The 56,648-nt window shown below is 61.5% G+C and carries 50 protein-coding genes (2 of these 50 cut by a window edge); 20 read left to right on the top strand and 30 right to left on the bottom strand.

Going from position 1 to position 56,648, the window contains the following annotated elements; all coding sequences use genetic code 11:
• The 5 genes from pdxA to lptF form a co-directional block, all read right to left on the bottom strand.
• Positions 1–334: the beginning of a 4-hydroxythreonine-4-phosphate dehydrogenase PdxA gene (gene pdxA / locus PZN02_RS19880; RefSeq protein ID WP_280659599.1), read on the bottom strand. The gene continues 695 nt to the left of window position 1, outside the view; 334 of the gene's 1,029 nt are visible here — the first part of the coding sequence; its start codon is at positions 332–334; the stop codon falls past the left edge of the window.
• A 9-nt stretch (positions 335–343) separates the two neighbouring features.
• The gene (locus PZN02_RS19875; protein ID WP_280659598.1) at positions 344–1,282 is read right to left on the bottom strand and encodes a SurA N-terminal domain-containing protein; all 939 of its coding nucleotides are present in this window, start codon (positions 1,280–1,282) and stop codon (positions 344–346) included.
• A 203-nt stretch (positions 1,283–1,485) separates the two neighbouring features.
• Positions 1,486–3,834 (bottom strand): LPS-assembly protein LptD, encoded by a 2,349-nt coding sequence (locus PZN02_RS19870; RefSeq protein WP_280659597.1) that lies wholly within the window; start codon positions 3,832–3,834, stop codon positions 1,486–1,488.
• Entirely contained in the window at positions 3,834–4,916 is a 1,083-nt protein-coding gene (lptG, locus tag PZN02_RS19865; protein WP_280659596.1) for an LPS export ABC transporter permease LptG, read from the bottom strand. The genes PZN02_RS19870 and lptG overlap by 1 nt, the downstream gene beginning before the upstream one ends.
• Positions 4,916–6,085 carry an LPS export ABC transporter permease LptF gene (lptF, locus tag PZN02_RS19860; RefSeq protein WP_280659595.1) on the bottom strand — a complete coding sequence of 390 codons (1,170 nt, stop codon included), beginning with the start codon at positions 6,083–6,085 and terminating at the stop codon, positions 4,916–4,918. Before lptF ends, lptG begins: the two co-directional genes overlap by 1 nt.
• A 312-nt stretch (positions 6,086–6,397) precedes the next feature.
• On the opposite strand from lptF, the gene PZN02_RS19855 reads away from it, so the two are divergent.
• Positions 6,398–7,891 (top strand): leucyl aminopeptidase, encoded by a 1,494-nt coding sequence (locus PZN02_RS19855; protein ID WP_280659594.1) that lies wholly within the window; start codon positions 6,398–6,400, stop codon positions 7,889–7,891.
• A gap of 40 nt (positions 7,892–7,931) precedes the next feature.
• Positions 7,932–8,381: a DNA polymerase III subunit chi gene (locus PZN02_RS19850; RefSeq protein ID WP_280659593.1), complete on the top strand. Its 450-nt coding sequence runs from the start codon at positions 7,932–7,934 to the stop codon at positions 8,379–8,381.
• A gap of 197 nt (positions 8,382–8,578) precedes the next feature.
• Here PZN02_RS19850 and PZN02_RS19845 read toward each other — a convergent pair whose 3' ends face one another.
• Complete coding sequence (locus PZN02_RS19845; protein WP_280659592.1) at positions 8,579–9,505, bottom strand: Gfo/Idh/MocA family protein; 927 nt, start codon at positions 9,503–9,505, stop codon at positions 8,579–8,581.
• Positions 9,506–9,704: 199 nt separating this feature from the next.
• Here PZN02_RS19845 and PZN02_RS19840 point away from each other — a divergent pair, with 199 nt between their 5' ends.
• Positions 9,705–10,547, top strand: coding sequence for a GNAT family N-acetyltransferase (locus PZN02_RS19840; protein WP_280659591.1), 843 nt, complete (start codon positions 9,705–9,707; stop codon positions 10,545–10,547).
• 174 nt (positions 10,548–10,721) lie between these two features.
• On the opposite strand, the gene PZN02_RS19835 is transcribed toward PZN02_RS19840, so the two are convergent.
• A complete protein-coding gene (locus PZN02_RS19835; protein WP_280659590.1) occupies positions 10,722–12,611 on the bottom strand; it encodes an ABC-F family ATP-binding cassette domain-containing protein in 1,890 nt (629 codons plus the stop codon).
• Positions 12,612–12,921: 310 nt separating this feature from the next.
• Between PZN02_RS19835 and PZN02_RS19830 the strand changes: the two genes are divergently transcribed.
• On the top strand, positions 12,922–13,212 hold the full coding sequence (locus PZN02_RS19830; RefSeq protein WP_342394707.1) for a hypothetical protein: 291 nt from the start codon (positions 12,922–12,924) through the stop codon (positions 13,210–13,212).
• A 75-nt stretch (positions 13,213–13,287) separates the two neighbouring features.
• On the top strand, positions 13,288–13,572 hold the full coding sequence (locus PZN02_RS19825; RefSeq protein WP_280659588.1) for a hypothetical protein: 285 nt from the start codon (positions 13,288–13,290) through the stop codon (positions 13,570–13,572).
• A gap of 132 nt (positions 13,573–13,704) precedes the next feature.
• On the opposite strand, the gene PZN02_RS19820 is transcribed toward PZN02_RS19825, so the two are convergent.
• Positions 13,705–14,706 carry a GGDEF domain-containing protein gene (locus PZN02_RS19820; protein ID WP_280659587.1) on the bottom strand — a complete coding sequence of 334 codons (1,002 nt, stop codon included), beginning with the start codon at positions 14,704–14,706 and terminating at the stop codon, positions 13,705–13,707.
• A 333-nt stretch (positions 14,707–15,039) separates the two neighbouring features.
• On the opposite strand from PZN02_RS19820, the gene PZN02_RS19815 reads away from it, so the two are divergent.
• Positions 15,040–17,691: an AMP-binding protein gene (locus PZN02_RS19815; RefSeq protein ID WP_280659586.1), complete on the top strand. Its 2,652-nt coding sequence runs from the start codon at positions 15,040–15,042 to the stop codon at positions 17,689–17,691.
• On the opposite strand, the gene PZN02_RS19810 is transcribed toward PZN02_RS19815, so the two are convergent.
• Entirely contained in the window at positions 17,632–18,144 is a 513-nt protein-coding gene (locus PZN02_RS19810) for a DinB family protein (protein ID WP_280659585.1), read from the bottom strand. The genes PZN02_RS19815 and PZN02_RS19810 overlap by 60 nt on opposite strands.
• Positions 18,145–18,475: 331 nt before the next feature.
• Here PZN02_RS19810 and ndk point away from each other — a divergent pair, with 331 nt between their 5' ends.
• Entirely contained in the window at positions 18,476–18,898 is a 423-nt protein-coding gene (ndk, locus tag PZN02_RS19805; RefSeq protein ID WP_280659584.1) for a nucleoside-diphosphate kinase, read from the top strand.
• Positions 18,899–19,020: 122 nt separating this feature from the next.
• Here the strand turns inward: ndk and PZN02_RS19800 are convergent, their stop codons facing one another.
• On the bottom strand, positions 19,021–19,524 hold the full coding sequence (locus PZN02_RS19800) for a hypothetical protein (RefSeq protein ID WP_280659583.1): 504 nt from the start codon (positions 19,522–19,524) through the stop codon (positions 19,021–19,023).
• Positions 19,521–20,081, bottom strand: a complete 561-nt coding sequence (locus PZN02_RS19795; protein ID WP_280659582.1) for a CGNR zinc finger domain-containing protein — start codon at positions 20,079–20,081, stop codon at positions 19,521–19,523. Before PZN02_RS19795 ends, PZN02_RS19800 begins: the two co-directional genes overlap by 4 nt.
• Before the next feature lie 67 nt (positions 20,082–20,148).
• Here PZN02_RS19795 and PZN02_RS19790 point away from each other — a divergent pair, with 67 nt between their 5' ends.
• The gene (locus PZN02_RS19790; RefSeq protein WP_280659581.1) at positions 20,149–21,045 is read left to right on the top strand and encodes a branched-chain amino acid ABC transporter permease; all 897 of its coding nucleotides are present in this window, start codon (positions 20,149–20,151) and stop codon (positions 21,043–21,045) included.
• On the opposite strand, the gene PZN02_RS19785 is transcribed toward PZN02_RS19790, so the two are convergent.
• The 5 genes from PZN02_RS19785 to PZN02_RS19765 all read right to left on the bottom strand — a co-directional run bounded on the left by PZN02_RS19785 (position 21,046) and on the right by PZN02_RS19765 (position 25,427).
• Positions 21,046–21,516: a molybdenum cofactor biosynthesis protein MoaE gene (locus PZN02_RS19785; protein ID WP_280659580.1), complete on the bottom strand. Its 471-nt coding sequence runs from the start codon at positions 21,514–21,516 to the stop codon at positions 21,046–21,048.
• Between the two features lie 4 nt (positions 21,517–21,520).
• On the bottom strand, positions 21,521–21,781 hold the full coding sequence (moaD, locus tag PZN02_RS19780; protein WP_280659579.1) for a molybdopterin converting factor subunit 1: 261 nt from the start codon (positions 21,779–21,781) through the stop codon (positions 21,521–21,523).
• Positions 21,778–22,365 carry a CDP-diacylglycerol--glycerol-3-phosphate 3-phosphatidyltransferase gene (gene pgsA, locus PZN02_RS19775; protein ID WP_280659578.1) on the bottom strand — a complete coding sequence of 196 codons (588 nt, stop codon included), beginning with the start codon at positions 22,363–22,365 and terminating at the stop codon, positions 21,778–21,780. The genes moaD and pgsA overlap by 4 nt, the downstream gene beginning before the upstream one ends.
• A gap of 276 nt (positions 22,366–22,641) precedes the next feature.
• Entirely contained in the window at positions 22,642–24,666 is a 2,025-nt protein-coding gene (uvrC, locus tag PZN02_RS19770; RefSeq protein WP_280659577.1) for an excinuclease ABC subunit UvrC, read from the bottom strand.
• The gene (locus PZN02_RS19765; protein ID WP_280659576.1) at positions 24,663–25,427 is read right to left on the bottom strand and encodes an SDR family oxidoreductase; all 765 of its coding nucleotides are present in this window, start codon (positions 25,425–25,427) and stop codon (positions 24,663–24,665) included. Before PZN02_RS19765 ends, uvrC begins: the two co-directional genes overlap by 4 nt.
• 361 nt (positions 25,428–25,788) lie before the next feature.
• Here PZN02_RS19765 and PZN02_RS19760 point away from each other — a divergent pair, with 361 nt between their 5' ends.
• Complete coding sequence (locus tag PZN02_RS19760; protein WP_280659575.1) at positions 25,789–26,427, top strand: outer membrane protein; 639 nt, start codon at positions 25,789–25,791, stop codon at positions 26,425–26,427.
• A 48-nt stretch (positions 26,428–26,475) separates the two neighbouring features.
• Here the strand turns inward: PZN02_RS19760 and PZN02_RS19755 are convergent, their stop codons facing one another.
• Genes PZN02_RS19755 through PZN02_RS19740 form a run of 4 tightly spaced genes read right to left on the bottom strand, consistent with a single transcriptional unit; the run spans position 26,476 to position 29,145 of the window.
• Positions 26,476–27,066 carry a glutathione S-transferase gene (locus PZN02_RS19755; RefSeq protein WP_280659574.1) on the bottom strand — a complete coding sequence of 197 codons (591 nt, stop codon included), beginning with the start codon at positions 27,064–27,066 and terminating at the stop codon, positions 26,476–26,478.
• Positions 27,067–27,082: 16 nt separating this feature from the next.
• A complete protein-coding gene (locus PZN02_RS19750; RefSeq protein ID WP_425336258.1) occupies positions 27,083–27,787 on the bottom strand; it encodes a ribonuclease T2 family protein in 705 nt (234 codons plus the stop codon).
• Positions 27,788–27,792: 5 nt separating this feature from the next.
• On the bottom strand, positions 27,793–28,224 hold the full coding sequence (locus PZN02_RS19745) for a hypothetical protein (RefSeq protein WP_280659573.1): 432 nt from the start codon (positions 28,222–28,224) through the stop codon (positions 27,793–27,795).
• 51 nt (positions 28,225–28,275) lie between these two features.
• Positions 28,276–29,145: a 23S rRNA (adenine(2030)-N(6))-methyltransferase RlmJ gene (locus PZN02_RS19740; protein ID WP_280659572.1), complete on the bottom strand. Its 870-nt coding sequence runs from the start codon at positions 29,143–29,145 to the stop codon at positions 28,276–28,278.
• Between the two features lie 68 nt (positions 29,146–29,213).
• Here PZN02_RS19740 and PZN02_RS19735 point away from each other — a divergent pair, with 68 nt between their 5' ends.
• From PZN02_RS19735 to PZN02_RS19720, 4 genes are all read left to right on the top strand, one after another.
• Positions 29,214–31,346, top strand: a complete 2,133-nt coding sequence (locus PZN02_RS19735; protein ID WP_280659571.1) for a molybdopterin-containing oxidoreductase family protein — start codon at positions 29,214–29,216, stop codon at positions 31,344–31,346.
• Between the two features lie 64 nt (positions 31,347–31,410).
• Complete coding sequence (locus PZN02_RS19730) at positions 31,411–32,007, top strand: NUDIX domain-containing protein (RefSeq protein WP_280659570.1); 597 nt, start codon at positions 31,411–31,413, stop codon at positions 32,005–32,007.
• Between the two features lie 99 nt (positions 32,008–32,106).
• A complete protein-coding gene (gene mprF / locus PZN02_RS19725) occupies positions 32,107–34,716 on the top strand; it encodes a bifunctional lysylphosphatidylglycerol flippase/synthetase MprF (RefSeq protein WP_280659569.1) in 2,610 nt (869 codons plus the stop codon).
• Complete coding sequence (locus PZN02_RS19720) at positions 34,713–36,089, top strand: virulence factor family protein (RefSeq protein WP_280659568.1); 1,377 nt, start codon at positions 34,713–34,715, stop codon at positions 36,087–36,089. The genes mprF and PZN02_RS19720 overlap by 4 nt, the downstream gene beginning before the upstream one ends.
• Before the next feature lie 37 nt (positions 36,090–36,126).
• Here the strand turns inward: PZN02_RS19720 and purN are convergent, their stop codons facing one another.
• Both purN and purM read right to left on the bottom strand, forming a co-directional pair.
• Complete coding sequence (gene purN, locus PZN02_RS19715; protein ID WP_280659567.1) at positions 36,127–36,789, bottom strand: phosphoribosylglycinamide formyltransferase; 663 nt, start codon at positions 36,787–36,789, stop codon at positions 36,127–36,129.
• Positions 36,786–37,856, bottom strand: coding sequence for a phosphoribosylformylglycinamidine cyclo-ligase (gene purM, locus PZN02_RS19710; RefSeq protein ID WP_280659566.1), 1,071 nt, complete (start codon positions 37,854–37,856; stop codon positions 36,786–36,788). The genes purN and purM overlap by 4 nt, the downstream gene beginning before the upstream one ends.
• A gap of 251 nt (positions 37,857–38,107) precedes the next feature.
• Between purM and PZN02_RS19705 the strand changes: the two genes are divergently transcribed.
• From PZN02_RS19705 to ppx, 4 genes are all read left to right on the top strand, one after another.
• Positions 38,108–39,229 (top strand): AI-2E family transporter, encoded by a 1,122-nt coding sequence (locus PZN02_RS19705; protein ID WP_280659565.1) that lies wholly within the window; start codon positions 38,108–38,110, stop codon positions 39,227–39,229.
• 25 nt (positions 39,230–39,254) lie between these two features.
• Entirely contained in the window at positions 39,255–39,944 is a 690-nt protein-coding gene (gene hdaA / locus PZN02_RS19700; protein ID WP_280659564.1) for a DnaA regulatory inactivator HdaA, read from the top strand.
• A 65-nt stretch (positions 39,945–40,009) separates the two neighbouring features.
• Positions 40,010–42,196, top strand: coding sequence for an RNA degradosome polyphosphate kinase (locus PZN02_RS19695; protein WP_280661557.1), 2,187 nt, complete (start codon positions 40,010–40,012; stop codon positions 42,194–42,196).
• 11 nt (positions 42,197–42,207) lie between these two features.
• Positions 42,208–43,731: an exopolyphosphatase gene (gene ppx / locus PZN02_RS19690; RefSeq protein ID WP_280659563.1), complete on the top strand. Its 1,524-nt coding sequence runs from the start codon at positions 42,208–42,210 to the stop codon at positions 43,729–43,731.
• A 62-nt stretch (positions 43,732–43,793) separates the two neighbouring features.
• Here ppx and PZN02_RS19685 read toward each other — a convergent pair whose 3' ends face one another.
• Positions 43,794–45,152, bottom strand: coding sequence for an esterase-like activity of phytase family protein (locus PZN02_RS19685; protein ID WP_280659562.1), 1,359 nt, complete (start codon positions 45,150–45,152; stop codon positions 43,794–43,796).
• A gap of 188 nt (positions 45,153–45,340) precedes the next feature.
• On the opposite strand from PZN02_RS19685, the gene PZN02_RS19680 reads away from it, so the two are divergent.
• The gene (locus PZN02_RS19680) at positions 45,341–45,748 is read left to right on the top strand and encodes a DUF2000 family protein (RefSeq protein WP_280661556.1); all 408 of its coding nucleotides are present in this window, start codon (positions 45,341–45,343) and stop codon (positions 45,746–45,748) included.
• Here the strand turns inward: PZN02_RS19680 and PZN02_RS19675 are convergent.
• From PZN02_RS19675 to PZN02_RS19660, 4 genes are all read right to left on the bottom strand, one after another.
• The gene (locus tag PZN02_RS19675; protein ID WP_280659561.1) at positions 45,720–46,781 is read right to left on the bottom strand and encodes an adenylate/guanylate cyclase domain-containing protein; all 1,062 of its coding nucleotides are present in this window, start codon (positions 46,779–46,781) and stop codon (positions 45,720–45,722) included. The two genes, PZN02_RS19680 and PZN02_RS19675, sit on opposite strands and share 29 nt — an antisense overlap.
• Before the next feature lie 169 nt (positions 46,782–46,950).
• Positions 46,951–48,102 (bottom strand): ribonuclease D, encoded by a 1,152-nt coding sequence (gene rnd, locus PZN02_RS19670; RefSeq protein ID WP_280659560.1) that lies wholly within the window; start codon positions 48,100–48,102, stop codon positions 46,951–46,953.
• Positions 48,103–48,180: 78 nt separating this feature from the next.
• Positions 48,181–49,581, bottom strand: a complete 1,401-nt coding sequence (locus PZN02_RS19665; RefSeq protein WP_280661555.1) for a multicopper oxidase family protein — start codon at positions 49,579–49,581, stop codon at positions 48,181–48,183.
• A 101-nt stretch (positions 49,582–49,682) separates the two neighbouring features.
• Positions 49,683–50,918, bottom strand: a complete 1,236-nt coding sequence (locus tag PZN02_RS19660) for an MFS transporter (RefSeq protein ID WP_280659559.1) — start codon at positions 50,916–50,918, stop codon at positions 49,683–49,685.
• A gap of 297 nt (positions 50,919–51,215) precedes the next feature.
• Between PZN02_RS19660 and aspS the strand changes: the two genes are divergently transcribed.
• Together aspS and PZN02_RS19650 are read left to right on the top strand one after the other, a co-directional pair.
• A complete protein-coding gene (gene aspS / locus PZN02_RS19655; RefSeq protein WP_280659558.1) occupies positions 51,216–53,003 on the top strand; it encodes an aspartate--tRNA ligase in 1,788 nt (595 codons plus the stop codon).
• A 266-nt stretch (positions 53,004–53,269) separates the two neighbouring features.
• The gene (locus PZN02_RS19650) at positions 53,270–53,650 is read left to right on the top strand and encodes a rhodanese-like domain-containing protein (RefSeq protein ID WP_280659557.1); all 381 of its coding nucleotides are present in this window, start codon (positions 53,270–53,272) and stop codon (positions 53,648–53,650) included.
• A 168-nt stretch (positions 53,651–53,818) separates the two neighbouring features.
• Here the strand turns inward: PZN02_RS19650 and groL are convergent, their stop codons facing one another.
• The 3 genes from groL to PZN02_RS19635 all read right to left on the bottom strand — a co-directional run.
• Complete coding sequence (gene groL, locus PZN02_RS19645) at positions 53,819–55,447, bottom strand: chaperonin GroEL (RefSeq protein WP_280659556.1); 1,629 nt, start codon at positions 55,445–55,447, stop codon at positions 53,819–53,821.
• 154 nt (positions 55,448–55,601) lie between these two features.
• Positions 55,602–55,826 carry a hypothetical protein gene (locus tag PZN02_RS19640; RefSeq protein WP_136504214.1) on the bottom strand — a complete coding sequence of 75 codons (225 nt, stop codon included), beginning with the start codon at positions 55,824–55,826 and terminating at the stop codon, positions 55,602–55,604.
• A 288-nt stretch (positions 55,827–56,114) separates the two neighbouring features.
• Positions 56,115–56,648 carry the 3' portion of a YdgA family protein gene (locus PZN02_RS19635; protein WP_280659555.1) on the bottom strand. Its footprint extends 660 nt past the window's final position, so only the last 534 of its 1,194 coding nucleotides appear in the window; its start codon lies off the right edge, out of view; the stop codon is at positions 56,115–56,117.

The raw sequence follows: 56,648 nt of genomic DNA, 5'->3' as shown, positions 1-56,648 counted from the left end.
CGAGCCGCACGGCGGTATCGATGGCGGCGGTGACGGCGAAGGCGTTGGCCGCATCGGGTTGACCGGCGACAACCGGAGCCGCACACAGCACCGGCAATACGGGTAGGGCGTCCGCGAAGACCGCGCAGGCATCGAGGCAATCGGTTTCCGTTATCCGCACCGCTTGGCCGAGAGCCTTTGCGCGGGCCGAAAGCACCGCAGGATCGCCAATCAGGAGGAAGGGCGGCGTCGCCCGTGTCTCGCGCCTTGCCCACACGGCCAGGCTGATGTCCGGGCCGATACCGGCCGGGTCGCCCATCGTCAGGGCGATCGGCCTGCCGCTCGTCTTGTTCATGGTCGCCCGTTACTTGTTGATGATCTGCGCCTTTTCACGCAGTTCTTCGAGGTACTTCGCGCTGTTCGGGTCGTCACCGCCAGCTTTCTTCTTGCCGAGGTCCTCAGCCCGGAAGACGATTTCGGCGGCAGTATCGTCGTTGACCTGACGCTTCTTGCAGATTGCAAGATATTCGACACCCTTTTCGGTGACGCGCGTGCCAGTCGTCATGCCGTCGCCAGCCTTTTCGATGAGCGGCTTCCAGTCTTCCGGCAATTGCTGGGCAAGCACGCGGCCGAGGCTGCGAATCGAGACGTCGCGATAATTGGCCGCAAAGACCTTGGACGTATCGCAACCGGGGAACTGCGACCGCGAAGCGTTCGCTTCGGCCTGCCGTTTTGCCGTAATCGCGCCGCGCTTGGATTCCGGAATGACGAAGATGACCTGCTGGAGGAAATATTCCGTCGTCACAGGCTTGTTGCCGCCGCCTTCCATCATGCGCTTCACAAGGTCGCCGCCGGTGAGGCGATTGGCGTTGCCGAAGCGGAAATTGACGACGCGGGGCCAACTCATCTGAACGGCGATATACTGCTTGAAATGATCGACGCCGACACCAGCCTGGTCGAGGATCTTGCCGAGTTGGTCGGCCGACATCTTGTTTCCCGCGGCAAACCGCGCAAAGGCGGCGTCAACGTCCTGGGTGCTGACCGACTGCTGGACGCGCGCGATCTCGCCGCGCTTCAGCACTTCGTCGACAAGTTGCCGCTTCGCTTCCTCTGGGCCGCCTCCTTGGCGTTGAAGGCGAAGAAAGGCTACGCGCTTCGCGATGTCGCCCGAAGTGATTACGACATTGTTGACGATCACCTTGACTGCGCTTGCGGCCTGTGCCGTCGCGCATACAGTGACGCTTAGCGTGCCGGCAAGCACCAGCGCCGACATCACCCTCAAGATCGATTTCCCGCCCATCATATTTCCCTGTCCGTCCCGCGCCCCAACTGCCTGCAGTCCGTGTCGGACGGCCAGCCTGCGCCTTCCCTGTGTCAGTTGGAGGAAATGCATAATACATGCGGCCAAACGATGACAAGACCACATGGTCAACCTTAGGTGCTGCGCGTCCCGAAGACGCGCAGCCAGCAGAATAAAGTTACAGGCGTCCGGCGCAGGCCTGGACCTCAGTAGTAGTCCAGTTCGTCGAACGTGGTGTCGCCGACGTCAATGTCGCCGAGAGTACGGAAGCTGATGCGAGCGCCGATCGACCAATCGTTTGCGACCGAACTGTCGGTATCACGCTCCTGCTGGTAGACAATCGAGAACAACGTATCCTGATCATCATAGGTGATGCCGAAGCCGTTGCGGGAAATGACATCATTGTTGATGTCGTAGGTCACTGCTCCGAACACCGACCAATAATCATGGAATCGGTAGGCAGCGGCCGTCCGGATTTCGTCCTGGTCGGAGGGCGAGCCGTAGGTCGGCTGTGCTTCGATCCGCGTGTAGGTCATGGCCGCCTGCCATGTCAGGCCGAGATAGCCGACCGTGGCGTCAGCGCGGCGCAGGGCAAAGTCGTCCTCGTCCAGTCGTCCGGAAAGACTTGCCATCAGGCCGTAGGGCGCATCGATGCCGACCATCGCCACATAGTCCGAACTCTTGGTTTCCAGACCCGAATCCGCTCCGGCCTTGACGAGATCGTCGGTTGCAAAGGAGTTGAGCCCGCCAAGGTGGAACGACTGGCCAGCGATGGCGCGCAAGCCGTAACCATTGTCGAAGCTTCCGGTATAGCGGATGCCGAGATTGGCGCGCGTTCCGCCTTCGATACGATCGAAACCAGAGTATTTGTCACGATCGAAAAGGTTGGTTGCATCGAAGACAAAGCTCTGTGCGTCCTCGTTCGGGAGTCCACCGGCATACTGTTCGTCCGGCCGGACATAGATCTGGCCGATTGGTTCCAGCACGTGGCTGCTGTTCTCGCCGGCAAAGAGGATCGGGTAGCGCGCCTCGAGACCGGCGGTCAGCATGCGCCGCGTGACCGCGTCGCTGCTGGTGTAGTCGCCGCTGTAGTCGGGGCCTGGATCGTCCATGTTGAGGCCCAACGCATCGCCGCGTGCCGCCAGCAACGGCGTCAATACGAGACCGCCGGGCGCAATGTATGTCCGCTTCCATTCGAGTTCCGCGGTTAGACGGTGCGCGGTGCCTTCAAGGCCGCGGAAGCGCTCGACGCCGAGAACGTTGATGCTGTCCAGTCGGTTGCGCTTGACGTTCGTGAAGTTCACGTCTGCGCTGAGCTCGCCGCCCAGTACGGATTCGGGCGCAAAATAGGAGTAGTCGAGCACCTGAGCCGCAGGCTGCTGATTTTCCTCGATGCTGTTGGCGTCGGCGTCCTGGATGTCGAAATAGAAGGCGCGCAGATCGAAGTAGTTGCGCTTGCCGAGGCCGGTCAGGTAGGCCTGATTGGTATAGGTCGTGCCGTCGAAGCTCTCCAGATCATAAGTCTTGGCAAAGTTGGCGTCCGATTGGACGAGCACGTTCCAGCCAAAGGTCCAGCGCGGATTGATCTGGAATTCGCCCTTCGATGCCACCATACCGCGATTGGTTTCCTCGGCATCGACGGTTCCCGGCGTGAACTGGTCCCTGTCGAGCTGGCTGATGCCGGCCACGTTCAGCGTGTGCAAGCCGTTATGGAACGACTGACGGAACTCGCCCTCGAGCAAGAAGCCTTGCCGCGTCAGTCCCGTTGCTGTGACGGTTGCGTCCATATAAGGCGAGATCGCCCAGTAGTAAGGGACGCCCACACCGGCGCCAAGTTTCTGCGCATAGCGGAACTTCGGAAACAGAAACCCGCTCTTGCGCTTGACCGTGTGGTCCGGGATCTCCATTGCCGGAATATAGGCAATCGGTTTGCCGAAAAGCTCGAAATAGGCGTGTTCCAGCCGAATCGTGTGCGTCCTGCCGTTCTGGATCACACGCTCCGCCTTGATGTGCCACAGCGACCGGTGCTCCGGCTTGATATTGCAGGGCGTGCAGGCGGTATAGACGGCCTTGTTGAGGATGAACTCCTCGCCGTTTCGGCGCTCACCGGTTTCCGCCGCCAGCCGCGTCAGATCGGTCGTCTCGATCCGCAGGGCCTGGACGAAACCGTTGCCGAAGTCGTCGGTGACGTCCATCTTGTCGGCGTAGACAATATTGCCATCCGGTTCCACCAGCTGGATCTCGCCAGTCGCGATGATTCGCCCCGACTTCTGGTCGTAGACGATTTGACGGGCGACCATCCTGTAGCCGCCGTACGCGATCTGAACACTACCGCGCGCGGTGACGGTTTCCGCGTCGCGATTGTAGATGAGCTCATTGGCGGACAGCAGCAGCTTTGCGTCAGCCGGAATGTTCGGCTGCAGCGAATCGATTCGTGCCGATGTGTCCTGCGCCAGGACAGGCGCATTCATTCCCATGGCAAGTGTATGCAATGCCACGCCTGCAAGCAGGGCAGCATTGATCAGCCTCATGCGTTTGCGGTTGCCTGCCGCCACTAGCCATCCTCCTGATGCAGTAGAATCGTCGAGCCCAGCGCCATCGCTACAACAACTGGCAACCAGGCTGCAACGAACGGAGGCACAATACCGCTGCTCCCGAATGCTTTGACAAGCACGGTGACGACATAAAGCACGAAGCCCGAGACGATTCCACCGAGAATTACGGAGCGCGATTGGTTGAACCGGCTAAATTTCAAAGAGACACATGCCGCGATCAAAGTCATCGCCACAAGCAGCCACGGCAGAGCGAGCAGGGAGTGGAATTGCGTTTCCATGGCGTTGGTGGAGAAGCCGAAGGACTGGGCTACCTCGATCTTCCGCGGAAGGTCAAAAAACTGAATGGAATCAGCCTTTGCCAGGCGCTCCTGGACGAATTCCGCCTTCAGATTGGTGGGAAGTTGTGCCGTTTCCTGACGACGAGGTAGCTGGCCACCGCCGGTTTCCGTAACATCGTTAAGAAGCCAGTAACCATCTTCGAGTTTCGCAGACTTCGCGTCCTGCCTCTTGGTGATCGTGCCCTGTGGATCGAAGTGGATGACGGTGACGTTGATCAGTTCCGTTCCGCCGTTCTGAACGGAACGCGCTCCGATGATCGTATCGGTGCCGTCGTAGATCTGGCGGAGCCAGGGAATCGAATTTGCTTGGGCGGAACGGGACGAGCCCCACTCGGCTTCGAGTGCCTCGGCCCTCTTCGTCCCCCAGGCTGCAAGCGGGTTGAGCACAGCCACGGCGAGCAGCCCGAACAGAAACGCGCCGAGCACGAAGGGGCGAAGGAACTGCCAGACGGAAATGCCTGCGGCCCGCGTGACGACCAATTCGTAGCGACGGTTCAGCGAGATCAATGCGGCCATCGCTGCAAAGAGCGCGATGAAGGGGACCGTCTGCTGCATGATCGTCGGGATGCGAAACGTCGTCATTAGCAGCGCGCCGCTCACCGTATAGTGGGGCAGCGCCGACATGCGGCTGGCAAGCTCGCTGAAATCGATGATGAAGATCAGCGCGAAGATGCCGACGAGAAACCAGAAGGTCGTAATCGTGTAGCGCTTGAAGAAATAGCGTCCGAGCGTATTGAGGATCATTAAGCCTGCTCCCCGTCAGCGCCCGCCGGCCGCATGAAGCGGAACCGGGTCGTGAGCTCGGACAGTTTTTCCCGCCATGTCGTCGGTATGTCGAGCCGGCGGTTGCTGGCCAGCTGATGGATCGCAAATGCGCCGGCGGCGAGGGGAACGAAATACATGAGCGGAACGAACCAGATGGAATCCTCGGCACTATTTGCCGCGTAGAACGTCATCCACCGGATCACAAGCGCCGCGCCGAGCGCGCTGATCATCGGATGTACGCGCGCCTCGCGGTGAGAGCGCGCATCGCTGCTGACGACGAGCGCCATGAGGGCGAACAGCAGCGGGTAGGTCCATTCGGTGAAACGCTTGTGGAGCTCCGCCGTAAAGGCCAGCGGCGCTCGCTTGTAGGCTGGATCGTTGGGATCGGGGTTGAGCAGGTAGAAAAGGTCGCGATCCTTGGCGCGGATGTTGGCCTCGCCCACGGCCTTGGTCATGTCGGTCAGGTCGAAGGCATAGGAGTCGAACTTGATAACGGAGACGCCGCCATCCGGCAGCTTGCGGTGGACCTCGCCATCCTTCATCACCAGAGCCGAGCTTTCCTCGTCGACGGCGCCTTCGCGAGCATAATAGACGAGCTCGAAATTCGGGTTGCGCGAATCGGCAACGAAGATGCCCTGCAGCACGCCGCCGCTGCGGCGGGCGCCCACCTGGACATAAAGCCCGTCGGTGATCTTACGGAAGGCGTTCTCCTGGACGACGGCGGAGAGCAGATCGGCATGGGCCGTCGCGATCATCCGGCGCACGGCGACACGTGAATAGGGCTCGACGAAATTGTCGATGGCAAAGGACAGCACGCTCAATCCGGCGGCAAGATAGATGACCGGCCGGATGATCGACATGCGGGAGCTGCCAGCCGCGTTCAGAACCGTCAGCTCCGAATCGGTATTCATTGCGCTGAGCGTCTGAGCCACGCCGATCACGAGCGCAAACGGGAGTATGATCGGAACGACCGACGGCAGGATCAGTGTCGCGAGTTTCAGGAAGGCGAAGATCGACTGACCGCTGTCAGTGACCAGGTTCACGTTCGTCAGGGCCTGAGTCGTCCAGACGATTCCCATCAGCGGCAGGAGCGTCGCGAGGAACATGGTCGCGGCGCGTCGGAAGATGTAGCGTTCAATCAGCTTCATGTCCGTATCCGGTCCAAATCCTGCTCAAATCTTCCATCCCGCGTTCCCTGCTTGCTCAATGGCTTACTCATGACCGATCGGGACTCCGCCGATTGTGCCCCAAGAATTCGATTCTCGAACAACAGGGATAATATAAGGCCAACAACTGCGGTTAACTGCATGTAAACACCTGCGGGCATCTTGCCAAGCGGCTGAAAAGCGAGAAGGGTGCGCGCCACAGCTTTGACGGTGGCCGGCGTCGCGAATGTTTGTCACTGTAACCGTCCGGTAACAGAGCGGGCGGATCCAAGTTAGAAATGCCCGGAGTGTTGTATGCCGACGAAATTCGAATTCGCTTTCAGTAAGTCCCACCGCCCCGCTGGCGGTGTCGCCGTCCTTCTTCAGGTGGCCGGTGCCAAGGAAGCAGCCGGTGCGGCGGTCGCTGATCCGGAAGGCGTTTTGCCGAAAGCGGCCAAGGTCGGCAAGTTCACGGGCAAGGCGCTCTCGACGCTCGACATCGTCGCTCCTCATGGATCGTCGGCCGATCGGATTCTCCTTCTCGGGCTCGGCGACGCGTCCGCGCTGACGAATCATGACTGGCTGAAGGCCGGCGGCGCGGTTGCCGCGAAGCTGCGTTCCGCTGAAAAGGTCACGGTCTTCCTTGATGCTCCCGGTGTCGAAGTCACGGGCAAGGCTGCCGCGGACTTCGCTCTTGGCATGGAGATGAATGCCTATTCCTTCGATAGCTACAAGACCAAGAAATCCGACGACGAGCCAAAATCTCAGCAAAAACCGGTCAAGGTCACGATCGTCACCGGTACGGTGATCGCCGCCAAGAAGGCGTTCGCCGTCGCTCAGGCGGTCGGAGAAGGCGTCTTTCTCGCACGCGACCTCGTCAACGAGCCTGCCAACGTGCTTGGGCCGGTGGAATTCGCCGCCAAGGCGAAGGAACTGGAAAAGCTTGGCGTCGAAGTGGAGATCCTCACCGAGCGGGAGATGAAGAAGCTCGGAATGGGCGCGCTGCTTGGCGTTGCCCAGGGCTCGTCCAGGCCGCCGCGCCTCGTCGTCATGCAGTGGAAAGGCGGAAAGGCGAAAGAGAAGCCCATCGCCTTCGTCGGCAAAGGCGTCGTTTTCGACACAGGCGGCATCTCGATCAAGCCCGCGTCCGGCATGGAGGAGATGAAGGGTGACATGGCCGGTGCTGCGGCGGTCACCGGCCTTATGCATGTGCTCGCCGCACGGCAGGCAAATGTCAACGCAGTCGGCATCATCGGGCTCGTCGAAAACATGCCGGACGGCAGCGCCCAGAGGCCGGGTGACATCGTCACCTCGATGTCCGGCCAGACGATCGAGGTGATCAACACGGATGCGGAGGGCAGGCTCGTCCTGTGCGATGCGCTCTGGTATTGCAACGATCGCTTCAAGCCGCAGGCGATGATCGATCTTGCGACGCTCACCGGCGCCATCATGGTGGCGCTTAGCAGCCACTATGCCGGTCTGTTCTCGAACGATGATCGTCTGGCCGAACGGTTGCTCGCAGCCGGCATCACGACGCACGAGCGCCTCTGGCGGATGCCGCTCGGCAAAGAATTCGACAAGATGATCGACAGCAAATTCGCTGACATGAAGAACACGGGCGGTCGACACGGCGGTTCGGTGACGGCTGCCCAGTTTCTGAAGCGCTTCGTCAAGGATACGCCCTGGGCGCACCTCGACATTGCCGGAACCGCCATGGGCTCGCCGACCGACGAGATCAACCAGTCCTGGGGATCCGGTTTCGGCGTGCGCCTTCTCGACGAGCTGGTCCGCACGAGCTACGAAGCCTGACCGTTTCGTCCTCGCAGCGGGGTGTCCGGGAGCGATCGGCATGACCGAGATCCTTTTCTATCACCTGACGGAATCGAAACTTGAGGACGCACTACCGCCGCTGCTCGACAAGAGTGTCGAGCGCGGATGGCGGGTGGTCGTGCAAACGATCGATTCGGAGCGCCGCGACGTGCTGGACACGCACCTTTGGGTCTATCGCGACGACAGCTTTCTGCCACATGGTACCGACGCCGGCGACTTCGCGGCGGACCAGCCGATCCTGATCGTTGCCAATGAAAGCAACCAGAATGCGGCGACGGTACGCTTCATCCTGGATGGCGCGGAGCCGCCGCCGGTGACCGACTATGAGCGCGTGGTCTTCATGTTTGACGGTTATGATCAGCAGCAGCTCGAGGCGGCACGCGCCCAATGGCGGCGGCTCAAAGGGGAGGGGCACAACCTCACCTATTGGCAGCAGAACAGGGACGGAAGGTGGGAGAAGAAGGCCTGATCGGCTTTGCATCAAAGCTCGGGTGGCCCGTCATGCGCCTGCCGGCGCCTTCTCCCCGCAGGTGAGACGAAGGGATACGCCGCGCCGCCTTCGTCCCCTCTCCCGCAGGCGGGGAGAGGGCTAGTCCTCGGGTTAAACCCGAGGAGAGGGGCAATCCGCAATGGCGGCGAGGGCAAGCCACCCGCCGCCACATCATTTTAGTCGTGGAAGGCGTCGACGAACTTGCGGCGGCCAAGCATGAAGGCGTCGGCGACATGACGCAGAGGCGCTAGATCGACATCGGATTTGCCGGCCTTGATGAGCTCGGCAAAGCGCCGGTACAGCATCGGATATTCCTGTTCCGGTTCCTCGTGCACGAGCTTGCCGTCGACGGCCAGTTTGGCACCACCTTCGGAGAGAACCATCTCGCCGGCATCGGTTTCCGCGACGATGTCCCAACTCTGCTTGCCGGTCTGGCGCCAGTCGAACTCAGCCGAAACGCTGAGCTTGCCCGCGTCGCGGAACGCGATCGTCGCAGCGATCGGCGCGTCGCGGTTCTCCGGAAACTCGAGCGTCGCCGACGTGATGAAGATCGGGCGGGGCAGGATATGGGTGACGATCGAGAGCGCATTAATGCCCGGGTCGAAGACGCCAAGCCCGCCGGCTGCCCAGATCCATTCCTGATTCGGATGCCAGTGGCGGACATCCTCCTTCCAGATGATCTTGACGTTGCGGATCGCGGTCGACGCAAGAAACGCCTTGGCGGCTTCGACTGCCGGCGCATAGCGTGAATGCCAGCTTGCAAAGAGCGAAACGCCCTTCGCCGCCGCCAGCGCTTCGAGATCGGCAACCTCGCTCAAGGTCGCGCCCGGGGGCTTCTCGAGGAAGACGTGCTTGCCGGCCTGGAGCGCCACGTGTGCCGCCTCATAGCGGTATTGCGGCGGCATGCACAGCGAGACGGCGTCGATCGCCGGCACTGCCTCCAGCATGGCCTCAATGGACTTGAAATTGTCGATGCCGTCGACCGTTCCGTGGCGGCTTGCCGCCGCGATCAGCCGATAGTCAGCGTTCTTTGAAATAGCCGGCAGGTGCTGATCGCGCACGATCTTGCCGACGCCGACAATCGCAATTTGAATAGGGGTCATGGTGCTTCGCTCGGATTAGTATGATTTATTCTCGATCCTTGTAGCAGATTGAAGGCAGCGGGCAAGCGCGGTTCGGGCATGCATCGCGCTGTCACGCGGATTGCACAAGGCGTCGCGTCCTTTGTCGTCGGCGAGGATAATTTGGCTGTTCGCCGGCAGACAGTATCGGTACCGTAAAGCGGGTTGTTGAGGATTTGCAATGACACAAACCATTCGCCACGCGACGCGCGCCGAACTCGACACGATCATCGACTGGGCTGCGCGAGAGGGATGGAATCCCGGACTGGAGGATGCCAACGCGTTCTGGGCGGCCGACCCGGGAGGCTATTGGGTCTCGACCGAGGAGGACACGCTTGCTGCCGCGATCTCCCTCGTGCGTTACGGCACCGACTACGCGTTTCTCGGCTTTTACGTCGCTCACCCCGCGTATCGCGGTAGGGGCATTGGCCTGGCTCTGTGGAAGCGGGCGATTGCCGAGGCGGGCGGACGGACCATTGGGCTCGACGGCGTGGTGGCGCAACAGGAGAACTATCGGAAATCGGGCTTCGTCCGGTCTCACGCGAATATGCGCTACGGCGGCGTCGTCGACGTGAAGGAGCCGCCCGGCACGAACCTGATCGACGCGGCGCCGATCCATGCGCCTGCATTGATCGAATACGATCCCAGGTTCAACCCGGCAAGGCGCGATGCTTTTCTGCGCGAATGGACGAAGCAGCTGAAGACACGCCGAAGCGTCGTGCTGCTGCGTGATGGAACGATCACCGGTTACGGAACGCTGCGGGCCTGCAGAGAGGGGTTCAAGATCGGTCCGCTCTTCGCCGACACCGAGACCGGGGCCGATCTCATTTTTCGCAAGCTTGCCGCCGATGCCAAGGGCAGTCAGATCTATCTCGACATCCCCGAGCCGAACGCGTCCGCAAAAGCACTGTGCGAACGCTACAACATGAAGCCGGTCTTCGAAACCGCCCGCATGTACCGCGGTCCGGCACCGGATCTTCCCCTGGGGCGGATCTACGGGATCACGACATTCGAGCTTGGCTGACTGCAGCGTCGCGGTATTACAGCGGGATGGGGAAAAGTGTGTGCGGATTTCCGCTCGCATCCCGCTCTAACTCATTGGAATCGATCACGTTTATGATTTTGGATTGATTCGACCAAAATCATCGTGATCTAGTGCATGATTCCTCAAGTCGATTTTGAGGAAACATGCAGCGGATCAACTGATCATCGCCTCTTCGTATTCGGTCGACAGCTCCAGCCACCGCTCCTCCGCCTCGGCCAGTTTCGCGGCGGCATCTGCGCGCTCCTTGGCCTTCTGCGCGGCCTTTGCCGGAGCTTTTTCATACAGACCCGGATCTGCAAGCTCGGCATCAAGTGCTTGAATCAGTTTCTCCAGTTTCCCCATCAACGATTCGATCTCATTGATCCTTTTCTTGAGGGGCGCCAGCGACGCGCGCCTGTCGGCATTGGCCTTGCGCTGATCCGCCTTCGAGAGGGCCTCGTCCAATCCATTGATCTTCGACTTGTCGTCCCGGGGCTTAGGGCCGCCGACGATCAGGCTGCGATAGTCTTCGAGGTCGCCATCGTAGCTGGCCACGGTTCCATCGCGCACGAGCCACAGCCGGTCGGCAGTGGCCTCGATCAAATGCCGGTCGTGCGAGATGAGGATGACAGCACCGGAATAGTCGTTAAGTGCGGCGATCAGTGCGTTGCGGCTGTCGATGTCGAGATGGTTGGTCGGCTCGTCGAGGATCAGCAGGTTCGGCGCGTCGAATGCGGCAAGCCCCATCAGAAGCCGCGCCTTCTCGCCGCCGGAAAGATCCTTCGCCGCCGTATCCATCTTTTCTGTCGCAAGCCCCATTTGTGCGACGCGCGAGCGAACCTTTGCTTCCGGCGCATCGGGCATGCGGCGGCGGACGTGCTCCACCGCGCTTTGCGTCGGCACCAGATCGTCAAGCTGGTGCTGGGCGAAGAAGCCTATCTTCAGTCCAGGGGCGATCCGTACATCGCCGGCTTCCGCTTGGAGTCGGCCGGAGATGAATTTCGCGAAGGTCGACTTGCCGTTGCCGTTCGAGCCGAGCAAGGCGATGCGATCGTCCGCGTCGATGCGGAGATTGAGGCGCTTGAGGATCGGCTTGCCCGGTTCGTAGCCGACTGCACCGCCCTGGATGGCGGCGATCGGAGAAGCCACCTGTTTCTCAGGATCAGGAAAGGAGAAGCCCTGAACGTGCTCCTCAATGACGGCCGCCACGGTGCCCATGCGCTCCAGCGCCTTGACGCGGCTCTGCGCCTGGCGGGCCTTCGACGCCTTTGCCTTGAAGCGGTCGATGAAGCTCTGCAGATGCTTGCGCGCCGCTTCGTTCTTGGCCTTCGCCTTCATCTGCAATTCGTCGGCTTCTGCCTTCTGCCGTTCGAACTGATCATAGGAACCGCGATAGAAGGTCAGTTTCTTCTGGTCGAGGTGAACGATCGCGTTGACGGCGGTGTTCAGGAGGTCACGATCGTGGCTGATAATGATGACCGTGTGGGGATAGCGGCGGATATAGTCCTCGAGCCACAACGTGCCTTCGAGGTCGAGGTAGTTGGTCGGCTCGTCGAGAAGCAGCAGGTCGGGTTCGGAAAAGAGAACGGCCGCCAGCGCCACGCGCATGCGCCAGCCACCGGAGAAGGATGAAGCAGGACGCCGCTGCGCCTCATGGTCGAAGCCGAGACCGGCGAGAATGCTCGCCGCGCGCGCTTCCGCGGAATGGGCACCGATGTCGGCAAGTCGCGTCTGGATCTCGGCGATCCGGTGTGGATCGGTCGCGGTCTCGGCCTCGGCGATGAGCGCGGTGCGTTCCTTGTCCGCCTTGAGCACGATCTCGATCAGCGGCTCCTCTGTGCCGGGCGCTTCCTGCGCCACCTGGCCGATGCGCGCATTTTTCGGCAACGACACACTGCCGGCTTCCGCCGACAAGTCGCCGGTAATCACCCGGAAGAGCGTCGATTTACCCGCCCCGTTGCGTCCGACAAGCCCCGCCTTCGTGCCCGCCGGAAGCGTCACGGAAGCATTTTCGATGAGAAGGCGGCCCGCAATGCGGGCGGAGAGACCGGCGATCTGGATCATGCCGCGCCTTTTGCCCGGACTTTTCCGGGAAGGCAAGGGGTGCGCCGGTGACAGCCGTGACTGGTGCCTGATGGGGCCCCGGTTGCATTTTTCAAGGGGCGATTGTTATCGAATCGTGGACAACGTGTTCCGATAATCAATACTTCCAAACATCATCATGAGGGACCACATAGATTGTGGAAGAGCGCTCCCAAGCTCCTCCGACCACCGGATCACATCGAACGCTATCGGCAAGGCCACCGCGTTGGAAGGAAACCGGTCCGGGCAATTCTTACGAAATCGTCGTTCAAGCAACGACCGCTCAGGAGAGATGATCATGAGGAATGCAATCCATACAGCGCTTGCTGCAGCCCTGGTTGCCACTGCTGTTCTCGGCGGCGCATCCGCCGCTTTTGCCGGCGGCAGCTACTATGAAGGCGTCAGCGACAAGCCGCTTTTCACCGACCGCGCACCCAAGGCGCGTGACGCTTCGGCCGATGGCGTCCGTGGCCGCAATGGCTCGCTCGACCGCACGTCTACCGGTTCGGTCTCGAGCTCCGGCTCGCAGCCTGCCTACATTTCGGGCGGCGACGGTGAATATTATCAGGGTATTAGCCGCTAACGCGAGCCTCCTCCCAAGCGCGGGCACGGCGTGAGAACGCCGCGCCCGCATCTGTTTCAGCAAGGAACGATCCTAATGAATAAATCCATTGCAGCCCTTCTCGTAGCCGTCGCTGTGACTGGCGTCGCCTCCACGGCAAGCGCCGGCGGCAGCTACTACGAAGGCGTCAGCTCGAAGCCGCTCTTCACGGGGCGCGCGGCGGCCTCGGCCGGCACCGGCGTTTCGGCGAACACCGCCGACAACGGTGAATTTTACGCCGGTGTTGACAACAAGTCCGTCGATGCGGCGTCGACTGGTGCGATTGCCAATGGCCGCGCAGCAGTGAACGTCTCCGGCGACGGCGACCAGAACGCCCGTTAATCTGCCAATAGCGAACCGAGCGACCCGGTCCCGCCAAACGCGGAGCTGGGTCGCTTCATATTTGGCGATGCCGGTGAAGCCATGCCCGGCGCGCCGTCACCTACGACGCATTGCACGATTGAGGCGGAGATGTCAGGCGGCAGCCGGCACACAGGCCTTGCCGCTTGTCTTCTCTATGTCTGACGAATAGACCTGCATGCCCCCGTGCGCCCGTGCCGCGGTCAATGCAAGTTCGGCCTGTCCCAGCAGCTCAGCCGCGCTCGTCGCAGCCGGAGTTAGCGCAATGCCGGCGGCAAGGGAGAGTGTTTCGCTTGTGAAAGCACGGCCAGGCGGTGTGATCGCCAGCTCTGCCACGCTTTGATGGATGCGCCGCGCAATCGCCTCGGCGTTTTCCGCCGTGACGTCGTTGCAGACGAAAGCGAACTCCTGCGGGCCGACCCGCGCAACGAAGTCGTTCTTCTTGATCGTCTTGCGGAAGATGGCGGCGAGCTCGCTCAGCACCTTTTGCGCCAATGCACCGCCATGTTGTTCTCCAAGGTCTCGCAATCCTTCAACGGTTGCCAGGACAAGTGCCGCGGACCGACCGGATGGCTGAGTCTCGAAAACGGCCGCAAGCCTTTTCGAAAGGGCGGTCTGGTTCGGCAGACCAGTCAGTCGATCCCGAGTGAGAGCCATGCGGCTTTCTTCGAGATCGCCTTCCAATTCGCCTAGGCGTTGGGAATGCGTCTCTATCGTTGCGCGAAGTGCGGTTTCCTCATTCATCAGCCGCCCTGCCGCGTCGCGTAACCGTGCCGCTTCATCGGCGAACTCCGACATGGTTGCGACCGGATCGGAGGCAAGTCGAGCGGCGAACCGCTTCAGCTGACTGTTGAAGACGTGCTTTCGCGCCAACGTGTCGGCGAGCATCGTCGTCAGCTCGGCGAGTGCCTGTTGCGCCTCCGCCCGGGCCCGGTCCGCCGCAAGTGCGCTGTGGCCAACCAATTTGTGCTTGATGCCAAGCTCGTCCAGCGCTTCTTGCGTCGGCTCCGGACCGAGCGCCGCGAGGTCGCGCGACAATTGCGGCATCTGACCGGACAGCGCTTCATAAATCAGCTCGTAATTGCGGGGGAGGGCAGCGACGCCGAGCCGCATCATCGAATGCGCCAATTTTTGGATGATCGCCGCATTTCGTGCCTGCGATCGGCCGCGCGCCGTTGGAGGATGCTGGGTCATTGCTGTGCCTTTGATACCGGTGTCGAATTCGCCTCGCACTATCTCCGGCGCGAATTTAAGAGATCCTGAAAATATCCGAGCAAACGGGAGCAAAATGCACGATATGGTTGCTGAATCATGATTGGCCGCGGCGAGGCGGTCGGTGCTGCTGTTTGCCGCACCGATTGTCACAGAAGTTGTCGCTTTTGCCGTCGCCTTATACTTGACTGTTAAAGTCACCAATAATATGCCGCCTCGCTGAAATAGGAGGCGGTCTTGAGCGCAGGCGATTTGTCGAAATTCCCGTTGTTCGCTGCGAACCTGGCTGCCTGGGGAGAGCGGCCCGCGTTGCTGCTGCCCGGAGGACGGACCGTAAGCTATTGCGATCTGGCCGAGCGCGTCGATCGTCAGGCATCGCAGTGGCGCGGCGAGCGCGGGCTGGTCATGCTGGAGGCTGATCTCTCGGAACACGCCATAATCGCCTACCTCGCGGCACTGGAAGCCGGACATGCGATTGCCATCCAGGGCCCCGGTACTCCGGATCGAAAGTTTCTGGAGCCTGAGTTTTGTTATCGCCGCTGCGACGGCCGATGGCGGACGGAACGTTCGGCGGAAAGCAAGTCGCAGCTTCATCCGGATCTTGCGGTCCTGCTCTCGACATCCGGCAGCACCGGGCACGGCAAATGCGTGAGACTGTCTGCTGCGAACATTCAGTCGAATGCATCTTCGATCGCCGACTATCTCGGCCTCACGGCTTCGGATCGAAGCTGCCTTATCCTGCCGTTTCACTATTCCTACGGCCTTTCCGTGCTGAACGCCCACTTGTCGGTCGGCGCAAGCCTCTACGTTCCGGGCCTCTCCATCCTGGATGGCGGTTTCCTCGATGGACTTGCCGAAAGCGGCAGCACCAATCTTTCAGGCGTTCCCTACTCTTACGAGCTTCTGGAAAAGGTGGGTTTTCGCGAGCGCGAATTTCCTGACCTGCGCTTCATGACCGTCGCCGGGGGACGCTTGGCGTCCGAGAGGGTTCGTCTCTACAACGAACACCTCACCGCGCGCGGTGCTTCCTTTTTCGTCATGTATGGCCAGACGGAAGCGACGGCCCGCATGGCCTATGTTCCTCCCGACCGCCTCCGGGGCAGGGAAGACCGGATCGGCGTCGCCATACCGGGCGGGAGCCTGAGCATCGAGAATGACGAGGGCCAACTCGTCACCGGCACGGATATGCCCGGCGAGCTCGTCTATCGGGGGCCGAACGTGATGATGGGCTACGCTTCTTCGCGCGCCGATCTCGCGCGCGGATGCGAGTTTGCCGAATTGCGCACCGGCGATCTGGCGACGAGGGACGCCGACGGCTTCTTTCGGATAATTGGACGGACGAAGCGGATATCGAAGATCGCCGGCCTGCGGATCGCGCACGATAGCCTGGAGGTGATGCTCGAGCGCCGCGGCGCGACGGCCGCCGTCGTCGGTGACGATACCTGCATCCACGCCTTCTACGTCGGAGCGTACGATTGCGACGATATTCGTGGCATGCTGGCTGCCGCGAGCGGGCTGACCTTTTTGCAGGTGAAGGCTTCGCGCCTCGATACGCTGCCGCGGCTCGCCTCCGGCAAGATCGATTACGAGGCTCTCCGCAAGGCGATGAAAAAGGACAGCGGCTCCGTCGCAAACGCGGACGGTGTCGAGGCGGTTTTCAACCAGGTCTTTTGCCCGAAAAAGGTTCGATCCGACGATAGCTTCCTCTCGCTTGGCGGCGACTCGCTGCGTTTCGTCCAGCTTTCGATCGGCCTGGAGAAGTTGCTTGGCGATGTACCCGAGGCCTGGGAAGGGATGTCGGTCGCCGAACTCGCGGCGCTGGGGCGGCGTGAAACCAAAAGCAGGCGCATCGCCACCGACCTGCTCATCCGGGCATTGGCGATCCTGCTCGTCGTCCTGCACCACGAGACCCTTTGGCCTATCCCCGGCGGGTCCGCGGCGATGGTCATCCTTGCGGGCTTCGGCCTCGCGCGTTTCCAGCGCGGCGTCTTGGTGTCAGGCGCGGTCTTGCGGCTGCTGCGGCCGCTTACGCAGATCCTCGTACCCTATTATCTGATCGTCGCAGCCTACGCCCTTGTCTGGGGAGAGGTGCCCTGGGCGTCGGTGTTCCTGGTCGGAAATCTCGGTTTTGCCGATCCCGAGCGCCACAGCATGGTGCCTTACCTCTACTGGTTCATCGAGGCCTATTGCCAGATGCTCGTCGTCTTTGTGGCGTTGTTCGCGGTGCCGTTGGTCCGGCGTGTGGCTGCCTCGAGACCCTTTGCGCTCGGAATGGCGTTGCTCGCGGCAGCTCTCCTCGCCCGCCTGGCATTGCCGCTGGTCGTCGAGATGGGTAACCGTCAGATTTTCACGCTGCCGTGGATTTTCTATCTGGCAGTCATCGGCTGGTGCGCTGCGATCGCCGATACGCCGCTTAAGCGCGGCATGCTGATGCTCGCCGGAACGGCCATCTTCCTGTTTTTTGGGCTCTATGAAGGCGTGTGGATCGGGACGAAGATCAAGTATCTCTTGCAGATCGCGGTCCTGGCCGCCCTTTTGTTCCTGCCGCAGGTCAGGATGCCGCAATGGAGCGCGAGACTGATCCTGCCCCTCTCGGCCGCTGGTTTTCATATCTACATTCTGCATCGTTTCGCGCCGGAACTTCTGCTGCTGCCGGTGCAGCCAATCGTGTCGCCAACGGTCTATTCGCTGTGCTCCATTATTGGCGGGACAGCGCTGGGAATGGCGGCTTGGGCTGGCCAACGCCGCCTCGTGAAGCTGCGGGCGCAGCTTAGGGACAGCGGCGGTGGTTTGGGTGATTGGCAGAACCGGTTCGCCGGGCAGCTTCGCTCAGTCCGCCCACTTCTGGCCGTCGGCCCGCAGGAAGAAAACCAGGTCCAGCGTCAATGACGGGCGCCCGAGCGCCGTCAGGGTTGCGTGCGCTTGACCACGGTGATGGGTCTGGTGGTTAAAGAAATGGGCGAGCGTTGGTCCGAGCCTCTGCGTGATTTGGCCCGGCACGCTGAGCGGCGAATAGCTGACCGTCGCCGCTAGGCGGGTCTCGTCGAGGCCGTCTATCCAGGCGATGATGCGCTCGTCTTCTGCCACGCGTGCTGCCGTCAAGCTGGCGAGATCGTCGTGGAGGATCGCGTCGAGCGTCGAGGGCGCTTCGCCCTCCTTGGTGAACCGCTTCATCCAGATCCGATCCGTTGTCAGCAGATGATTGAGCGTCCTTTGGAGCGAGCCGAAGAACGCCCCTTTGTTCTGGCGGAACTCCGAATCGGAAAGCTCCGCTGCCGCGGCGTAGAGCCGCCGGTTGGCCCAACGGTTGTAGTCGGCGAACATGCGATAATGGTCGAGCATTGGTATTCCCCCTGTATGGTCGTCTCAGCGCCGCGCGTCTTATCAGACGCGCAAAGGACGCTGTGGTACATGCAGTAGCGCAAATCGGCATTCCTGTGTCGAATGTCACTTATCAAATATGCTGATTTGATCCGCGCCGTGGCGGGCGGCCCGCATTCTGAGCACGACGGTTGGCCCGAACGCCGCCTCGATCTTCGTGAGGTCCGGGCGTTCCGTGACAGCGGCATGAAACTCGCGCCGGCCGGGCCGAAACATCGCTGCGCCCCCTTGTTTTGCACGGAATTGGCGGCTAATGAACCGCCACTTCTCAAGAAACAAGGGAATTGAGCCAATGGCGATTGAACGTACTTTTTCGATGATCAAGCCGGACGCGACGAAGCGCAACCTGACCGGCGCCATCACCAAGATGCTGGAAGATGCCGGCCTGCGCGTCGTCGCCTCGAAGCGCGTCTGGATGAGCCGCCGCGAAGCTCAAGGCTTCTACGCCGTACACAAGGACCGCCCGTTCTTCGGCGAACTGGTCGAGTTCATGTCCTCCGGCCCGACCGTCGTTCAGGTCCTCGAAGGCGAGAACGCCGTTGCCAAGAACCGCGAAGTCATGGGCGCCACCAATCCGGCAAACGCTGCCGAAGGCACCATCCGCAAGGTCCATGCCCTGTCGATCGGCGAAAACTCGGTCCACGGTTCGGATGCTCCGGAAACGGCAGCTGAGGAAATCGCCTACTGGTTCGCCGGCACCGAAATCGTCGGCTGATTCACTTTCTTCGTTTTGGCCGGCAAAGGCTTGAAACGGCTCTTCGAAACCGGGGCGGCGATGCCCCGGTTTTTTACTGAACGTCACAGGCCATTCCGGGACAAAGACATGCTTGCCGCGTATTACGTCGGGCAGGCCGCCGTCTCGAAGCGCTCCGGCGCCCTGCCGCCCACGAAGACCTCCGGGTTCTTGGCGTAGGCCGGCCCTTCGACGAGGGGCTTTGCCGGCAGGACATCCTGATCGAGGTCGGACGTCACCGTCGTTTCCAATTTCTGCAGCGTCGCGCCGTCCGGCCCCTTGACCTCGATCGTCACCGCGTAGGGCCTCTGCTTCTTGACGCAGCTTATCTCCGGGCTTTCCAGCGTCACTCTGTCGAGCTTCGGGAAGAGCTTGCGCGTCAGCGTCAGCGGTTCGCCGCCGGCCGGATTCTCGAAGCTGGCGACGACCACGCTGCCGTCCGGCACCGGCTCAGTTTTATTGAGCGTGATCATGTAGGCGGCATAGGCGAGGCGGTAGTTGAAGACGAACATCTTGCCGGTCAACTTCAGCGGGTCCGGCCCGGTTTCGCGCTGGCAGCCGACAAGTACCGCCGCGGCAAAGAGAGCGGATATGATGATGCGTTTCATGGCTGAACTCCCTGCCTGTTGCGGCGATAATGGCGTCTTGCTTTCGTGCGGTTGCCGCAAACCGCCATGTCGCACCAGGTACGGCTTCTGTTGCGGCTGCGGTCGAGAAACAGCCAGCAGCAATTGGGACATATTTTCAGGCGATCCGGCTCGGGACTGGCAATAAGACTGAGTGCCGAATGTGCGGTCGCCACATCAAGCGATGTGCCTTGGCTGTTGCCCGTCGGCTGACGCAAGACGGTGGCAATCGCCTCGAGCAGGTCTGCCAGCAGATCGGGCCTGTCCTCGGCCCCGGCTTGCGCCCGAAAATGGCGGTCCGTCGCCTCGCGCAATCCGATGAGTGATTTACGGTTCTCTGGCGGCGCCGGAGCAAGCGTACCGAAACGTTCTCTTTCGGCGCTATAGAGACCTGCGGCCTCGGCAAAGGAATCCATCGCCGCGGGGTCCGCGAAGCGGTCGATCCGACGCTCGGGATCGAAGCGCAAAACCACGGAATTGGCAACATCCAGCGCCAGGGCGCCTCCCGAGAATCTGTGCGCGGTCCAACTGAAACTCATGCGGAAATCCTAACTGGTCAAACAGATTTTACCAGTTATATTGCTTCTGTCACCACGCGGATGTGCCATGGCCTATTTTCTTCAGCAGATCGCCAACGCCGTACCCGTAGCCGCACTCTATGCGGCGCTGGCCTTCGGTTACGCGATTGCCTTTGCCGTCACTCGGCGGGCCGACTTGACCTACGGCGCGCTCTTTGCCTTTGCCGGCCAGATGTTCGTGCTTTTCGCAGATTTCGGCTGGAATCGGCTGTGGCTGGTCCTACCGGCGGCGCTCGGTGTCGGGGCGGCGGCGGCACTGACATTCGGACTTGGCGCCGGTCTCGTCGCAGGGCGCTATGTCATGCGGCCGCTGGCGTTTTCCTCGGCCAATGCCGTCGTCGTCGCTTCGCTCGGCAGTCTGATGGTGCTCATGGAAACGGCACGGCTCGCGTCCGAAACGCGAAGCCTGTGGTTGCCACCCTTCCTGAACCAGGTCATCGTGTTCTGGCCGAATCCTGTTTTTCCGGTGGCACTGACTGCCGTCCAGCTCATCAATACCGCGCTGCTGGCGGCGCTGGTCGCCGGCGGCCATTGGCTACTCACCCACTCCTATGTCGGGCGCTATTGGCGCGCCGTGTCGGAAGATCGCGAGGCGGCGGCGCTTTGCGGCATCGACCCTGCAACGGTTTATATCGTTGCCTATGGCACGGCGTCGCTAATCGCTGCGTTCTGCGGAATCCTTGCGGCGTCCTACTATGGCAATATGGATTTCGGCACGGGCCTGACCTTCGGCGTCAAGGTCCTGTTCATTGCGGCAATCGGTGGGCAGACAGCGCCGCTCTTCGCCGCCCTCGGGGCGGCCGGGGTCGGCCTGATCGAGACGCTGTGGAGCGCCTACGGCCCGATCCTGTGGCGGGATTTCGCGATCTTCGGCTTTTTGGTGATCGTGCTGGTCGTGACACGCCGGGAAAAGGTCATCCCCTGATCAGTTCTTTTGCGTCCAGCGGTCCCGGGCCGTGTCGTCGGCGTCCTTGGCGCTGACCCAGCCGCCGGCGCTGCCATCCGCACGATGTTCCTTCTTCCAGAAGGGGGCCGATGTCTTCAGGAAATCCATGACGAAGTTCGCGCCGTCGAAGGCCGCCTGCCGGTGCGGCGAGGCGGCAATCACCAGCACGATGTTTTCGCCGGGCATGATCTTGCCGAAGCGGTGGATCGCGGTCACGGCCTGCAGGCCGAAGCGTTTGACCGCCTCCCGACAGATGCGCTCAATCTCGGCCTCCGCCATACCGGGATAATGCTCCAGCTCAAGCGCGCCAAGTGCGCCCGCCTCGTCGCGGCAGAGCCCCGAGAACGTCACGACCGCGCCGATGTCCGCACGGCCGCGGGAGAGCGCGGAGACTTCGGCGGCGAGGTCGAAGTCTTCGCGCTGGACGCGCACGGTGACGGCGGTGTTCATCGCTTCAGCCGCCCGTCATCGGCGGAAAGAGGGCGATCTCGCGCGCGCCGGCAATTAGCTCGCCGTGATCGACATGCTCCTCGTTGATCGCCGCGCGAATGACGTTCTGGTGTTCGAGCGCCGCCTCGTATTGCTCGCCGAGCGTTTTCAGATGCGCAAGCAGATCGGCGACGGTCACGACATCAGCCGGAAGCTCCAGCGTTTCCTCACCCTTGCCGATACGTTCGCGAACCCAGGAAAAATAGACGAGGTTGATCGTGCTCATTCATTGACCACATGTTTCAAACCGGCGCGGAAATAATCATAGCCGGTATAGAGCGTGATTGCAGCCGCGATCCACAGAAGCACGATACCGGCTTCAGTGATATAGGGAACGATCTTGTCACCGGCCGGCCCAGCCAGCAGGAAGGCGATCGCCACCATCTGGATGGTCGTTTTCCACTTGGCGATGCGGGTCACCGGCACGCTGACCTTGAGCGCAGCAAGATATTCACGCAGGCCGGACACAAGAATCTCGCGGCAGAGAATGATGATCGCGGCCCAGATCGACCAGCCCGCGATCGTGCCGTCGGCGGCAACGAGAAGCAGGATCGAAGCAACAAGCAGTTTGTCGGCGATCGGATCCAGCATCCGGCCGATATTCGACGTCTGCTTCCAGATACGGGCAAGATAGCCGTCGAAGAAGTCTGTGATCGAAGCCGCGACGAACAGGACGAGCGCAGTCCAGCGTGCGAAGTCGGAGCTGTGGAGGCGGCCCTCGATGAAGAAGCAGAAAACGATCAGCGGCACGATCAGGATACGAAAATAGGTCAGCAGATTCGGGACGCTATAGGCGATGGGCGTTGGCATGGACTCGGTTTCTCTGGACACGACAATCCCTCATTTCCCGCGATCTGGGGCTATCGGCGCGATCGATTCTAACGGTCGGATCGGGATGCGGGCGGAAGGCGCCGAACGCCTTTCCTCATCCCCACCGGGTTTCAGGTGTACAGAATGACTTTGCGACCACAAGGTCAACAGGTCATTGTGTACGGTTTGTCATATTTGGCGGATTTCATCTGAACGCAGGCTGAATTGCCGGCACTGCCTGATGCCTTGGGTCGGGCGCGCGGCGGTGCCGGACAACTATTTGACGCCCTCCTCGTGAAAGTGTTCGTAGACAAGGCGTGCGACCGCTTCCGAGATGCCGTTGACCGCCATCAAGTCGTTGATGCCCGCCCGGGAAACCGCCTTTGCCGTGCCGAAGTGAGTGAGCAGCGCGCGCTTGCGCGTCGGCCCGATGCCGGCGATCTCGTCGAGCGGGTTCTTGACCAGTTCCTTTTTTCGGCGGGCGCGGTGCGAGCCGATGGCGAAGCGATGCGCCTCGTCGCGCAGTCTCTGGATGAAATAGAGCACCGGATCGCGCGGCGGCAGCGTGAAGCTCTCGCGGCCCTCGGCGAAAAACCGCTCGCGGCCGGCGTCGCGATCGACGCCCTTGGCGACGCCGATTGCCGTTACGCAGTCCTCGACGTCGAGTTCCTTGAGTATTGCGCGGACGGCGGTCATCTGACCCTGGCCGCCGTCAATCAGGATGACGTCCGGCCAGGCCGGGAATGCGCCGTCATCGCTGGGCTCTGCGCTGCGGTCGGGTTTGCCTTCCTCTTTCAGGAGGCGCGAGAAGCGTCGCGCCATCACCTCGCGCATCATCCCGAAGTCGTCGCCCGGAGTGATATCGGTCGATTTGATATTGAACTTGCGATACTGGCCTTTGACGAAACCCTCGGCGCCGGCGACGACCATGCCTCCGACGGCATTCGTTCCCATGATATGCGAGTTGTCGTAGATCTCGATGCGGCGCGGCACCTGTTCCAGTTGGAAAGTCTTGGCAAAGCCTTCGAGCAGCCGCGATTGCGATGCCGTCTCGGCAAGCTTGCGGCCATGGGCCTCGCGGGCATTTGCGAGCGCATGATCGACGAGATCCTTTTTCTCGCCGCGCTGCGGAACCAGGATCGATACCTTGTAGCCGGATTTCTCGCTGAGCGCCTGGCCGAGCAGTTCCTGTTCCTCGACCGCTTCGCAAAGCAAGATCTGCCGCGGACAGGGCTTGTCGTCGTAGAACTGGGCGAGAAAGGCGCTGAGCACTTCCGACGAAGGAAGCGACGGATCGGCCTTCGGAAAATAAGCGCGGTTGCCCCAGTTCTGGCCGGTCCGGAAGAAGAAGACCTGGATGCAGGAAATCCCGCCTTCGTGATGGATCGCGAAGACGTCCGCCTCCTCGACCCCTGCCGGATTGATGCCTTGATGGCTCTGCACGTGGCTCAGCGCCGCGAGGCGATCACGGTAGAGCGCGGCGCGCTCGAAATCGAGATTCTCCGAGGCTTCGCTCATGGCGGCAGCGATCGTCGCTTTCACGGCCTGGCTCTTGCCGGAGAGAAAATCCTTTGCCTCGCGAACGAGTTCGGCATAGTCGGCATCGCTGATTTCGCCGGTGCAAGGCGCCGAACAGCGCTTGATCTGATAGAGAAGGCAGGGGCGGGTGCGCGTCTCGAAGACGCTGTCCGTGCACGTTCTGAGAAGAAAGGCGCGCTGCAGCGAGTTGATGGTTCTTCCGACCGCGCCGGCAGAGGCGAAGGGGCCGAAGTAATCGCCCTTGCGGCTGCGGGCCCCGCGATGCTTGAACAGCGCCGGCGCCCTGCTGTCACCGGTGACGACGATGTACGGAAAGGATTTGTCGTCGCGCAGCAGCACGTTGAAGCGCGGTCGCAGACGCTTGATGAGGTTGGCTTCGAGCAGCAGCGCCTCGATCTCCGTCCGCGTTGTGACGAACTCCATGTTCGCCGTCTCGCGAATCATCCGCGAAATGCGGTTGGAATGGCCGCGGCCTTGCGCGTAGTTGTTCACCCGTTTCTTGAGGCTGCGGGCCTTGCCGACATAGAGCACGTCGCCGGCGTCATTGAACATGCGGTAGACGCCCGGACCGTTCGGCAAGAGCTTGACGAATGCCTGAATGAGTTCCGCGCCCTTGAGGCCTTGCGTTTCGACACGGTTCTCCGCCCAATCGATCGCCGGCGTCGGCCGCTCGCCTTCCGTCACGTCGAGCAGATCGTCGTCGTCATCGGTTTCGCTGCCGTCGTAAAGGATGCCGCCATCGGTGGGCGTCTGCCCGTTCATTCCACTATCTCCCGAATATCCGGCGTCTCCCAGGCAAGATGCTGGCCGCCGTCAAGCGCGATCATCTGTCCGGTAACCGACGGCGTGTCGAAAAGGAAGCGGATCGCGCGTCCAAACTCCTCGAGCGCCGGACCGCGCTTGAGGATCAGTGCGTCGACCTGCGCTTGAAAGTCGCTCTGTTTCTGCCGTTCGTTCGGCAGTGTCGGCCCCGGCCCGATGCCGTTGACGCGAACATGCGGGGCAAGCGCCTGCGCCATCGTCTGGGTTGCCGTCCACAGTGCGGACTTGGACAGCATATAGGAATAAAATCGCGGATTTGGAGACCAGACGCGCTGGTCTATGACGTTGACGATAAGGCCGGAAACGTCGTCCGGTCGCTGCCGGGCAAAGTCGCGCGCAAGCAGGGAAGGGGCCTTGACGTGGAGCGCGAAGTGACGTTCCCAAACATCCTCGTCGAATGCGTCCAGGCTGTCCTTCTTGAAGATCGAAGCGTTGTTGACGAGCAGGTCGAGCGGGCCAAGCAAGGCCGTCGCGTCCGCGATGACCTGGGACGCGGCGGCGGAATCGGTGAGGTCGGCTTTCAGCGTGACCGCCTTGCCGCCGTTCGCGGCGAGGCTCTTCGCCAGCGCGTCCGCTTCGGCGAGCGAGTTGTTCGCATGGATGGCGACGGCGAAGCCGTGCGCGGCGAGATTTTCGACTATTGCCTTGCCTATGCGCCGGGCGCCGCCGGTTACGAGCGCCGCCTTGAGTGTTCTCGTCAACTTTTTCCCGTCCCTCGAATCCTGTTCTCGCTGGACGAAGATATAGGCAAGAAACGCCAGCCTGAAACTATCCTGAAGGATTCATTTCAGAAAAATTAATGCAAAGCGGATAAATTGTATTATTTCGAATTGTTATAGTATAGATTTCGTTAATCTAGAATTATGGTTAATAAATACCCTGTGTCACGAAGGCAACATCTAATTTCAGCCGCGTTCGCGCCGCCAAAATTTCACATTTTAGCTCTTGAGATTCCGCATTTTCTGATCAATTTCCGCCTCGACCGGGCGGGTTAATCACAGAATGTCCGGTGTTCCGCAAAGATACAATTGAATCGGAGCATCGGTTGAAAAGGAGAATAGTATGCGTACGCTGACCACCACTCTCATGGCTTCGGCCATGGCTTTCGTTGCCTTGCAGGCCGCCCACGCCGCCGACGTCGTCGATGAGGTCCCGGCTGCTCCGGCTGCCGAATACAGCGAACCGGCGACCAAGGACTGGTCGGGCGCCTATGTCGGCGGCACGGCCGACTGGCACCATGGCGAGGCTGACGCGACGGGCTCAAACCCCTCCGTTGGTTTCGGCGGCGGTCTTTACGGCGGTTACAACGTGCAGAGCGGCCAGATCGTATACGGCGGTGAAGCCGATATCGGCTATGCCGGCAACGATTCTCACTCCAGCGGCCGTCGCGTCGAGCAGGGCGTCAATGGCTCGATCCGTGGCCGCGTCGGTGTCGATGTGAACCCGGTTCTCCTCTATGGTACGGCCGGTCTCGCTGTCGGCAAGGCCAAGCTCTCGACCCCGGGCGGCTCCGACAAGAATACGATGGTTGGCTGGACGGCCGGTGCCGGTGCGGAAACCCTGGTTACCGACAACATCACCGCACGCGTCGAATATCGCTATACCGACTACGCCTCCAAGGACTTCAACGTTGGCGGCAGCACCGTCACGTCCGGCTATGACGAGCACAGCGTCCGCGTTGGTATGGGCGTCAAGTTCTGATCGACCGACATGGCATCAGCGAAAAGGCCGGGGTGACCCGGCCTTTTTTCATGCCTTAAAATTGGAATAATCCGGAAAGTGCTTCTCGAACTTCGCCGGCCAGTTCTTGAGCTTTGACCGCCCTCGCTGCCACTCGCCGGCGAAACGCAATTCGATGTAGCGTAACAGGGCGGCCAACGCGAAATGACCCGCATTGAGCTTGCCGCCGGTCTTGGGCAGATTGGCGTTCAAGTAATCCAACGCGCGCTCGACTTTTTCCCATTGGCGGTCGATCCAGGGTTGATGCACCTTCTCCGGCGGGTGAAAGCGCTTCTCGTAGACGATTGCCAGCAGGCTGTCGCAAATGCCGTCGCAAAGCGCCTCGAAGATTTCCACTTCGGTGCGCTTGGCTGCGTTCTTCGGATAAAGCTTGCCCTTCGTTTCACGGTCGAGGAAATGCATGATCGCCCGGCTGTCGTAGATCGCCTTGCCGTCCGCAGTAATCAAGGTCGGGATCTTGCCCAGCGGATTGTTGTCGATCAGTTCCGGCGGATTGGCGTTCGTGTCCGTCAGCACGCTTTCTGCGGCGATCCCGATATGGTGCGCGGCCATGCGGACCTTGTTCGAATAGGGGGAGGCAGGCGAATAGAGTATCTTCATTCGAAGTCTTCCGTTGTTATTGGGCAGGGGGCAGGGAAACCGCGCCCCTTCTGCAGGCTTGGCGATCCACTTCGGGGCACGCCCTGAATTTCAGTGTCTTGTCGAAGCAGATTCTGATTTCTTCAAGGAGCCTGGCTTCGCAGGTAACAGCGATCGTCTCCGGCGTCATGCCGGGATTTTTCGCGATAAGCGCGGCTTCGATCGCTGATACTGGGAGATCGCGCGATCCTTCCGTCGAAGCCAGTTCCGGCGGGATCGTGAGCCGTTCACGCGCGGCGCGCGCCACGGCGAAATAGTCCGCTTGGCTGAGGCCGGAGCACGTGCCGTGCTTGCGCCACTGATGACCGATCAACCCCATCGAGGGAATGAGGTCGAGATACTGCCGGCCGAGCGCTTCCGGGACGCGATCCGATTGCCGCGTCGGACAATATTCCGGATAGCCCTTCTCATTCTGTGGCCAGAGTCCGTGCACGATGAGGCCACGGCGGCTGCCGGCCTCGCATTGATCTGTCTTTCCGGTTGGATCGTTGCTGCCACACCAGGTGGGCGACCAGGATAGGGAAAGGACGTAAAAGTCGAAGCCTTTGCCGACGAGAACCGGAGCCGTCGCCGCGGTCTTCGCCCCGCCAGTTCCGGAATTCGGGGCGGTCTTGTCCGCACCTTCATCGCTGCAGGCGGTGATCGTCAGAACGGCGACGAGCGCCGGCAGCAGCCTTTTCACCGCAGTCAGCGAAGCGAAGCGCAATGCGCGCCGTAGACGTACCAGGGGTCGAGGCCGCCCACGCAGAACTCGATGCTCCGGCCGACACCGGCAAAGCCCCACGGCCGCTCGATCAGATACCAGAGGGGACGCCGCACACCGTCGGTCATCACGGCAGTCGCATAGCAATATTCACGCTCGACAAGATGGGTATAGTCACGCGGTTCGAACCGATTTTGGCCCATGTCGCGAATCTCGGCTATGGCGAGGTTGGCATGAAGATAGTTTGCGGCCTTGTAGTCGAAGCGTCGGGTGATGAAACCCAGAACGGAGGCATTGCTGCAGGCTCCGGCAGCATAGGCTGCGTGGGGTGCAGGCTCTCCGATATAGTCGGCGGCCGGAGCAGCAGTGGTGAGGGAAAGCGAGAGCAGAAGCGATGCGGCAAGCGTACGAGTCATGGCCATCTCCCTGAATCCTTTCAGGAGATTGACGCCTTCGCCCTCGATCCGTCAAGGCCCCGGGTTGAGAGTCGCTTCACCCCGCAGCCAGAAGCAGCGGGCCGACGCGAAGCGGTCCTGAGCCAGATGTGTCTTCAGAAAGGGCAGCACCACATCGAGTTCACTCTTCAACGTGAAGGGCGGGTTGACGATGACCAGGCCCGATCCCGTAAGCCCCGTGGTGTCGCGATCGCTGCGCACCGCGAGTTCCACGCAGAGCGTTTTTGGAATCTCCAGCGCTTTCAACGCGGCGTGGAATTCCTTTATCGGTGCGCCTCTCTTCAGCGGATACCAGAGGCAGAAGATGCCGCCGGCGAAGCGTCGGTATCCCTTCGCAAGGCCATCGACCAGCCGCTCGTACTCGCCCTCGATCTCGAACGGAGGATCGACGAGAATGAGACCGCGCTTTTCCTTCGGCGGCAGGTGGGCGCCTAGCGCCAGCCAGCCATCGAGGTTCGTGATGCGGCTCTGGAAGTCGCCATCGAACAGGCGGTGCAGCGTCTCGTAGTCATCCGGATGCAGTTCCATCGCCGAAAGCCGGTCCTGCGGACGAAACAGCATGCGGACGAGCTTCGGTGAGCCGGGATAGTGGGTGACGCCTCCCTCGGGATTGAGATCGCGAACGGCCGCGAGATAGGGTTCGAGGATAGCGGCGACCGGGGCAGGAAGCTCCGTATCGAGCAATCGGCCGATGCCATCGCGCCATTCGCCGGTCTTCTGGGCTTCCTCGCTCGAAAGGTCATAGAGCCCGATGCCGGCATGCGTGTCGAGCACCCGGAAGGCCTTGTCCTTTTGCTTGAGATACGTGACGAGCCGCGCCAGCACCGCATGTTTCAGGACGTCGGCGAAATTGCCTGCGTGATAGATGTGCCGGTAGTTCATGAGCGCCGCCGATGGCTATGATCAATTGTTTCGATGGATGGCGAATGGGGCTTTTTGCCCTTTAGCGGATGCCATATAGAAAAGCCATGAACGTTGCGACCCCTATCAAAGCAGAAAAATCGATCGGCTACTCCGTCTGTCCGCACGACTGTCCGTCAGCCTGTGCGCTTGAAGTCGATCTCACGGCCGAAGGCCAGATCGGCCGCCTGCGTGGCGCGGCTGGAAACAGTTACACGGCCGGCGTCATCTGCGCCAAGGTTGCGCGCTATGCCGAGCGCATCTACCACCCCGGCCGGCTGATGGTGCCGCAACGCCGCACCGGCGCCAAGGGCGAGGGCAACTGGCAGGAGATTTCCTGGGAAGCGGCGCTCGACGAGATCGCCGATCAATTCGTCAAAGCCGAGCAGAAGCACGGCTCGGAGGCGGTCTGGCCCTATTTCTACGCGGGCACGATGGGGCAGGTCCAGCGTGACTCCATCGAGCGGCTGCGCCACGCCAAGCGTTATTCCGGCTTCTTCGGCTCGATCTGTACGAACATGGCCTGGACCGGCTTCACCATGGCGACCGGAGCCTTGCGCGGCCCCGACCCGCGCGAGATGGCCAAGGCCGACTGCGTCGTGATCTGGGGCACCAATGCGGTCGCGACGCAGGTCAACGTGATGACCCATGCGGTCAAGGCGCGCAAGGATCGCGGCGCCAAAATCGTCGTCATCGACATCTACGAGAACCCGACCGTCAAGCAAGCCGATATGGGGCTCGTGCTGAAACCGGGCACGGATGCCGCGCTGGCTTGCGCGGTCATGCACATCGCCTTCCGCGACGGCTATGTCGATCGCGCCTACATGGCGAAGTTCGCTGATGATCCCGAGGGTCTCGAAGCGCATCTTAAGACACGTGGCCCGGACTGGGCTTCCGCTATCACCGGCCTCTCGGTGGAGGAGATCGAAGCTTTCGCCAAGCTCGTGGGAACGACGCCCAGGACCTATTTCCGCCTAGGCTACGGGTTCACCCGCCAGCGCAACGGCTCCGTCGCCATCCATGCGGCCGCTTCAATCGCCACCGTCCTCGGTTCCTGGAAGCACGAGGGCGGCGGCGCGTTCCACTCGAACAACGACATCTTCAAGCTGGACAAGCGCGAACTCATCGGTTCCGCATTCCACGATCCCGACGTGCGCATGCTCGATCAATCGCAGATCGGCCGCGTGCTGACCGGGGATGCCGAGGCGCTGCGCCATCGCGGCCCCGTGACGGCGCTCCTCATCCAGAACACCAACCCGGTCAATGTCGCGCCCGAGCAGCGGCTGGTGAAACAGGGTTTCCTGCGCGACGACCTCTTCGTGGCCGTGCATGAGCAGTTCATGACCGACACCGCCCGGCTCGCGGACATCGTCCTGCCTGCCACCATGTTCCTCGAACACGACGATCTTTATCGCGGCGGCGGTCACCAGCATATTCTCATCGGTCCGAAGATCGTCGAACCGCCGCCGACGGTGCGCACCAATCTCTTCGTCATCGAGGAGCTGGCAAAGCGCCTCGGCGTTTCCGACAACCCAGGCTTTGGGCTCACCGAACGGCAGCATATCGATCGACTGCTGTCCAATTACGGCATCGGTTACGAGCGGATGAAAGAGGAGAAGTGGCTCGATTGCCAGCCGGCTTTCGAGGAGGCACATTTTCTCAACGGCTTCGGGCATCCCGACGGCAAGTTCCGCTTCAAGGCCGATTGGACCGGCACGCCCGCACCCAACCGGCCGCCGAAATCGATGGGCCCGCAAGGCCCGCACGGCAGGCTGCCGGAGTTTCCGGACCATGTCGATCTGATCGAAGTGGCCGACGAACGCCATCCATATAGACTGGCGACGTCCCCGGCGCGCTCGTTCCTGAATTCGACCTTCTCCGAAACGCCGTCGTCCGTTCAGAAGGAGGGACGACCGGAAGTCATGATCCACGCTGACGACGCCGCTGCGCTCGGCGTTGCCGAGGGCGATGTCGTCATGCTCGGCAACGACCGCGGCGAGGTCCGGTTGCATGCGAAGATCGGCGGTGGCACGCGCCGCGGTGTCGTCATCGCCGAAGGGATTTGGCCGAACGGCGCCCATCTCGACGGTGAGGGTATCAACGTCTTGACCGGTGCCGACGCGGTCGCGCCCTACGGCGGCGCGGCTTTCCACGATAACCGGGTCTGGGTGCGTCGGGTGTGAAGATTGGTCGGGCGATCGCGCCTTGTCGGTTTCAGCCGAATTCCCTTTCCAACAAGGATCTCACATGACGGAACATGCCGACCCGCGCGTCCGGATCATCGACCGCAAAACCCTCTGGAAAGGCTTCGTCAGTCTCGAGGAGGTCACGCTCGAACAGGAAATGTCCAACGGTCAAACCGCCCGGCTGGTCCGGGAAGTCCACGACCACGGTCGCGCCGCAACGATCCTGCTCTTCGATCCGGAGCGGCAGTCGGTGGTCCTCGTCCGCCAGCTTCGCATTCCCGTATTTCTGCAGGGCGAGCCGGGATATCTCATCGAAGCGCCGGCCGGCCTTCTCGACGGCGAGACGCCTGAAACGGCGATCTGTCGCGAGGCGATGGAAGAGACGGGCTATCGCATAGAAAGTGCGATGCATCTCTTCGATGCTTACATGAGCCCCGGCTCCGTAACGGAGCGGACGAGTTTTTTCCTGGGACACATCGACGCTTCGAAGAGAGTGATGGCAGGCGGAGGGCTTGCGCATGAAGGCGAAGATATCGAGGTGCTGGAAATCCCTTTCGAAAAGGCTGTCGCTATGATCGGCACTGGTGAGATCTGCGATGCCAAAACGATTATGCTGCTGCAATGGGCGTTGTTGAACCCTGCTGCTCTGGCTCTATAACGGGCCAGCATTACTGTTTCACATTACCGATGTTTCACTTTTTGTTCGTGTAGAGCTGCGTTAAAGCTTGCGTGTCTACTTCAACGGCACGGGCGAAACATGGCGTCCAGCTCTTCCCACGAGATTGAAGCGCAAGACCACCAGGCCGACAGTGGATGGAGGCCGTTTCTGAGGCGCAACCAGCGCTATCTTTCCGCCATCGGCACGCTTCTCGTGATCGCGCTCTTCGGAGCGGCCATCTTTCATCTGACCGCCGAGGTGCATTATGACGAGGTCGTCTCGGCATTGGCGGAAACGAGTTGGAAGTCGGTCGCAGCCGCAATCCTGTTCACCGGCTTGAGCTTCCTCGCGCTCACCTTCTACGATGTCGCAGCCCTCGACTACATCAAGCGCAAGCTGCCTTACGCGGATGTAGCGCTCACGGCCGCCTGTGCCTATGCCGTTGGCAATACGGCCGGTTTCGGAGCCTTGAGCGGCGGGGCGATCCGCTACCGGTCCTACTCCCGGCTCGGCCTGCGGCCGGAGGAGATAGCCCGCGTCATCGCCTTCGTTACGCTTGCCTTTGGGCTTGGTCTTGCCGCGGTCACTTGCCTCAGCTTGCTGACGGTCGGCGAATACGTCGCTCCGCTGACAGGGCTCGAACCGTTCTGGCTGCGGATCATCGCCATCGTTGTCCTCGGCGGCCTGTTGACCACCTTTATCCTGGCCGGAGAGGGCCGCGAGGTCAGCATCGGACGCCTCACCCTGCGTCTGCCCGACTCCAGAACCGCCTCCCGCCAGTTCCTGGTAACGGCGCTGGATCTTGCCGCATCCGCGAGCGTTCTCTACGTCCTGTTGCCATCGGGAGCGATCGGCTGGCCTGCTTTTCTGGCGGTCTATTCGTTCGCGGTCGGCATCGGCGTACTCAGCCATGTGCCGGCGGGACTCGGCGTCTTCGAAGCGGTGATGATTGCAACGCTCGGCCGCGCGGTCGACGTCGATACGATCCTCGGCGCGCTGGTTCTCTACCGCCTCATCTATCACGTGCTGCCGCTGCTGATCGCGATCGTGGTGATTGTCGGTGTGGAGGTACGTCAGTTCGCTGGTCGCCCCGCGGCATCGAGCGTCCGCCGGATAGGAGGCCGGATTGCTCCATTGCTTCTGGCCACGTTGGCACTTGTACTCGCCATCATGCTGGTTCTGTCGAGCGTGACGCCGACGCCCGACAAAAACCTGGCATTCCTTGAAAGCTATGTTCCGTTGCCACTTCTCGAGGGCGCGCATTTCCTCGCGAGCCTGCTCGGCCTGGCGCTGGTCATCGTCGCGCGGGGACTGGCGCTGCGCCTCGACGGTGCCTGGTGGGCGTCGATCGTGATTGCGACGGTTGCACTGCTTCTTTCATTGCTGAAGGCGGTGGCGTTGGCTGAAGCGGGTATGCTTGCATTCTTTGTCGTCGGGCTGCTTGCCAGCCGCCGGCTTTTCGTTCGCCCCGCGTCTCTGTTCGGTCAGGCTTTGACGCCGCCTTGGCTCACAGCGATCGGCGTCGTCTGCCTGGGCGCGTTTGTTGTCCTGCTTTTCGTCTATCGCGACGTCGGATACAGCCATGAGCTCTGGTGGCAGTTCGAGTTTTCCGCCGAGGCGCCACGCGGACTTCGTGCCTTCCTGGGGGTTGTGATCGGGGCGAGTGCCATCGCCATCTGGAGCCTGATGCGCCCGGCCACGACAACGGTGGAGCCGGCATCGGAAGAGGCGTTGGAGCGGGCGATCGCCATTGTAGATGCCCAGGATATGTCGGATGCCAACCTCGTGCGGATGGGCGACAAGAGCGTCATGTTCTCTTCAGACGGCAGCGCCTTCATCATGTACGGTCGGCGGGCGCGTTCCTGGATCGCTCTCTTCGATCCCGTCGGCCCCTTGGAAGCGTGGCCGGATCTCATCTGGCAGTTCATAGAGACCGCGCGCGCCAATGGCTGCAGGGCGGTGTTCTACCAGGTTTCGCCCCTTGGGCTCGCCTACTACGCCGACGCCGGCTTACGGGCTTTCCGATTGGGCGAGCTTGCCGAGGTCGATCTGATGCGGTTCGAGTTGAAGGGTGGAAAATGGGCAAACCTGCGCCAGCAGGTCAGCCGCGGCCAGCGTGACGGACTGGAATTCTCGATAGTTGAGCCCCAGGCAGTGCCGGCAATCCTGCCAGAGCTCGCGGCAATTTCGGATGCCTGGCTCGCGCATCACAGCGCACACGAGAAGAGTTTCTCCCTCGGAGCCTTCGATCCCCAATACCTTGCAGCGCAGCCGGTCGCTGTCCTTAAATGCGCGGGACGCATCGTTGCCTTCGCCAATATCCTCACGACCGCGACCAAGGAGGAGGGCTCGATCGACCTGATGCGCTTCTCGCCGGACGCCCCCAAAGGTTCGATGGACTTCCTGTTCGTGCAACTGATGGAATATCTCAAGGCGCAAGGCTACCGGCGCTTCAATCTCGGCATGGCGCCACTTTCGGGCATGTCTTCCCGGCAGATAGCTCCCGTGTGGGATCGAGCCGGCCGTGTATTTTTCGAGCACGGCGAACGCTTTTACAACTTCAAGGGCCTGCGCGCCTTCAAGTCCAAGTTCCACCCGCGTTGGCAACCCCGCTACCTTGTGGCGAGCGGCGGGCTCAACCCGATCCTGGCTTTGATGGACGCAACGTTCCTCATCGGCGGCGGTCTCAAGGGAGTGATAAGGAAATGACCGGCATCAGAAAGATCTGGAAGCTTGCCTTTTCCGCGGCACTGATCGGGGCAGCAGCCTCATTGCATACGTGGGCCGACGACGCACCGCAATTCGACACCGGCATGATCCCGTCGCCGCATATTCTTTTCCCCGAGGACGAGGCTTCCGCGGTCGTTGTGCTCCTTTCGGATACCGCCGGATGGACCGCGAAGGAAGACGGGGTCGCGCGTGCGCTTGCAAACGACAAGGCGCTCGTCATCGGCATCGATCTCAAGGCATATCTCGCTTCGCTTGCCAAGGATGACGGCGGCTGCATCTACGCGGTTTCGGATATCGAATCGCTGAGCCAGCAGGTTCAGCGCGCTGCCAAAAACAGCGCTTATCGACCGCCGATCGTCGCGGGCGTCGGCGCCGGCGGCGCCATGGCGCTGGCGATCGCCGCGCAATCCCCGCCCGCGACCATCGGTCAGACGCTTGCGGTCGATCCCGAAGAGGGCGTCGCATTGACGAAGCAGCTCTGTACGCCGGCCGAGAAGGTTCGAGAGGGCGATCGCATGGTCTATGGTTTGACCGACGGATCGTTGCCCGATCCCGTGACGGTTACGTTTTCGCCAACTGCTTCCGCCGCAGGGAAGGATCACGTGACTGCGCTTCTCGCCAAACATCCGGAGATCGAGACGCGTGATACCGGGGATGATGCCTATACAGCGCTTTCGGATGCGCTTTCCGGAGTGCTCGCAGAGGGCGGCGAAGCCGAAAACCCTTTCGGCCTTCCGCTGACGATCCTCGATGCGGAGCCCACGCGCGACACGATGGCCGTGATCTATTCGGGCGACGGCGGCTGGAGGGATATCGACAAGGAGGTCGGCAATGTGCTGCAACGAGAGGGCGTTCCGGTCGTCGGGGTGGATTCGCTGCGCTATTTCTGGTCCGAACGCCAGCCGCAAGCGACCGCCGACGATCTTGCGCGGATCATTACCTATTATCGAAAGCGCTGGAATGTCCGAAACGTCCTGCTAATCGGCTATTCCTTCGGCGCCGACATCCTGCCGCGCACCTACAACCTGCTCCCGCCATCCGATCGTGCGCGCGTGCGCCAGCTCACGCTCATGGCGCTCTCGCATCATGCCGACTACAAGATCTCGGTTCTCGGCTGGCTGGGTGCGGAGGGTGAGGGGGGCGACCCGGTCGACGACATCAAGGCAATCGACCCGTCGCTCGTCCAATGCATCTACGGTACGCAGGAGGACGACGACGCTTGCCCGGATCTGAAATCTTCGCGCGTGGACGTGGTCGCCATCGAGGGTGGCCACCATTTCGACGAGGACTATCCCGCCTTGACTCGCCGCGTGCTCGACGCGCTCGACCGAAGGCTCGCGGCGGCGAGGTGACGGGCAACGATCTGGGTCAGATTGCGGGAGACCTGGGTCAGATTGCGGGAGAAACGAGGATGCCCGATGCCTCGCCGACCGCATGGCTCGCAGCCCGCCCATCTTTCATTTCGATTTTGCCCTCGGCAACGAGCCTCAGCGCCATCGGGTAGATCTTGTGTTCAACGGTCAGAACGCGCGCGGCAAGCGTTTCCGCCGTGTCGCCGGCCAGAACCGGAACCGCGGCCTGGGCGATGATCGGGCCGTCGTCCATGCCTTCGGTGACAAAATGAACCGTGCAGCCGGCAAGCCGCATGCCGGCATCGATCGCCCGCTGATGGGTGTGGAGCCCCGGAAACAGCGGCAGCAGCGACGGATGAATATTGAGGATGCGGCCCTCATGACGCTGGATGAATGCTGCCGACAGCAGCCGCATATAGCCGGCAAGGCAGATGATGTCGGGCCGGAGCCGCTCGAGTTCCGCGAGAATCGCCGCTTCGTGCGCTTCCTTGCTGTCGAAATCCTTTCGGACGAACGAAAACGTCGGGATGCCGAGGGCGGCCGCCTTGGCCAGGCCACCGGCTTCCGCCTTGTCAGCAATCACTGCAATGACTTCGGCGGGAAAGTCCGGTTCCGCTGCTGCCTTTGCCAGCGAAAGCATGTTCGAGCCGCCGCCGGAAATGAAGACGACGACCCGCTTCTTAGCCGTAGTCGCGCTCATAGGGAGAGGCTGCCCTTGTAGATCGTACCTGCGGCGCCCTCGGCACGCGCGACCATGCGGCCGAGCGTGAAGACGGTCTCGCCTTCGCCAGTGAGTATCGTCGCGACCTTTTCAGCCTCCGTCGCCGGAACGACGGCGATCATGCCGACGCCGCAGTTGAACGTGCGCAGCATCTCATTGGCGGCGACGCCGCCAGTCTTGGCAAGCCAGGAGAAGACCGCCGGCGGCTTGATCGCGTCGAGGTCGATCTCGGCGGCAAGGTGCTTCGGCAGTACGCGCGGAATGTTTTCGGGAAATCCGCCGCCGGTAATATGCGCGAGCGCCTTGATCGCTCCCGTCTCGCGGATCGCCTTCAGCAACGGCTTCACGTAGATGCGCGTCGGCGTCAGCAGGAGATCGGCGAGTGTGCCTTCGCCGAACGGGGCCGGCGCGTCCCAAGCCAGTCCCGACAGCGCAACGATCTTGCGCACCAGCGAGTAGCCGTTCGAGTGTACGCCGGACGAGACGAGGCCGAGGATGACGTCACCTTCGGCAATGTCGCCCGCCGGCAGCAGCTGGCCGCGCTCGGCAGCGCCGACGGCAAAGCCGGCGAGATCGTAGTCGCCGCCTGAATACATGCCCGGCATTTCGGCCGTCTCCCCGCCAATCAGCGCGCAGCCCGCATCCCGGCAGCCGGCGGCGATACCGGCGACGATCGCGGCACCCTGGTCAGGGTCGAGCTTGCCGGTCGCGAAATAGTCGAGGAAGAACAGCGGTTCCGCGCCCTGCACGACGAGATCATTGACGCACATGGCGACGAGATCGATGCCGACCGTATCGTGCTTGTTCGCGTCGATGGCGATCTTGAGCTTGGTGCCGACGCCGTCGTTTGCCGCAACCAGCACCGGGTCGGTGAAACCGGCAGCTTTGAGATCGAAGAGACCGCCGAAACCGCCAATCTCGCCATCGGCTCCCGGGCGTCGCGTGGAGCGCACATGGGGTTTGATCTTCTCCACCATCAGGTTGCCGGCATCGATGTCGACGCCTGCGTCGCTATAGGTGAGACCATTCTTGCCCGACTGGCTCATGCTCGTTCTCCAAGGCTCGTCGAATTTTGCGGATGCGATTGGCACGGCGGGACAAGGAGTGCAAGCCAACTCCCGGCGCTTGCCGGCTTTTTTTGCCATTTTACCCGCATCCCACCGTGTTTCGACCGGCGAGGGCCCGATTTGCCTCCGCGTGAACGGCGCCGGGCTTGACCAGTGTGCGCACCGCGCCCTATCTCGTCCAAATGAATGGAACGCGAGGCGCTTGCGCCAGACGCGGGACGGGGAGCGCAATGGGCAGTCAGGTCAGCGGTATCAGTCTTAAGCGCCAGGTCGTCTTCTGGCTGCTGGTGCTCGCCGGCTTCATAGTCTTCCTGACGCTCTTCAGCTCGATCCTGTTGCCGTTTCTCGCCGGCATGGCGCTCGCCTATTTCCTCGATCCGGTCGCCGACCGGCTGCAGCGTTTGGGCCTCAGCCGGTTGATGGCGACCATCGTCATTCTTGTTGCCTTCGTCGTCGTGCTGGCGCTGTCGCTGATGATCGTCATCCCGTTGATCTTCACGCAAGCGGCCGACTTCGTCCAGAGGATGCCCGGCTATATTGCCAGCCTCCAGGCCTTCCTGACGGATAGCCAGACGGCGCTGCTTCCGGACTGGCTTGCGGCCCAGATGACGGCGATCAAGCAGAATTCGGCCAAGCTGCTCGAACAGGGCGCAAGTTTCCTGGGCACACTGTTCCAGCAACTGTGGAACTCCGGCATGGCACTGCTGGACATTCTTTCGCTCTTTATCATCACGCCTGTCGTGGCGTTCTATCTGCTGCTCGACTGGGACCGCATGGTCGAAAAACTCGACAGCTGGATCCCGCGCGACTATGTCGACATCGTCCGCCAGATCGCCCGCGACATGAACACGACCATCGCCGGCTTCGTTCGCGGCCAGGGTTCGCTGTGCATTATCCTCGGCCTCTACTACGCCATCGGCCTGTCGCTCGTCGGCCTCAATTTCGGGCTGCTGATCGGGCTTTTCGCCGGCATGATCAGCTTCATCCCCTATGTCGGCTCGATGGTGGGTCTCGTGCTGGCGGTTGGTGTGGCATTGGTCCAGTTTTGGCCGAATTATCTTACGATCGCGCTGGTGTTGGCCGTGTTCTTCAGCGGCCAGTTCCTCGAGGGCAACATTCTGCAGCCGAAGCTGGTCGGCAAGAGCGTCGGTCTCCACCCCGTCTGGCTGATGTTCGCCCTGCTCGCCTTCGGTGCTCTCTTCGGCTTCGTCGGTCTTCTCGTCGCCGTGCCGGCCGCCGCCGCGATCGGCGTCCTTGTCCGCTTCGGTATACAGCGGTACCTTGATAGTGATCTCTATCACGGGCATAGGACAGCCGCGGAGAAGCAGTCAGAAGGCCAAGAGCCCGGCTGAGCCGCGCCATTGTCCAGAGTACAGCATGACAAGACGTCCGTTCGAACAACTGCCGCTCGCCTTCGGCCATGATCCGGCAACCGGTCGCGAGGATCTGCTCGTTTCCGACCGGCTGAGTGCGGCCATCGCTATCGTCGACCATTGGCCCGATTGGCCATCGCCTGTCGTCATCATCGCCGGACCGGTCGGCTCCGGGAAGTCGCATCTTGCCAGCATTTGGCGGGAAAGGGCGGGGGCCGAGACGATTCATCCCGTCGCCGGCTCGGATGCCGCCGACATTGCTGCAAGAAAGCCGGTTCTCTTCGAGGATGCCGATCGCCAGGGCTTCGATGATACGGCGCTCTTCCATGTCATCAACAGCGTGCGCCAGCACGGCACCGCGCTACTGATAACATCGCGCCTGTGGCCGATGTCATGGCCGGTGACGCTTCCCGATCTCCGCTCGCGCCTGAAGGCTGCGACGGTCGTCGAAATCGGCGAGCCTGACGACGAGCTGTTGACGCAGGTGCTCATCAAGCTCTTCGCCGATCGCCAGCTTTTCGTCGATGAGCGCCTTGTTGCCTATATCGTCGCGCGTATGGAGCGCTCGCTGGAGGCGGCTCAGACGATCGTCGAGCGACTGGACCACTTGGCACTTGCGCGCGGCACGCGGCTCACCCGCGCCCTGGCGGCGGAGGTGCTGGCAGAGCTTGGAAATCCCCACCTGTCCGATTGACTGTCACAGTTCCGTCGTCAAAGTGGGATAGCGCGTAAGGGTTGGAATAATGGGGTCTGATGGGAATGGATAGCGCGACGTCTGCAATCATGGAACACGAGGCGTCTGCGGAGCAGCTAGACCTGCTGACGAGCCCCGAGCGCTTTATCAATCGCGAATTCTCCTGGCTTCAGTTCAACCGTCGCGTCCTTGAGGAAACGCTGAACACGGCGCATCCGTTGCTCGAGCGTGTTCGCTTCCTGTCGATTTCGGCCGCCAACCTCGACGAGTTCTTCATGGTCCGCGTCGCCGGTATCGAAGGCCAGGTGCGCCAGGGGATTGTGCTTCGCAGCCCCGACGGCAAGACGCCGGCCGAACAGCTCGACGATATTCTCAAGGAAATCGACAACCTGCAGATGGAGCAGCAGGCGTCGCTCGCCGTACTGCAGCAATATCTCGCGAAGGAAGACATCCTCATCGTCCGTCCCGCCTCGTTGTCCGCGCAGGACCGGAGCTGGCTCGCCAACGAATTCGATCAGTCGATCTTCCCGGTGTTGACGCCGCTGTCGATCGATCCGGCGCATCCTTTCCCGTTCATCCCCAATCTCGGCTTTTCGATCGGGCTGCAGCTCGCCAGCAAGACCGGACGCGAGCCGATGACGGCGCTGCTGCGCCTTCCGGTGGCGCTCGACCGGTTTATCCGCCTGCCGGATGTGAAGAATGTCATCCGCTACATCACGCTCGAGGACGTGGTCAGCCAGTTCATCGACCGCCTTTTCCCGGGCTACGAGGTGCAGGGTTCGGGAACCTTCCGTATCATTCGTGACAGCGATATCGAAGTCGAGGAAGAGGCAGAAGACCTCGTCCGCTTCTTCGAGACGGCCCTCAAGCGCCGCCGTCGCGGTTCGGTCATCCGCATCGAAACGGATTCGGAAATGCCGGCATCGCTGCGCCAGTTCGTGGTGCAAGAGCTCGGCGTTCCGGATAACCGCATCGCGGTGCTGCCAGGCCTCCTTGCGCTCAACACGCTTTCGGAAATCACCAGGGCCCCGCGCGAGGATCTGCGCTTCGAGCCTTACAATCCGCGCTTCCCCGAGCGCGTGCGCGAGCATGCCGGCGATTGCCTGGCGGCAATCCGCGAAAAGGACATGGTGGTCCATCACCCGTACGAATCCTTCGACGTCGTCGTGCAGTTCCTCCTGCAGGCGGCGCGCGATCCGGACGTGCTGGCGATCAAGCAGACGCTCTACCGCACCTCGAACGACAGCCCGATCGTGCGTGCCCTGATCGACGCCGCCGACGCGGGCAAATCGGTGACGGCGCTTGTCGAGCTCAAGGCGCGATTCGATGAAGAGGCAAACATCCGCTGGGCGCGCGATCTGGAGCGCGCTGGCGTTCAGGTCGTCTTCGGATTCATCGAGCTCAAAACACACGCCAAGATGTCGATGGTCGTGCGCCGGGAGGAAGGCAAGCTCAGGACCTATTGCCACCTCGGCACCGGCAACTATCACCCGGTGACCGCGAAGATCTACACCGACCTGTCGTTCTTCACCTGCAACCCGGTGATTGCCCACGACATGGCGAACATCTTCAATTTCATCACCGGCTATGGTGAACCGGAAGCTGGCATGAAGCTGGCGGTGTCGCCGCACACGCTGCGCCCGCGGATCCTCAAGCATATCGAGGAAGAGATCGGGCATGCAGAGGCGGGCCGTCCTGCCGCGATCTGGATGAAGATGAACTCGCTCGTCGATCCGGAAATCATCGACTCGCTCTATAAGGCGAGCCGCGCCGGCGTCGAAATCGACCTCGTCGTGCGTGGCATCTGCTGCCTGCGTCCGCAGGTGCCCGGCCTCTCCGACAATATCCGGGTCAAATCGATCGTCGGACGTTTCCTTGAGCATTCGCGCATATTCTGCTTCGGCAATGGCCACGGCCTTCCGTCCGAAAATGCACTTGTCTATATCGGCTCCGCGGATATTATGCCGCGCAATCTGGATCGGCGGGTCGAGACGCTTGTGCCTCTCATCAACCGGACTGTGCACGAACAGGTTCTTTCGCAGATCATGCTGGGCAATCTCATCGACAACCAGCAGAGCTACGAGATTCTTCCGGACGGCACGTCGCGCCGCATGGAAGTCGGCAAGGATGCCGAGCCGTTCAATGCGCAGCATTACTTCATGACCAACCCCAGCCTCTCGGGCCGGGGCGAGGCTCTGAAATCCAGTGCACCAAAGCTGATTGCCGGCTGGAAAAGCGGTTGGCGCAAGTAAACTGGAATTGCATGGTCGAATCTGAAGCGCAGGGGCGTTTGCCCGGCATCCGCCCGGTCTCCGTTGTGGATATCGGTTCCAACTCTATTCGCCTTGTCGTCTACGAAGGGCTCAGCCGCGCGCCGGCGGTGCTTTTCAACGAAAAGGTGATGTGCGGCCTCGGCAAGGGCATCGACGCGACAGGCCGGATGGCGGAGGAGAACGTCGAACGGGCGCTGAAGGCGCTGCAGCGCTTCCGCGCCCTGTCCGATCAGGCGCGCGCCACCACGATGTATGCGCTGGCGACGGCCGCTGCGCGAGAAGCCTCCAACGGTCCGTCTTTCATCGAAAGGGCCGAAGCCATCCTGGGCTGCAAGGTGCGTATCCTCACCGGCGAGCAGGAAGCCCATTTCTCCGCAATGGGCATCGTCAGCGGCTATCACGATCCTGACGGGATCGTCGGCGACCTCGGCGGCGGTTCCCTCGAACTCGTCGATGTGAATGGCAAGCGCATCGGCAAAGGTATTACCCTGCCGCTCGGCGGTATCCGGCTCTTCGAACACAGCAACGGTTCGTTGTCCAAGGCTCGGACTTGGGTCCGCAAGTTCATGAAGGAGGCGGCCGTTCTCAAAGGCGGCACCGGGCGCACGTTCTATGCCGTCGGCGGTACATGGCGATCGATCGCCAAGCTGCATATGGAGACACGCAACTACCCGCTGCATATGATGCAGGGCTACGAGATTTCCTATGACGAGGCGATGTCTCTCCTGCCCGAGGTGATCGAGCCGAAGAACATCAAACCTTCCGCCTACGCGACAATCTCCAAGAGCCGCCGCAGCCTGCTGCCCTTCGGGGCTGTGACGATGCAGGAGGCGCTCTCGATCATGAAGCCGGAGCGAATCTCTTTCTCCGCACTCGGCGTTCGGGAAGGCTATCTCTTCTCGCTTCTTTCTGAAGCCGAACGCCTGCAGGACCCCTTGCTGACGGCCGCCGACGAGATCGCGATCCTGCGTGCCCGCTCGCCGGAACATGCCCGTGAACTCGCGGAATGGACCGGACGCATGGTTACGCACTTCGGCGTGGAGGAGACGGAAGAGGAGAGCAGATACCGTCAGGCCGCCTGCTTGCTCGCCGACATCAGTTGGCGGGCCCATCCGGACTATCGCGGTCTGCAGGCGCTCAACATCATCGCGCACTCGTCCTTTTCCGGCATTACGCATGCCGGCCGGGCCTATATCGCACTTGCTAACTATTACCGCTTCGAAGGCCTTAGCGACGACGGTGCCACCGAGCCCCTCGCGGGCATCACGACGCCGCGCCTGCTTGAACTCGCCAAACTTTTGGGCGGCCTGCTGCGCGTCGCCTATCTTTTCTCGGCATCGATGCCGGGTGTCACGCGCCATCTCGGTTTACGGCGATCGCCGCGCCCGGATGTAGATCTCGAATTCGTCGTGCCGGCGGACTATTCCGACTTTGAGGGCGAGCGCTTGGACGGTCGCCTTCAGCAGCTCAGCAAACTGACGGGCAAGACACTCGCCTTCCATTTCGAGAGCTGATTGGCTCACGCGATTCGTCTGTGAAGAGGCGGCTGCGCGTCGGTCGCGCAGCCGCTTTTTGATCATTCGGCCTTCAGGAATTCTCCGACTTCCAGCAGCACGAACTCATTGTCGTCCGCCTTGTCGATTGCGCGGCCGGCGGAGAAGGGCAGGTTGTTGTCGTTGCCGACGATGATATGCGTGTCGTCAACGCGATCGACATTCTCGATGGTAACGAACGGCATGTCGTAGTAGCCGTCACCGCCGCCCTGGCGCCTTCTGTTGTCCGGATCGGCGATCTTGAGGAGATCGATGTACCCGATCTTGCGTACCGCCTTGCCGGCATTTTCATCCGTCATCTCGATCTTGTAGATGCGCTTGAGCTTGGAGCCGACCGCGACGCAGTCGGGCTTAGGGTCCTTCGGATCTGCGCATGCCTTGTCGACAGTGCCGGCGCCGTTGTCGCGCTCGATGACGAGCGCGGTCTTCTCGTCGAGCACGTTGAAGTCGCCGATCGCCTCGCCGCCTTCGGCGAGCGGATAGAGCCAACTGCGGCCCGTCCATGCTTTGCTCGCGACATCGAGTTCGATGATTCTGAGCGCCGGCCGACCGTTGGCCTGCTCGACCGATTCATTGTCGGTCCAGATCGGCCCCTCGAGCAGGGCATAGAGCTTGCTGCCGTCCTTGGACATCGCCATACCCTCATAGCCGCCGGAACGCTTCAGGTTGAAGGCCGGCATTTTCTTGGACGGGTCCGCTTGCAGCGTCAGGGTGGGATTGTCAGGCGACATGACCGGCTTGCCGTCGACAATGGTCGCAACGACATCGGTCAGTTTGCCGGCCGTGTCGAATTTCAGGACGTAGGGACCGAACTCTTCACCGACCCAGAAGCCGTCGACGACCGGCTGGATCGATTCCACATCGAAATCGGCGCCGGTGAGATAGCGGTTGGCCGAGCCTTCCATGACGATCGGGAACGGTGCTTTGCGGTCCGGATCGGACAGGAATACCGTTTGCAGCGATTCGACCTTGCCGGCTTCCCAGTCGATCTTGAGATGGTGGAGCATCAGCATCGCGTCGGTCGAGTTCAGCTTGTTGCCGAATCCATTATCGGAAAGGCTCCAGAAGGTACCGTCCGGCATCGTCTTGATCCCGGAAAAGCCCTGCATTGGCTGGCCATTGAACGGCAGCGACAGTCCGGTCGGGCGAACGCCGTCCTTGCCGGGCACGCTGGCGAGTTCCACAGCACGCTTCCGGTCGGCCGTCGTGAATTTTCCGGAGGTCTTGAGATAGTCCGCCGCATCAGCCGGTGCCGCGATGATCGTGTTGGCCGGCAGGATCGCATGCGCCTTCAGCGTCGCCGGAAAGACCTTCTCCTCGGCAAGCGCCGTCGTTGTCATCACAAGGGCCAGCGCCGCGGAGGCGAAAAGTGCTTTCGTCATGAAGTTCACCCTGGGTTGGAGGTCTGAGACCGATCCCCGATAGGCGCCTTCGATGACGGCTGCTTGATGCTTGTCTGACAGTCCGATGAAGCTTTGGTGACGTTCGGTGCCTTGCTCGAACGTTCAAGATCTACAGTCACTTCGGGCGTTAGTGTTGGCGGGAAGAATGCGGAGAGAAATTGGTCACGATGTTCGAGACGAAATTTGCAATCGTCCTGCGGGACGACCTCGCCATGTGGCAGAAGCTCAACGTCACGGCCTTCCTTGCCACCGGCATAGTCGGGCAGAAGCCGGAGATTATCGGTGAGGCGTATCGCGATGCCGCCGGCAATGTTTACAACGCGCTAAGTATCCAGCCGATCATCGTCCTGTCGGCAGGCGGGGTGACGCTCGGCGATATCCAGCGGCGGGCTTTGGCGAAAGACGTTCGCACGTCCATCTATGTCGACGAAATGTTCTCGACGGGTCACGACGCCGCCAACCGGGAAGTCTTTTCCAAGTCGGCACCCGACAACGCCCGGGTGGCGGGGATCGCGATCCACGCGGAAAAGAAGCTTGTCGACAAGATCACGAAGGGGGCGAAGCTGCACGGCTAGAAACAACGGCGGACTTCGACCCGCCGTGAAAGATGTCGGCAGGTCGAAGGGAGAACACGCCAAGCTTCTGGCCGCGGCCCTTGACCTCATGTTCGCCGAGATCCTCGCTCCTGACCGAGGCTGGCAGGCGCATGCGCCGCAGGAGATCGGCGGAAATCAGGATCTGCCGATCGAGCGTCCGGCAAAGGCCTTCGAGGCGCGCCGTCATGTTCACCGTGTCGCCGAAGTAAGTGATCTTGTGCCTGTCGACGCCGATCTCGGCGGCAACGATTGTTCCGCCGTGCAATGCGGCGCGAAGGCGAGGAACCTCGCCGTAATCCTTGCGCCAGCGGTGAGAATCCGTCTGGATCCGGTCAAAAATATCGAAGGCGCAGCGAATGCAGGCGGCGTCGGCGATGGCACGATCGAAGGGCCAGGTAATGACCGCTGCGTCGCCGACATAGTCATCGATGGAGCCGCCGTAGCGCAGCACTGGATCGGCCATGGTTGCGAACAGTCTCCCGAGGTATTCCTGGGTGCGCAGATCGCCAAAGCGCTCGGCGAAGGACGTGGAGCCTGCGAGGTCGACAAAGAGGAACACGCGCTCCTCATGCACCGGCTTGCGGTAGCGTCCGGTCAGCAGGCTCAGGAAAACATCGCGGCCGAGCAGTTCGCGCACTCTCAGGACAAAGATGATCGGACCGGAGATTGCAAGCGCGACGAGGAGTACGTTCAGCGATGGCATCATCTCGCCTGGATGGCCCACCAGGCGCAGAAGCGACCCTGCAATTGCGAAGCCGGCATAGACGAGCGCGAAATAGACGGCAATGGAAGACAGCAGAAAGCCTGGCGTCGAAAGGCTGTGAATCTTTCTGTAGAGACGCCGGAAGATGATCCGTCGTTCGAAGGCGAGGATCGGCATGCAGACGAACAGAGCATAGGTCGCGCCGATCAGCGCGCCGTCGCCGTAGACCAGCCACGCATAGGCCACGCCGCTGCCCGCGACGACGAGCAGCAACAGGATGAACTCAAGCGTGGAAAATCTCCAGCGCATGCGCGGAAGCTCCGGAACCGGAAAAACATAAAGGACAATTGCGGATTGGATGGCGATCCGCAACGCATTCACACAGCTCGTCCACGCCGTCCGGCCTGGATCAGCCCTCTCGAAGCGTCCTGGCTATTGCTGGATTCAGGCGGAAAGTTGTTCTCTCACCTGCGGCATTTCAACCGCCGATTTCCATCGCCTCGATCCGCTTGCCGGCGAAGCGCAGCGCGACCTCGCCATTAATGAGCTTCAGGGCCATTTCACCAAAAAGCTCCCGGCGCCAACCCCTGAGCGCGGCCACATCCGCGCTTTCGCCTTCGGCTGCGATTCGGTCGAGGTCCTCGCTGTTAGCGATGATCTTCGCAGCGACGCCTTCCTTTTCGGCGATGAGCTTCAGGAGGACCTTCAGCATTTCGCCCGCTGCCGCAGCACCCTCTGGCGCATGGTTCTGGCGCGGCAGGCGCGGCAGTTCCGCCTTCGGAATCGCAAGTGCCTCGTTCACCGCCTCGACGACAGCCGTGCCTGCGCTGGAACGTTCCCATCCCTTGGGAATGGTTCTGAGCCGACCCAGCGCTTCGGCATCCTTGGGTTGCTGTTGGGCGATCTCGTAGATCGCATCGTCCTTGAGTATTCGTCCGCGCGGGACGTTGCGGGTGCGGGCTTCGCGTTCGCGCCAGGCCGCGACCTTCTGCAGGACCGCCAGCTCTATGGGCTTCCTGACCCGCATCTTGAGCCGCTGCCACGCGTTGTCCGGGTGCAGGTCATAGGTCTCCGGGCTTTCCAGGATCGCCATCTCTTCGGCCAGCCAGGACGACCGCCCCTCGCGGGCGAGTTCTGCAGTCAGATAATGGTAGATCTCCCTCAGATGCGTAACGTCGGCGAGTGCGTAGTCGAGCTGCTTTTCCGTCAGTGGTCGGCGGCTCCAATCGGTAAAGCGCGAAGACTTGTCGATCTGCTCGTTCTTGATGCGGTTGACCAGTTGGTCGTAGGAAACACTGTCGCCGAAGCCGCAGACCATCGCCGCGACCTGCGTGTCGAAGAGCGGATGCGGAATAAGGTTGCCGAGATGATGGATGATCTCGATGTCCTGGCGCGCGGCGTGAAAAACCTTGACGACGTCCGGATTACCCATCAGCGCAAAGAACGGCGCGAGGTCGATGCCGGGCGCCATCGGGTCCACGATCACAGCCAGATCAGGGCTTGCCATCTGGATCAGGCAGAGCTCCGGCCAGAACGTTGTTTCGCGCAGGAATTCAGTGTCGATCGTAATATAACTTGACTGGGCCAGCTGTTTGCAGACGGCCTCTAAATCTACTGTCGTTTGAATCATCGGGTTTTTAATCACTGTGGCGGAAATGCGGCTTGCCCTTCGTGTATCGTTTCGCGGCTGTTGTCACAATCGAAATTGTCAGACCACCTTGAAATAACCGGTCATCCCGGTCTTTTGATGTTCAATGATGTGGCAGTGGATCACCCAGTCGCCCACGTTGTCCGCAACCAGGGCCACCTCCGCCTGTTCGTCCGGCAGGAGCAGGATGGTATCCGTCGGCGGCGGCAGAAAAGTCCGCTTGTTGGAATTCAGAATGCGGAAGCTCAGGCCGTGCAGGTGGATCGGGTGCGCGTGCGGCGTGCGATTGGAAATCTGCAAGATGTAGCTCCCGCCGAGCTTCAATTCCTCGATCGGCGCGATCGGATCCGGCGTGTCTCCAGGCCATGGAACCTTGTTGATCGCCCAGAACGTGTAGCCAAGCGAGCCGCAGATCGAGGGCGTCGCCTCGTGTTCGGCCGTTGCCGTCAGTTCGATCGGAATCCGTTTGGCGATGGAGAGGTCGGCTTCCGCGATCGGATTGGCGGGCAGGGGAGCGATGTCGCGCAGGTCACGCTTCAGCGAGGCTCCCGCCGCCCGAAACGTCGCAATGGTCCAAGGATGCGAGCCGCGGTAGTTGCCGAGCGTTGCTGTCTGGCCCTCACTCTCCGGCATCCGCACGACGATATCCATGCGCTGCCCGGGGCCTAAGTCGAGGCGATCGAGGGGGAAGGGATCGTCGATCGGATTGCCATCGAGGGCGATCACCTTCGCGGCCGCGCTTTCGAGCGCCACCGTGTAGATGCGCGTTACGTCGGTGGCGGCAATCCTCACCCGGACCAGGCCGCCGGCGGGCGCTTCGAACACCGGCTCTCGCTGCCAGTTCGTTGTCCTGACCGTGCCATAGGTACCGCCGCGCGCCGCATCGCGGGGCTTGAACGGGTCGATGAACTTGCCGCCCGTCCCGAGCCGCCAATCGCGGAGGTTAAGGACGATTTCGGCGTCGAAGACCGGGTCATCAGGGTTCTCGACGACGATCACGCCCGCAAGCCCCCGGCCGATCTGCGTCAGCGTGTTGCAGTGCGGGTGGTACCAGAAGGTACCGGCATCGGGCGGTGTGAGGACATAGTCGAAGCTGTCGCCGGGATAGACGTAGGGCTGGGTCATTTCCGGCACGCCATCCATCGCGTTGGCGATCCTCAAACCGTGCCAATGGACCGTCGTCGGTTCGTCCAGCAGGTTCACCAGCCTTGCCGCATAGGCCTCGCCTTTGCGCATCCTCAAGACCGGAGGCGTGCTGGCGTGAGGGGCCTCGCCGAGGCCATAGGTCATGATTTTGGGCGTCACGCCATCGGCCGCGATCCTTGCGTCCGCGAATTGCGCCGTCAGGACCTGCGGATCGGGAGCGGCGCCGTCTCGAGCGGCCACGCCGGCGCCCAAAGCGAAAGCGCCTCCAAGCGCGGCCGAGCCCTGGAGAAACGTGCGGCGGCTAAACATCGGCATCATGGCGTCCCGTGGTGCGGATAAGCGATCGGGCCGTTTCTAAACCTGATTTTCATAATCAGCAATTCGCCCCGCCGGTCATCTTGCCGCAGATTGCGCTGTCACACGTCCTCTCGCTGCTGGCCGCCGGCAAGTTTGTTGAAGAAGGACGAGGTGCGCAGGAGATTGCGAAACGGCATGGCGCGCTCTTCGGTCGGAACCGGTGCACGCGCCGTCATACGCCGCAGCGTGTAGAGCATGAACAGGGCGAGGATCACCGCGGTATAGATGAAGAGCGCCTGCGGTCCGAAGAGGTCGAGCATGAAGGAGGCGAAGAGTGGCCCGATGATCGCGCCGAGCGACCAGAAGAATAGCATGCCGGCGGAGACGAGCGCATGCTGCCCCTCCGCCGCATGGTCATTGGCATGTGCCGAACAGAGCGAGTAGAGCGGCATTGCGAAGGCGCCGAAGGCGAAGATGCCGGCGAAATTCAGCCACTCGTCGCTGCCGGCGCCGAAGGCGAGGAAAAGCCCTGCCAGAAGCGAACCGAGCGTTGCAATCAGAATGATCAACCGCCGGTCGATCTGGTCCGAATAGTGCCCGAGCGGATATTGCAGCACCACGCCGCCGATAATGCCCGCGCTCATGAAGGTCGCGATTGCGGTGACCGACAGGCCGATGCCCTGGGCATAGATCGGCCCCAGCGAGCGGAAGGCCGCGTTCGTAAGGCCGACGACGATGCAGCCGACGGTCGCGAGCGGCGAGATGTTCCACAGCGCCTTGACGTCGAACCGGATCGCCTCCGGGGCGACCGGGCTCGACCGGTCGGCAAAGGAAATCGGCACGAGCGAGAGTGTCAGCGCCATCGAGATGATGGCGAAAAGCTCGAACCCGCCGATGCCGACACCCGGAATCACATATTGCGCGGCGGTGACAGAACCGAGATCGACCAGGCGATAGACGGAGAGGGTACGCGCCCGGTTGGCGTTGGTGACGCTGGCGTTCAGCCAGCTTTCGACGGTCGCAAAGAGGCTCGCGAAACAGATGCCCGCAAGAAGCCGCATCAGGAACCAGAACCACGGGTCGATGAGCAGTACCATCGAGATGGCCGCTGCAGATGCGATCGCGGCCATCGCCGAGAAGGTGCGGATATGGCCGATTGCCCGCAGGATACGGGTGACATAGACGCAGCCGATGGCAAAGCCGATATTGTAGCCGGCACCGACGAGCCCGATCAGCGAGGTCGAAAATCCCTCATCGAGCGCCCGCAGTGAAATGAAGGTTCCCTGCAAACCGTTGCCGCCGATCAGAATGCCTGCGGTGATGAGAAGCGGGATGAGCGGGCGGATCTGGGACATGGGGCAGGAAGCATCCGGATGGCGGCCGCGACTCGAAAGGGAATGCCAGCCTGCTTCTTGTTTAGCGGCGGCCTACCGTCGGGGACAGTAGCGATTTGTGGCCTTTTCCTTTCTTTTTGCGCCACCTGCTTGCAATGACAGTGGCGGCAACAGCGCGCGCCGGCTCACAACTCTTGCCGCCAGAACAAGCCGCGGCCTTGACAAAGCCGGCGCATCATGCGCTTTTCCGCCCGATTTTGATCTGCCGCGCGCCGTCATGCGAGCCTGCGCGGTTTTCTGCAATTCCAGGATAAGACGATGCACCGTTACCGCAGCCACACCTGTGCCGCCCTCCGCAAGTCGGATGTCGGCTCCACCGTTCGCCTCTCCGGCTGGGTTCACCGCGTCCGCGACCATGGCGGCGTGCTCTTCATCGATCTGCGCGATCATTATGGCATGACCCAGGTCGTGGCCGACCCGGATTCTCCGGCGTTCAAGACGGCAGAGACGGTGCGCGGCGAATGGGTCATCCGCATCGACGGAACGGTGAAGGCGCGTACCGACGAAACCGTCAACAAGAACATGCCGACAGGCGAGATCGAACTTTATGCCCGCGAGATCGAGGTTCTGTCGGCGGCCAAGGAATTGCCGCTGCCGGTCTTCGGCGAGCCGGACTACCCGGAAGATGTGCGCCTCAAATACCGCTTCCTGGATCTTCGCCGCGAGACGCTGCATCGCAACATCGTCAAGCGCACCGAGATCATTTCGGCCATGCGCCGAGGCATGAGCGAGATCGGCTTCACCGAATACACGACGCCGATCCTGACGGCTTCCTCGCCTGAAGGCGCGCGCGACTTCCTCGTGCCGAGCCGCATTCATCCCGGCACCTTCTACGCGCTGCCGCAGGCACCGCAGCAGTACAAGCAGCTTCTGATGGTCGCGGGCTTCGACCGTTATTTCCAGATCGCTCCCTGCTTCCGCGACGAGGATCCGCGCGCAGACCGGCTGCCGGGCGAGTTCTACCAGCTCGACCTCGAAATGAGCTTCGTCGAGCAGGAAGACGTATGGGACACGATGGAGCCGATGATCCGCTCGATCTTCACGGATTTCGCCGGCGGCAAGCCGGTGACCGAAAAGTTCCCGCGCATTCCCTATGACACGGCGATCCGCAAGTATGGCTCCGACAAGCCGGATCTTCGCAATCCGATCGAGATGCAAGGGGTCACCCAGCACTTCGCCGGTTCGGGCTTCAAGGTCTTCGCCAACATGATCGCGTCCAACCCGCGGGTGGAGGTCTGGGCGATCCCGGCCAAGACCGGCGGTTCCAGGGCGTTCTGCGACCGCATGAACGCCTGGGCCCAGAGCCAGGGCCAGCCGGGTCTCGGATATATCTTCTGGCGCAAGGAGGGCGAGAAGCTCGAAGGCGCCGGTCCGCTTGCCAAGAACATCGGCGAGGAACGCACCGAAGCAATTCGCACGCAGCTCGGTCTCGAGGACGGAGACGCCTGCTTCTTCGTCGCCGGCGAACCGGCGAAGTTCTATAAGTTTGCCGGCGAAGCCCGCACGAAGGCAGGTGAGGAATTGAACCTCGTCGACCGCGAGCGCTTCGAACTGTGCTGGATTGTCGACTTCCCGTTCTACGAATGGCTGGAAGACGAAAAGAGGATCGATTTCGCTCACAACCCCTTCTCGATGCCGCAGGGTGGCCTCGAGGCGTTGAACGGCGACGACCCGCTCTCCATCAAGGCCTATCAATACGACATGGTCTGCAACGGCTTCGAGATTGCGTCCGGCTCCATCCGTAACCAACTGCCTGAACTGATGGTCAAGGCTTTCGAGTTGACGGGTAAATCCCGGCAGGAAGTCGAGGAGCAGTTCGGCGGGCTCTACCGTGCCTTCCAGTACGGCGCGCCGCCGCACGGCGGCATGGCCTTCGGCATCGACCGCATCGTCATGCTGCTCGTCGGTGCCAAGAACCTGCGCGAGATTTCGCTCTTCCCGATGAACCAGCAGGCCCAGGATCTCCTGATGGGCGCACCATTGCCGGCGACACCGACGCAGCTGCGCGAACTGGCGATCCGTCCGATCCCGCAGAAGAAGGACTGAGGTTCTTAAACGCAAAAAATGCCCGGCGGTCTCCACCGCCGGGTATTTTTATGGCCGAGCGGCTCGCCGCATGCCGCAATTACCACATCCAAATCCGACCGCTGTGCCTACTGCGGTCTGGTCCTCAGACGAGATAAGTTGCTCGGTTCGTCGCGCCGCTCGACCGCTGCCCGAAGTCGCGATCCCGTTCTTCGCCTTGACAGGATTTCCCTCAAGGCGTTTCCTTTCTTCGCTGCTCCATGGCAGCGTTTTGGGTGGAGTGAACGATGGCGAAGAACGTCAAGGACCTGCTAGCGGAAGCAAATAGTGTTGTCCCGAAATTGTCGCCCACCGAGGCGGCCGAGAAGATGCGCTCCGGCGATGTGCTCATCGTGGATGTCCGCGATCCGACAGAGGTACAGCAGACCGGTAAGATCAAGGGCGCCGTGAACGTCTCGCGGGGTATGCTGGAATTTCGCGCGGACCCGGAAAGTCAATACCACAATCCAGCCTTCCAAAAGGACAAGACGGTCCTTCTGCATTGTGCGTCCGGCGGTCGTTCGGCCCTTGCCGGCAAGACGCTGCAGGATATGGGTTACACGGCAGTATTCAACATCGGCGGCTTCAAGGAACTGGTCGAGGGGGGCATCGATACAGAGCCGGCTTGAGGCGCGGCGATCGATCGCTGCATGATTCCTTAAAAACTCAAAGCTCTATAGCGAAATTTGCGCGTCTGATTAGACGCGCGGCGCTGTAGTGGCAGGGATTGAGGCTCGGCGCGTGAAGCACTGGGACGCGACTGCGCCCCCAGTGCTTCTGAGCGTCGACGTTGCGTCTTAGAAATCCATTCCCGGCGCGCCGGGCATTGGAGGAGGCGCTTCCTTCCTCGGTTTCTCGGCGATCATCGCTTCCGTGGTGACCAGCAGGCCGGCCACCGAGGCGGCGTCCTGCAGTGCTGCGCGCACGACCTTGGCCGGATCGATTACGCCCATGTCGAATAGGTCTCCGAATTCCCCGGTCTGCGCGTTCCAGCCGTAGGCGAAATCCGGTTTCTCGCGCAATTTGCCCACGACGATCGACCCTTCGGCACCCGCGTTCTCGGCGATCTGGCGCACAGGGGCCTCGATTGCACGACGGACGATCTCGACGCCGACACGCTGGTCGTCATTGGCCGTCGGCACGTTGTCGAGCGTCTTGACGACGCGCAGCAGTGCAACGCCGCCGCCTGGCAAAATACCTTCTTCGACCGCCGCCCGCGTCGCATGCAGGGCGTCGTCGACGCGGTCCTTCTTTTCCTTGACCTCGACTTCGGTCGAACCGCCGACGCGGATGACAGCTACGCCGCCGGCAAGCTTGGCGAGCCGCTCCTGCAGCTTTTCTCGGTCGTAATCCGACGTGGTTTCCTCGATCTGGGCCTTGATCTGGCTGACGCGTCCGGCGATATCGGCCTTCTCACCGGCGCCATCGACGATGGTCGTCGTCTCCTTTTCGACGATCACTCGCTTTGCCCGCCCGAGCGTATCGATCGTCACGTTCTCGAGCTTTATGCCGAGATCCTCAGAAACCACCGTGCCGCCGGTGAGGATTGCGATATCTTCGAGCATCGCCTTGCGGCGGTCGCCGAAGCCGGGCGCCTTGACAGCAACGATCTTCAGGCCGCCGCGCAGTTTGTTGACGACGAGCGTTGCCAATGCCTCACCCTCGACGTCCTCGGCGATGATCAAGAGCGGCTTGCCGGACTGGATCACCGATTCGAGAATCGGGATCATGGCCTGGAGATTGGAGAGCTTCTTTTCGTGGATCAAAATGTAGGGATCTTCGAACTCGACCCGCATCTTGTCCTGATTGGTAATGAAATAGGGAGAGAGATAGCCCCTGTCGAACTGCATGCCTTCGACGACTTCGAGCTCGATCTCTGCGGTTTTTGCCTCTTCGACGGTGATCACGCCCTCGTTGCCGACCTTCTCCATCGCCTCGGCGAGGTAACGCCCAATCTCTGCATCGCCGTTGGCCGATATCGTGGCCACCTGGGCGATTTCAGCATTCTTTGAGACCTTGCGGGCGTGGGTCTTGAGTTCCTTGACGATCGCGTCGACGGCAAGGTCGATGCCGCGCTTCAGATCCATCGGGTTCATTCCGGAGGCGACGGCCTTGGCGCCTTCCTTGACGATCGCCTGGGCAAGCACGGTCGCAGTGGTCGTGCCATCGCCGGCAACGTCGCTCGTGCGCGAAGCCACTTCGCGCAGCATCTGTGCGCCCATGTTTTCGAACTTGTCCTCGAGTTCGATTTCCTTGGCGACCGACACACCATCCTTGGTGATCCGTGGCGCTCCAAAGGATCTATCGATGACCACGTTTCTGCCCTTGGGGCCCAAGGTGACCCGAACGGCATTGGCCATGATGTCGACGCCGCGCAGCATGCGGTCGCGGGCATCGGTGTTGAATTTGACTTCCTTGGCAGCCATGTGCTCCTCCCTCAACACGGAAACTGTAAGGCGATCGCTAATTGCCCCCGCAACAGGCTACTGGATCACCGCTATCATCACGTCTTCCACGTCCTTGCGTCCACCGGCTCCAAGGCGCGCGCCATCGTCCGCTCCCCGAAGAGCCGGACTGCTATTATAATTCCTCGTCGTCTTCCTCCGGAGTCAGGATGTCGATCAACGCTGCGACGCGGCCGGCCGGAAGATGGCGGCCTTCGCCGATCAGGGCCTCGTCATTGTTGACCCAAGCAATCGCCTCGGCGAGTTCGCTCGCTGTCGCGCCCGTCGCAAGCAGCTCGGCCATTAGCGTTTCGTCGACCGGGCCGAGGATGGCGGTGATATCCGAATGCTTCAGTCCCATGGCGTCCTCCTTCCGTTTCATCGGTCGGGAATGCGCAGTTGTCGGCAACCATACACGAAATAGATAGGTGCCCGCCTCAGAGCATCAAGCAGTGGACGATATCATTAATCAATCGGGATGGAAAAAGCCCGGCGGTGCATCGCCGGGCTACTGCATGATTCCCTAAATCGGAATCGATTTAGGGATAAAGTCGTGCAGAGATTCAAAGATCTACAGCGCCGCGCGTCAAACTAGACGCGCGGCGCTGTAGATCAGGATTGAACTTTCATTTCGCAAGCGCGCAGGCGCTTAGTCGTTCGCAGTCACTTTCACGCCTAGAACCGAAGGAATCGTGTTCGGCGCGCCCATGGCGGCGCCCATGATCAACGGGAAGGGAACCGGCTTTTCGGGCTTGGCGCTAATCGTCAGACTCTTCGGCCCGTCGAGATAGGCGCTGACGGCGGCCGAAACCTGGTTCTGCAACTCCGGTATGTTGAGCTGCGCCATCATGATCGGCACCAGGCCCTTCAGCGATTGCGCCAGCTGATCGCCGGTGACGCCCTGCTGGCTGCCGGCATAGTCGAGCGCCTTCTTGGTGATCGAAGCATCGTCAAAACGGATCGAGGCGCTGTTGAACGTCAACTGCTGCATGAGGCCCATCATCGCGAGCCCCATTGCCTGGTTGGCCTCTTCCTTGTTCGGATTGGCTTCTGCGGCCTTTGTCGCTTCCTGCAGCGACTTCATGAACTGCAGGGTGTATCCGGAAAAGTCCATGGCAATGTTCAGCCGGCCGATATTCTTGAAGTCGAGGGCGTATTCATCGAGGGCGACGTTGCCGCTCTG

Source organism: Sinorhizobium garamanticum (assembly GCF_029892065.1).
Classification (GTDB): domain Bacteria; phylum Pseudomonadota; class Alphaproteobacteria; order Rhizobiales; family Rhizobiaceae; genus Sinorhizobium; species Sinorhizobium garamanticum.
Note: the sequence above shows the minus strand (reverse complement) of the source record. Positions and strands in the feature narration are given on the sequence as shown.

Excerpts from the sequence above, each read along its gene's own strand:
- PZN02_RS19875 (WP_280659598.1), bottom strand. The coding sequence starts at position 1,282 with ATGATGGGCGGGAAATCGATCTTGAGGGTGATGTCGGCGCTGGTGCTT.
- lptG (WP_280659596.1), bottom strand. The coding sequence starts at position 4,916 with ATGATCCTCAATACGCTCGGACGCTATTTCTTCAAGCGCTACACGATT.
- lptF (WP_280659595.1), bottom strand. The coding sequence starts at position 6,085 with ATGAAGCTGATTGAACGCTACATCTTCCGACGCGCCGCGACCATGTTC.
- PZN02_RS19855 (WP_280659594.1), top strand. The coding sequence starts at position 6,398 with ATGCCGACGAAATTCGAATTCGCTTTCAGTAAGTCCCACCGCCCCGCT.
- PZN02_RS19850 (WP_280659593.1), top strand. The coding sequence starts at position 7,932 with ATGACCGAGATCCTTTTCTATCACCTGACGGAATCGAAACTTGAGGAC.
- PZN02_RS19845 (WP_280659592.1), bottom strand. The coding sequence starts at position 9,505 with ATGACCCCTATTCAAATTGCGATTGTCGGCGTCGGCAAGATCGTGCGC.
- PZN02_RS19840 (WP_280659591.1), top strand. The coding sequence starts at position 9,705 with ATGACACAAACCATTCGCCACGCGACGCGCGCCGAACTCGACACGATC.
- PZN02_RS19835 (WP_280659590.1), bottom strand. The coding sequence starts at position 12,611 with ATGATCCAGATCGCCGGTCTCTCCGCCCGCATTGCGGGCCGCCTTCTC.
- PZN02_RS19830 (WP_342394707.1), top strand. The coding sequence starts at position 12,922 with ATGATCATGAGGAATGCAATCCATACAGCGCTTGCTGCAGCCCTGGTT.
- PZN02_RS19825 (WP_280659588.1), top strand. The coding sequence starts at position 13,288 with ATGAATAAATCCATTGCAGCCCTTCTCGTAGCCGTCGCTGTGACTGGC.
- PZN02_RS19820 (WP_280659587.1), bottom strand. The coding sequence starts at position 14,706 with ATGATGCGGCTCGGCGTCGCTGCCCTCCCCCGCAATTACGAGCTGATT.
- PZN02_RS19810 (WP_280659585.1), bottom strand. The coding sequence starts at position 18,144 with ATGCTCGACCATTATCGCATGTTCGCCGACTACAACCGTTGGGCCAAC.
- ndk (WP_280659584.1), top strand. The coding sequence starts at position 18,476 with ATGGCGATTGAACGTACTTTTTCGATGATCAAGCCGGACGCGACGAAG.
- PZN02_RS19800 (WP_280659583.1), bottom strand. The coding sequence starts at position 19,524 with ATGAAACGCATCATCATATCCGCTCTCTTTGCCGCGGCGGTACTTGTC.
- PZN02_RS19795 (WP_280659582.1), bottom strand. The coding sequence starts at position 20,081 with ATGAGTTTCAGTTGGACCGCGCACAGATTCTCGGGAGGCGCCCTGGCG.
- PZN02_RS19790 (WP_280659581.1), top strand. The coding sequence starts at position 20,149 with ATGGCCTATTTTCTTCAGCAGATCGCCAACGCCGTACCCGTAGCCGCA.
- PZN02_RS19785 (WP_280659580.1), bottom strand. The coding sequence starts at position 21,516 with ATGAACACCGCCGTCACCGTGCGCGTCCAGCGCGAAGACTTCGACCTC.
- moaD (WP_280659579.1), bottom strand. The coding sequence starts at position 21,781 with ATGAGCACGATCAACCTCGTCTATTTTTCCTGGGTTCGCGAACGTATC.
- pgsA (WP_280659578.1), bottom strand. The coding sequence starts at position 22,365 with ATGCCAACGCCCATCGCCTATAGCGTCCCGAATCTGCTGACCTATTTT.
- uvrC (WP_280659577.1), bottom strand. The coding sequence starts at position 24,666 with ATGAACGGGCAGACGCCCACCGATGGCGGCATCCTTTACGACGGCAGC.
- PZN02_RS19760 (WP_280659575.1), top strand. The coding sequence starts at position 25,789 with ATGCGTACGCTGACCACCACTCTCATGGCTTCGGCCATGGCTTTCGTT.
- PZN02_RS19755 (WP_280659574.1), bottom strand. The coding sequence starts at position 27,066 with ATGAAGATACTCTATTCGCCTGCCTCCCCCTATTCGAACAAGGTCCGC.
- PZN02_RS19745 (WP_280659573.1), bottom strand. The coding sequence starts at position 28,224 with ATGACTCGTACGCTTGCCGCATCGCTTCTGCTCTCGCTTTCCCTCACC.
- PZN02_RS19740 (WP_280659572.1), bottom strand. The coding sequence starts at position 29,145 with ATGAACTACCGGCACATCTATCACGCAGGCAATTTCGCCGACGTCCTG.
- PZN02_RS19735 (WP_280659571.1), top strand. The coding sequence starts at position 29,214 with ATGCCATATAGAAAAGCCATGAACGTTGCGACCCCTATCAAAGCAGAA.
- PZN02_RS19730 (WP_280659570.1), top strand. The coding sequence starts at position 31,411 with ATGACGGAACATGCCGACCCGCGCGTCCGGATCATCGACCGCAAAACC.
- mprF (WP_280659569.1), top strand. The coding sequence starts at position 32,107 with ATGGCGTCCAGCTCTTCCCACGAGATTGAAGCGCAAGACCACCAGGCC.
- PZN02_RS19720 (WP_280659568.1), top strand. The coding sequence starts at position 34,713 with ATGACCGGCATCAGAAAGATCTGGAAGCTTGCCTTTTCCGCGGCACTG.
- purN (WP_280659567.1), bottom strand. The coding sequence starts at position 36,789 with ATGAGCGCGACTACGGCTAAGAAGCGGGTCGTCGTCTTCATTTCCGGC.
- purM (WP_280659566.1), bottom strand. The coding sequence starts at position 37,856 with ATGAGCCAGTCGGGCAAGAATGGTCTCACCTATAGCGACGCAGGCGTC.
- PZN02_RS19705 (WP_280659565.1), top strand. The coding sequence starts at position 38,108 with ATGGGCAGTCAGGTCAGCGGTATCAGTCTTAAGCGCCAGGTCGTCTTC.
- hdaA (WP_280659564.1), top strand. The coding sequence starts at position 39,255 with ATGACAAGACGTCCGTTCGAACAACTGCCGCTCGCCTTCGGCCATGAT.
- PZN02_RS19695 (WP_280661557.1), top strand. The coding sequence starts at position 40,010 with ATGGATAGCGCGACGTCTGCAATCATGGAACACGAGGCGTCTGCGGAG.
- ppx (WP_280659563.1), top strand. The coding sequence starts at position 42,208 with ATGGTCGAATCTGAAGCGCAGGGGCGTTTGCCCGGCATCCGCCCGGTC.
- PZN02_RS19685 (WP_280659562.1), bottom strand. The coding sequence starts at position 45,152 with ATGACGAAAGCACTTTTCGCCTCCGCGGCGCTGGCCCTTGTGATGACA.
- PZN02_RS19680 (WP_280661556.1), top strand. The coding sequence starts at position 45,341 with ATGTTCGAGACGAAATTTGCAATCGTCCTGCGGGACGACCTCGCCATG.
- PZN02_RS19675 (WP_280659561.1), bottom strand. The coding sequence starts at position 46,781 with ATGCGCTGGAGATTTTCCACGCTTGAGTTCATCCTGTTGCTGCTCGTC.
- rnd (WP_280659560.1), bottom strand. The coding sequence starts at position 48,102 with ATGATTCAAACGACAGTAGATTTAGAGGCCGTCTGCAAACAGCTGGCC.
- PZN02_RS19665 (WP_280661555.1), bottom strand. The coding sequence starts at position 49,581 with ATGCCGATGTTTAGCCGCCGCACGTTTCTCCAGGGCTCGGCCGCGCTT.
- PZN02_RS19660 (WP_280659559.1), bottom strand. The coding sequence starts at position 50,918 with ATGTCCCAGATCCGCCCGCTCATCCCGCTTCTCATCACCGCAGGCATT.
- aspS (WP_280659558.1), top strand. The coding sequence starts at position 51,216 with ATGCACCGTTACCGCAGCCACACCTGTGCCGCCCTCCGCAAGTCGGAT.
- PZN02_RS19650 (WP_280659557.1), top strand. The coding sequence starts at position 53,270 with ATGGCGAAGAACGTCAAGGACCTGCTAGCGGAAGCAAATAGTGTTGTC.
- groL (WP_280659556.1), bottom strand. The coding sequence starts at position 55,447 with ATGGCTGCCAAGGAAGTCAAATTCAACACCGATGCCCGCGACCGCATG.
- PZN02_RS19640 (WP_136504214.1), bottom strand. The coding sequence starts at position 55,826 with ATGGGACTGAAGCATTCGGATATCACCGCCATCCTCGGCCCGGTCGAC.